The 57,097-nt window shown below is 61.1% G+C and carries 51 protein-coding genes and 8 pseudogenes (1 of these 59 cut by a window edge); 42 read left to right on the top strand and 17 right to left on the bottom strand.

Annotated elements, in window-relative coordinates:
• Positions 1 to 345, top strand: partial view of a hypothetical protein gene (locus ASC85_RS28635; RefSeq protein ID WP_057452315.1) — the 3' portion only. Its footprint begins 6 nt before the window's first position; only the last 345 of its 351 coding nucleotides appear in the window; its start codon lies beyond the left edge, outside the window; its stop codon occupies positions 343 to 345.
• 126 nt (positions 346 to 471) lie between these two features.
• On the opposite strand, the gene trxA is transcribed toward ASC85_RS28635, so the two are convergent.
• From trxA to ASC85_RS28620, 3 genes are all read right to left on the bottom strand, one after another.
• Entirely contained in the window at positions 472 to 1,344 is an 873-nt protein-coding gene (gene trxA, locus ASC85_RS28630; RefSeq protein WP_057452314.1) for a thioredoxin, read from the bottom strand.
• A 165-nt stretch (positions 1,345 to 1,509) separates the two neighbouring features.
• Complete coding sequence (locus ASC85_RS28625) at positions 1,510 to 2,169, bottom strand: class I SAM-dependent methyltransferase (protein WP_057452313.1); 660 nt, start codon at positions 2,167 to 2,169, stop codon at positions 1,510 to 1,512.
• The gene (locus tag ASC85_RS28620) at positions 2,166 to 2,630 is read right to left on the bottom strand and encodes a YbaY family lipoprotein (RefSeq protein ID WP_057452312.1); all 465 of its coding nucleotides are present in this window, start codon (positions 2,628 to 2,630) and stop codon (positions 2,166 to 2,168) included. Before ASC85_RS28620 ends, ASC85_RS28625 begins: the two co-directional genes overlap by 4 nt.
• A gap of 127 nt (positions 2,631 to 2,757) precedes the next feature.
• On the opposite strand from ASC85_RS28620, the gene nrdR reads away from it, so the two are divergent.
• The 12 genes from nrdR (at position 2,758) to ASC85_RS28560 (ending at position 11,431) form a co-directional block, all read left to right on the top strand.
• Entirely contained in the window at positions 2,758 to 3,222 is a 465-nt protein-coding gene (nrdR, locus tag ASC85_RS28615) for a transcriptional regulator NrdR (RefSeq protein ID WP_013694316.1), read from the top strand.
• The gene (gene ribD / locus ASC85_RS28610; RefSeq protein ID WP_057452311.1) at positions 3,219 to 4,352 is read left to right on the top strand and encodes a bifunctional diaminohydroxyphosphoribosylaminopyrimidine deaminase/5-amino-6-(5-phosphoribosylamino)uracil reductase RibD; all 1,134 of its coding nucleotides are present in this window, start codon (positions 3,219 to 3,221) and stop codon (positions 4,350 to 4,352) included. The genes nrdR and ribD overlap by 4 nt, the downstream gene beginning before the upstream one ends.
• A 46-nt stretch (positions 4,353 to 4,398) precedes the next feature.
• Positions 4,399 to 5,076, top strand: a complete 678-nt coding sequence (locus tag ASC85_RS28605) for a riboflavin synthase (RefSeq protein WP_057452310.1) — start codon at positions 4,399 to 4,401, stop codon at positions 5,074 to 5,076.
• Between the two features lie 16 nt (positions 5,077 to 5,092).
• Positions 5,093 to 6,184 carry a bifunctional 3,4-dihydroxy-2-butanone-4-phosphate synthase/GTP cyclohydrolase II gene (ribBA, locus tag ASC85_RS28600; protein ID WP_046064816.1) on the top strand — a complete coding sequence of 364 codons (1,092 nt, stop codon included), beginning with the start codon at positions 5,093 to 5,095 and terminating at the stop codon, positions 6,182 to 6,184.
• A gap of 91 nt (positions 6,185 to 6,275) precedes the next feature.
• Complete coding sequence (gene ribH / locus ASC85_RS28595; RefSeq protein ID WP_003206025.1) at positions 6,276 to 6,752, top strand: 6,7-dimethyl-8-ribityllumazine synthase; 477 nt, start codon at positions 6,276 to 6,278, stop codon at positions 6,750 to 6,752.
• A complete protein-coding gene (gene nusB / locus ASC85_RS28590) occupies positions 6,749 to 7,249 on the top strand; it encodes a transcription antitermination factor NusB (RefSeq protein ID WP_003185935.1) in 501 nt (166 codons plus the stop codon). The genes ribH and nusB overlap by 4 nt, the downstream gene beginning before the upstream one ends.
• 18 nt (positions 7,250 to 7,267) lie before the next feature.
• On the top strand, positions 7,268 to 8,233 hold the full coding sequence (thiL, locus tag ASC85_RS28585; protein ID WP_057452309.1) for a thiamine-phosphate kinase: 966 nt from the start codon (positions 7,268 to 7,270) through the stop codon (positions 8,231 to 8,233).
• A complete protein-coding gene (locus ASC85_RS28580) occupies positions 8,230 to 8,733 on the top strand; it encodes a phosphatidylglycerophosphatase A family protein (RefSeq protein WP_003206020.1) in 504 nt (167 codons plus the stop codon). Before thiL ends, ASC85_RS28580 begins: the two co-directional genes overlap by 4 nt.
• Positions 8,734 to 8,744: 11 nt before the next feature.
• A complete protein-coding gene (locus tag ASC85_RS28575) occupies positions 8,745 to 9,503 on the top strand; it encodes a substrate-binding periplasmic protein (RefSeq protein WP_057452308.1) in 759 nt (252 codons plus the stop codon).
• A 109-nt stretch (positions 9,504 to 9,612) separates the two neighbouring features.
• A complete protein-coding gene (gene ribA, locus ASC85_RS28570; RefSeq protein ID WP_003206015.1) occupies positions 9,613 to 10,230 on the top strand; it encodes a GTP cyclohydrolase II in 618 nt (205 codons plus the stop codon).
• The gene (locus tag ASC85_RS28565; RefSeq protein WP_057452307.1) at positions 10,227 to 10,646 is read left to right on the top strand and encodes a hypothetical protein; all 420 of its coding nucleotides are present in this window, start codon (positions 10,227 to 10,229) and stop codon (positions 10,644 to 10,646) included. The genes ribA and ASC85_RS28565 overlap by 4 nt, the downstream gene beginning before the upstream one ends.
• Complete coding sequence (locus tag ASC85_RS28560) at positions 10,646 to 11,431, top strand: cobalamin-binding protein (protein ID WP_057452306.1); 786 nt, start codon at positions 10,646 to 10,648, stop codon at positions 11,429 to 11,431. The genes ASC85_RS28565 and ASC85_RS28560 overlap by 1 nt, the downstream gene beginning before the upstream one ends.
• Positions 11,432 to 11,569: 138 nt before the next feature.
• Here ASC85_RS28560 and ASC85_RS28555 read toward each other — a convergent pair whose 3' ends face one another.
• The 5 genes from ASC85_RS28555 to ASC85_RS28535 form a co-directional block, all read right to left on the bottom strand.
• Positions 11,570 to 13,450 (bottom strand): TonB-dependent receptor domain-containing protein, encoded by a 1,881-nt coding sequence (locus tag ASC85_RS28555; protein WP_057452305.1) that lies wholly within the window; start codon positions 13,448 to 13,450, stop codon positions 11,570 to 11,572.
• A gap of 87 nt (positions 13,451 to 13,537) precedes the next feature.
• Positions 13,538 to 15,436, bottom strand: a complete 1,899-nt coding sequence (gene dxs, locus ASC85_RS28550; RefSeq protein ID WP_057452304.1) for a 1-deoxy-D-xylulose-5-phosphate synthase — start codon at positions 15,434 to 15,436, stop codon at positions 13,538 to 13,540.
• A gap of 115 nt (positions 15,437 to 15,551) precedes the next feature.
• Positions 15,552 to 16,439: a (2E,6E)-farnesyl diphosphate synthase gene (ispA, locus tag ASC85_RS28545; RefSeq protein ID WP_057452303.1), complete on the bottom strand. Its 888-nt coding sequence runs from the start codon at positions 16,437 to 16,439 to the stop codon at positions 15,552 to 15,554.
• Positions 16,436 to 16,678 (bottom strand): exodeoxyribonuclease VII small subunit, encoded by a 243-nt coding sequence (locus tag ASC85_RS28540; protein ID WP_003185917.1) that lies wholly within the window; start codon positions 16,676 to 16,678, stop codon positions 16,436 to 16,438. Before ASC85_RS28540 ends, ispA begins: the two co-directional genes overlap by 4 nt.
• A 146-nt stretch (positions 16,679 to 16,824) precedes the next feature.
• Complete coding sequence (locus tag ASC85_RS28535; RefSeq protein WP_057452302.1) at positions 16,825 to 17,961, bottom strand: Fic family protein; 1,137 nt, start codon at positions 17,959 to 17,961, stop codon at positions 16,825 to 16,827.
• A gap of 298 nt (positions 17,962 to 18,259) precedes the next feature.
• Between ASC85_RS28535 and ASC85_RS28530 the strand changes: the two genes are divergently transcribed.
• The 13 genes from ASC85_RS28530 to ASC85_RS28470 all read left to right on the top strand — a co-directional run bounded on the left by ASC85_RS28530 (position 18,260) and on the right by ASC85_RS28470 (position 34,481).
• Complete coding sequence (locus tag ASC85_RS28530) at positions 18,260 to 19,018, top strand: YfaP family protein (RefSeq protein ID WP_044059332.1); 759 nt, start codon at positions 18,260 to 18,262, stop codon at positions 19,016 to 19,018.
• Positions 19,019 to 19,053: 35 nt separating this feature from the next.
• Positions 19,054 to 20,763, top strand: coding sequence for a DUF2138 domain-containing protein (locus ASC85_RS28525; RefSeq protein WP_057452301.1), 1,710 nt, complete (start codon positions 19,054 to 19,056; stop codon positions 20,761 to 20,763).
• Positions 20,748 to 21,407 carry a DUF1175 domain-containing protein gene (locus tag ASC85_RS28520; protein ID WP_057452300.1) on the top strand — a complete coding sequence of 220 codons (660 nt, stop codon included), beginning with the start codon at positions 20,748 to 20,750 and terminating at the stop codon, positions 21,405 to 21,407. The genes ASC85_RS28525 and ASC85_RS28520 overlap by 16 nt, the downstream gene beginning before the upstream one ends.
• Positions 21,404 to 25,972 carry an alpha-2-macroglobulin family protein gene (locus ASC85_RS28515; protein WP_082534532.1) on the top strand — a complete coding sequence of 1,523 codons (4,569 nt, stop codon included), beginning with the start codon at positions 21,404 to 21,406 and terminating at the stop codon, positions 25,970 to 25,972. Before ASC85_RS28520 ends, ASC85_RS28515 begins: the two co-directional genes overlap by 4 nt.
• Before the next feature lies 1 nt (position 25,973).
• Positions 25,974 to 27,593 (top strand): DUF2300 domain-containing protein, encoded by a 1,620-nt coding sequence (locus ASC85_RS28510; protein WP_057452299.1) that lies wholly within the window; start codon positions 25,974 to 25,976, stop codon positions 27,591 to 27,593.
• Positions 27,594 to 27,596: 3 nt separating this feature from the next.
• Positions 27,597 to 28,430, top strand: coding sequence for a YfaP family protein (locus tag ASC85_RS28505; protein ID WP_057452298.1), 834 nt, complete (start codon positions 27,597 to 27,599; stop codon positions 28,428 to 28,430).
• Positions 28,431 to 28,794: 364 nt separating this feature from the next.
• Complete coding sequence (locus tag ASC85_RS28500; protein WP_156395729.1) at positions 28,795 to 29,376, top strand: YjfI family protein; 582 nt, start codon at positions 28,795 to 28,797, stop codon at positions 29,374 to 29,376.
• 22 nt (positions 29,377 to 29,398) lie between these two features.
• Entirely contained in the window at positions 29,399 to 30,097 is a 699-nt protein-coding gene (locus tag ASC85_RS28495; protein WP_057452296.1) for a PspA/IM30 family protein, read from the top strand.
• Positions 30,098 to 30,462: 365 nt separating this feature from the next.
• Entirely contained in the window at positions 30,463 to 31,497 is a 1,035-nt protein-coding gene (locus tag ASC85_RS28490; protein ID WP_057452295.1) for an ion channel, read from the top strand.
• The gene (locus ASC85_RS28485) at positions 31,484 to 32,146 is read left to right on the top strand and encodes a DUF2491 family protein (protein ID WP_057452294.1); all 663 of its coding nucleotides are present in this window, start codon (positions 31,484 to 31,486) and stop codon (positions 32,144 to 32,146) included. The genes ASC85_RS28490 and ASC85_RS28485 overlap by 14 nt, the downstream gene beginning before the upstream one ends.
• A gap of 15 nt (positions 32,147 to 32,161) precedes the next feature.
• Positions 32,162 to 32,590 (top strand): DUF350 domain-containing protein, encoded by a 429-nt coding sequence (locus ASC85_RS28480; protein ID WP_003205981.1) that lies wholly within the window; start codon positions 32,162 to 32,164, stop codon positions 32,588 to 32,590.
• A 19-nt stretch (positions 32,591 to 32,609) separates the two neighbouring features.
• Positions 32,610 to 33,311 (top strand): DUF1190 domain-containing protein, encoded by a 702-nt coding sequence (locus ASC85_RS28475; protein WP_057452293.1) that lies wholly within the window; start codon positions 32,610 to 32,612, stop codon positions 33,309 to 33,311.
• Between the two features lie 12 nt (positions 33,312 to 33,323).
• Entirely contained in the window at positions 33,324 to 34,481 is a 1,158-nt protein-coding gene (locus ASC85_RS28470) for a glutathionylspermidine synthase family protein (protein ID WP_057452292.1), read from the top strand.
• Between the two features lie 203 nt (positions 34,482 to 34,684).
• Here the strand turns inward: ASC85_RS28470 and ASC85_RS28465 are convergent, their stop codons facing one another.
• The 6 genes from ASC85_RS28465 to ASC85_RS28440 all read right to left on the bottom strand — a co-directional run bounded on the left by ASC85_RS28465 (position 34,685) and on the right by ASC85_RS28440 (position 40,585).
• Positions 34,685 to 35,617, bottom strand: a complete 933-nt coding sequence (locus ASC85_RS28465) for a phosphatidate cytidylyltransferase (RefSeq protein ID WP_003205974.1) — start codon at positions 35,615 to 35,617, stop codon at positions 34,685 to 34,687.
• 1 nt (position 35,618) lies between these two features.
• Positions 35,619 to 36,239, bottom strand: a complete 621-nt coding sequence (locus ASC85_RS28460; RefSeq protein WP_046064799.1) for a lysophospholipid acyltransferase family protein — start codon at positions 36,237 to 36,239, stop codon at positions 35,619 to 35,621.
• A 165-nt stretch (positions 36,240 to 36,404) separates the two neighbouring features.
• Positions 36,405 to 36,860: a hypothetical protein gene (locus ASC85_RS28455; RefSeq protein ID WP_057452291.1), complete on the bottom strand. Its 456-nt coding sequence runs from the start codon at positions 36,858 to 36,860 to the stop codon at positions 36,405 to 36,407.
• A complete protein-coding gene (locus tag ASC85_RS28450; protein ID WP_057452290.1) occupies positions 36,850 to 38,193 on the bottom strand; it encodes a phosphatase PAP2/dual specificity phosphatase family protein in 1,344 nt (447 codons plus the stop codon). Before ASC85_RS28450 ends, ASC85_RS28455 begins: the two co-directional genes overlap by 11 nt.
• Complete coding sequence (locus tag ASC85_RS28445; protein WP_057452289.1) at positions 38,193 to 39,950, bottom strand: bifunctional alpha/beta hydrolase/class I SAM-dependent methyltransferase; 1,758 nt, start codon at positions 39,948 to 39,950, stop codon at positions 38,193 to 38,195. The genes ASC85_RS28450 and ASC85_RS28445 overlap by 1 nt, the downstream gene beginning before the upstream one ends.
• 11 nt (positions 39,951 to 39,961) lie before the next feature.
• Complete coding sequence (locus tag ASC85_RS28440) at positions 39,962 to 40,585, bottom strand: CDP-alcohol phosphatidyltransferase family protein (protein ID WP_057452288.1); 624 nt, start codon at positions 40,583 to 40,585, stop codon at positions 39,962 to 39,964.
• 532 nt (positions 40,586 to 41,117) lie between these two features.
• Here ASC85_RS28440 and ASC85_RS28435 point away from each other — a divergent pair.
• Positions 41,118 to 41,576 (top strand): GNAT family N-acetyltransferase, encoded by a 459-nt coding sequence (locus tag ASC85_RS28435; RefSeq protein WP_057452287.1) that lies wholly within the window; start codon positions 41,118 to 41,120, stop codon positions 41,574 to 41,576.
• A gap of 213 nt (positions 41,577 to 41,789) precedes the next feature.
• On the opposite strand, the gene ASC85_RS28430 is transcribed toward ASC85_RS28435, so the two are convergent.
• From ASC85_RS28430 to ASC85_RS28420, 3 genes are read right to left on the bottom strand one after another with little or no spacing between them, the layout of a single operon-like run.
• Complete coding sequence (locus ASC85_RS28430; protein ID WP_057452286.1) at positions 41,790 to 42,188, bottom strand: hypothetical protein; 399 nt, start codon at positions 42,186 to 42,188, stop codon at positions 41,790 to 41,792.
• A gap of 46 nt (positions 42,189 to 42,234) precedes the next feature.
• Positions 42,235 to 42,633, bottom strand: coding sequence for a hypothetical protein (locus ASC85_RS28425; RefSeq protein ID WP_236712418.1), 399 nt, complete (start codon positions 42,631 to 42,633; stop codon positions 42,235 to 42,237).
• Positions 42,634 to 42,647: 14 nt separating this feature from the next.
• The gene (locus ASC85_RS28420) at positions 42,648 to 47,405 is read right to left on the bottom strand and encodes an RHS repeat-associated core domain-containing protein (RefSeq protein ID WP_082534531.1); all 4,758 of its coding nucleotides are present in this window, start codon (positions 47,403 to 47,405) and stop codon (positions 42,648 to 42,650) included.
• 295 nt (positions 47,406 to 47,700) lie between these two features.
• Between ASC85_RS28420 and ASC85_RS33410 the strand changes: the two are divergent.
• From ASC85_RS33410 to ASC85_RS31900, 15 genes and pseudogenes are all read left to right on the top strand, one after another.
• A pseudogene (locus tag ASC85_RS33410) lies at positions 47,701 to 49,124 on the top strand (DUF6531 domain-containing protein); the annotation flags it as partial.
• Position 49,125: 1 nt separating this feature from the next.
• Positions 49,126 to 50,371: pseudogene (locus ASC85_RS33405) on the top strand (DUF6531 domain-containing protein); the annotation flags it as partial.
• 1 nt (position 50,372) lies between these two features.
• Positions 50,373 to 50,703: pseudogene (locus ASC85_RS34020) on the top strand (hypothetical protein); the annotation flags it as partial.
• A gap of 1 nt (position 50,704) precedes the next feature.
• Positions 50,705 to 51,169: pseudogene (locus ASC85_RS33385) on the top strand (hypothetical protein); the annotation flags it as partial.
• Between the two features lies 1 nt (position 51,170).
• Positions 51,171 to 51,924 (top strand): annotated as a pseudogene (locus tag ASC85_RS33380) (type IV secretion protein Rhs); the annotation flags it as partial.
• A gap of 1 nt (position 51,925) precedes the next feature.
• Positions 51,926 to 52,197 (top strand): annotated as a pseudogene (locus ASC85_RS33375) (hypothetical protein); the annotation flags it as partial.
• Between the two features lies 1 nt (position 52,198).
• Positions 52,199 to 52,526 (top strand): annotated as a pseudogene (locus ASC85_RS33370) (hypothetical protein); the annotation flags it as partial.
• 1 nt (position 52,527) lies between these two features.
• Positions 52,528 to 53,062 (top strand): annotated as a pseudogene (locus ASC85_RS33365) (RHS repeat domain-containing protein); the annotation flags it as partial.
• Between the two features lies 1 nt (position 53,063).
• Positions 53,064 to 53,718: RHS repeat-associated core domain-containing protein (locus ASC85_RS33360; protein ID WP_330219826.1), on the top strand; the 655-nt coding region annotated here is incomplete at its 5' end.
• On the top strand, positions 53,715 to 54,110 hold the full coding sequence (locus ASC85_RS31910) for a hypothetical protein (protein WP_080570013.1): 396 nt from the start codon (positions 53,715 to 53,717) through the stop codon (positions 54,108 to 54,110). The genes ASC85_RS33360 and ASC85_RS31910, both read left to right, overlap by 4 nt.
• A gap of 221 nt (positions 54,111 to 54,331) precedes the next feature.
• Positions 54,332 to 54,730: a hypothetical protein gene (locus ASC85_RS31905; protein ID WP_080570012.1), complete on the top strand. Its 399-nt coding sequence runs from the start codon at positions 54,332 to 54,334 to the stop codon at positions 54,728 to 54,730.
• 203 nt (positions 54,731 to 54,933) lie between these two features.
• Positions 54,934 to 55,254: a contact-dependent growth inhibition system immunity protein gene (locus tag ASC85_RS32425; protein ID WP_156395728.1), complete on the top strand. Its 321-nt coding sequence runs from the start codon at positions 54,934 to 54,936 to the stop codon at positions 55,252 to 55,254.
• 536 nt (positions 55,255 to 55,790) lie between these two features.
• Positions 55,791 to 56,081: a hypothetical protein gene (locus ASC85_RS28410; protein WP_057452284.1), complete on the top strand. Its 291-nt coding sequence runs from the start codon at positions 55,791 to 55,793 to the stop codon at positions 56,079 to 56,081.
• Between the two features lie 146 nt (positions 56,082 to 56,227).
• Positions 56,228 to 56,608 carry a hypothetical protein gene (locus ASC85_RS32420; RefSeq protein ID WP_156395727.1) on the top strand — a complete coding sequence of 127 codons (381 nt, stop codon included), beginning with the start codon at positions 56,228 to 56,230 and terminating at the stop codon, positions 56,606 to 56,608.
• A gap of 88 nt (positions 56,609 to 56,696) precedes the next feature.
• On the top strand, positions 56,697 to 56,999 hold the full coding sequence (locus tag ASC85_RS31900; RefSeq protein WP_430458888.1) for a hypothetical protein: 303 nt from the start codon (positions 56,697 to 56,699) through the stop codon (positions 56,997 to 56,999).
• Positions 57,000 to 57,097 lie beyond the last annotated feature (98 nt).

Genomic DNA, 57,097 nt, shown 5'->3' with positions numbered 1-57,097 from the left:
CGGATACGCGGAACCGTCGGCGATTGGCCGGTGGACTTGTCGATCGAAATGGATGAGGGCGACTGGGCGCAGCTCGGCGCGCAGTTGCAAGTGGCCAAGTCCGAGGGTGTGGCGGTACCGGCGACCAAACCGGTGAGTCAGGACGACGCCCAGTGGCAGATCGCCAAGGAACTGCTGCGCAAGGCCGGGCAACTGAGCGGCCCGGACCTGCTGGAACAGCTCGAAGGCCTGACCGGCAGCGCCTCGGCGGGCAAGCGCCTGTTGGTGCGCTTGCGCCATAGCCCGGATGTAAAAGTCATCAGCGGCGGCGACACTCCACTCTACAGCTGGCACGAAACCGCGTAGGAGCTGTGTAGGAGCTGTCGAGCGGAGCGAGGCTGCGATCTTTACCCAGACGCTTGAATCTCAAGCGAAAGATCAAAAGATCAAAAGATCGCAGCCTCGCTTCGCTCGACAGCTCCTACAGGGGAATCAATACAACGCCGCGAACAGCTTGCGCCGATAAGTCGTCACCAGCGGATGATCGTTGCCCAGCAGTTCGAACACCTGCAGCAAGGTCTTGTGGGGCAGGCCTTCGTTGTAGCTGCGGTTACGCACGAACAGCTTGAGCAGTGCATCGAGGGCCGCTTCGTACTGCTGGCGCGCCAGTTGCTGGATCGCCAGTTGGTACACCGCTTCATCGTCCTGCGGGTCTTTCGCCAGGCGCGCCTTGAGGTCGGCGGCGTCCGGCAGGTGCTTGGCCAGGCCGAGGAACTGGATCTGCGCCTTGGCGCCGGCGAGGGCGGCCTTGTGCTCGTCGCTTTTCACCGCGTCGAGCACGGTCTGCGCTTCGTCCAACTCACCGCGCTCGGTCAGGCAGCGGGCATACAGGATCAAGGCCTTGGCGTTGGTGTTGTCTTCACCCAGCAATACCGTGAGCACGGCTTCAGCGTCGGCGAAACGACCGTCGTCGAACAGCGCCTGGGCCTGTTCGAACGGATCGGCCGCAGCCGGCGGCGGCATCTGCACATGGGGTTCGAGCATGGTTCGCACCGCCGACTCCGGCTGGGCACCGGCAAAGCCGTCGACGGGTTGGCCGTCCTTGAACAACACCACCGTTGGCAGGCTGCGAATGCCGAAGCGGGCGACAATGTCCTGCTCGATGTCGCAGTTGACCTTGGCCAGCAGCAGTTCGCCCTGATAGCTCTCGGCAATGGTTTGCAGCATCGGCATCAGGGCTTTGCACGGCGCACACCACTCGGCCCAGAAATCCACCAGTACCGGTTTGTGGAAAGAGTTCGCGATCACCGACTGGTCGAAATCGGCGGTGGTGGCGTCGAAGATGTAGGGCGTTTCCTGAGTCATGGGCAATCTCGTAGAGCGCTTGAATGGGGCAACTATACGGCTTGGTGGGGGTGGCTGAAAGCAGGGAGGTCTTTCGTCTTGTGGTGTCCGGTAGGACGCCTTCGCGAGCAAGGGATCTCAAGTGTTCAGGCGACTCCTGTGGGAGCGAGCTTGCTCGCGATGCTTTTAAGGCTCGCGCCGCGCGTGGTACAGGCTCACATGCCGAAACTCTTCAGGCTCGGCCAGGTCCGGCAAGGTCATGGCCTGGAGCATTTCGATGCGTCGGTACAGCGGATGCTGGAAATCCCGCACCCGGGAGTCGGCCACCAACGCCTCACGGCCACGGCTGAGGAACTGGTCGAGCAGCGGCAGGTTGGCCCGGTCATAGAGCACGTCGGCGACCAGGATCAGGTCGAAGCGATCGGCCTCGGCGAAGAAATCCGTTGAATAACCCAGCTCCACGCCATTTAGCTCGGCATTGGCCTGGCACGCGGCAATCGCCAGCGGGTCGAGGTCGCAGGCCACCACTTCCAGCGCCCCGGCCTTGACCGCCGCGATGCCCGCCACGCCGGAACCGGCGCCAAAATCCAATATGCGCTTGCCCTCGACCCACTGCGGCTGTTCGGCCAGGTAGCGGGCCATCGCCAGGCCGCTGGCCCAACAGAAGCTCCAATAGGGCGGCTCGTGGAGAATGCGGCGGGTTTCTTCCGGGCTGAAGGCGCGATCCATGTTGTCGCCGTCGATCAGCCACAACTTCAAGTCAGCGCCGGGTAGCGGGCAGGCTACCAGGCGCGCGTCGCCGAGCAATTCACTCAACGCCCGTTGCAGGTCTTGCGGTGCACTCATGGCGCTTTGACGAATTGCAGGGCGCCCAGTGCCTGGGTGGTCGGTTGGCCGATGCGTTGCTGCGGCAGGTGCAGGATCAACTGGCCTGACTGGCTGGCGCGGCCACGCAGTTCCACGCGGGCGCCGACCGGGAAGGCATCGGGGTTGAAACGCAGGCGGAAGGGCAGGGCCTGGTTGGTGCCGATCAGGCTGGAGCTGGCGAGTAACTGCTGTGGGCGGTCCTTGTCATCGATCACCAGCAACGCCAGTTCGACCTCGGCTCCGGCCGGTACGCCTTGCAAGGTGCCGCTCAATTCGCGCTGATACGCCGGCAGCGGCCCCAGTTCGGCCGCCTGGCGGGCTTTTTCCTGGGCCTGTTTCGGCGCTGGGGCCGGGGCGGGAGCGGCGGGCTTGGGGGCGTCGCTGCTGCACGCCATCAGCAGGCTGAAAAGACTGAGCAAAACGAGCGATCGTAGCGGCATGTGTGGCTCCAGCAAGGTGAATTCCATGGATCTGACGGTAAGCCCGTCTGTATACCGTAAACCCTATGGCTTGTCTTGCCAGTGGGATGCGCTACCATGGCCCTCCCTTTTTTTGTTGCCTGCCACCATGCACTGTCCCTTCTGCGGTGCCAACGACACCAAGGTCATCGACTCGCGACTGGTCGCCGAGGGCGAACAAGTCCGCCGCCGCCGCGAATGCCTGGCTTGCGGCGAACGTTTCACGACGTTCGAGACCGCTGAACTGGTGTTGCCGCGCCTGATCAAAACCGACGGCAGCCGCCAGCCGTTCGATGAAGAAAAACTGCGCGCCGGCATGCAGCGCGCCCTGGAAAAACGCCCGGTGAGCGTCGAGCGCCTGGAAGCGGCGCTGGTGCACATCAAGCACAAGCTGCGGGCGACCGGCGAGCGTGAGGTCAAATCCCTGGTGGTCGGTGAGTTGGTGATGGCCGAGTTGCAGAAGCTCGATGAAGTCGCCTACATCCGTTTCGCCTCGGTGTACCGGCGCTTCCAGGACCTGAACGAGTTCCGTGAAGAAATCGACCGCCTGGCCCGCGAACCGGTGAAAGAATGACCGCCTCGGCGCAGCAGGCCATCCTCGACGCCCACTACATGGCCCGTGCCCTGGAGTTGGCGCGGCGCGGTCACTACACCACCCACCCCAATCCCCGGGTCGGTTGCGTGATCGTGCGTGACGGGCAGATTGTCGGCGAAGGCTGGCACATCCGCGCTGGCGAGCCCCATGCTGAAGTCCATGCCCTGCGCGCCGCTGGCGAACAGGCCCGCGGCGCCACGGCCTACGTGACCCTTGAGCCGTGCAGCCATCACGGGCGTACGCCGCCGTGTGCCGATGCGCTGGTCAACGCCGGCGTGGCGCGGGTGGTGGCGGCGATGCAGGACCCCAACCCGGAAGTCGCCGGGCGCGGCCTGCAACGGCTGGCCCAGGCCGGTATCGCCACCGAAAGCGGCGTGCTGGAGGGTGAAGCACGCAAGCTCAATGAAGGTTTTCTCAAACGCATGGAGCAGGGCCTGCCGTTCGTGCGGGTCAAGCTCGCCATGAGCCTCGATGGCCGCACCGCCATGGAAAGCGGTGAAAGCCAGTGGATCACCGGCCCGGCCGCACGCTCGGCGGTCCAACGCCTGCGCGCCCAGGCCAGCGTGGTATTGACCGGCGCCGACACGGTGCTGGCGGACAACGCCCGGCTGACCGTGCGCGCCGATGAGCTGGGGCTCGATGCCGAGCAGACGGCGTTGGTCATGAGCCGTCCGCCGCTGCGGGTGCTGGTGGACGGTCGTCTGCGGGTGCCGCTGGATGCGCCGTTCTTCAAGGCTGGCCCGGCGTTGGTCGCTACCTGCATGGCGGTGGAAGAACAATACGCCAACGGTCCCGAATGCATGATCGTGGCGGGCGATGACGGCCAGGTTGATCTGCATCGCCTGCTGGTGGAACTGGCGGGTCGTGGCGTCAACGAGGTGCTGGTGGAAGCCGGTCCGCGCCTGGCGGGGGCTTTCGCCCAGCAAGGGTTGGTCGATGAGTTCCAGATTTTCATCGCCGGCAAGTTCCTCGGTTCTTCGGCGCGACCGCTGTTGGACTGGCCGCTGGCGCAGATGAAGGACGCCCCGCAGCTGAAAATCACCGAAATCCGCGCCGTGGGCGATGACTGGCGAGTCATCGCCGTTCCCGTTGCGCAGGCGCGCGTATAATTCCCGGCTTTCGCGCAAGCGGCGGCCTGTTCTCGAGGAGGACTCCATGTTTACCGGCATCATCGAATCCATCGGCAGCATCCGTGCACTCACCCCCAAGGGCGGCGATGTGCGGGTCTACGTCGAAACCGGCACGCTCGACCTGAGCGACGTCAAGTTGGGCGACAGCATCGCGGTAAACGGCGTGTGCCTGACGGCCGTCGAATTACCGGGCAACGGTTTCCTGGCGGACGTCAGCCGCGAAACCCTCGACTGCACGGCCATGAACGACCTCAAGAGCGGCAGCCCGGTCAACCTGGAAAAAGCCCTGACCCCCACCACTCGCCTGGGCGGGCACCTGGTCAGCGGCCACGTGGACGGCGTCGGCGAAGTGGTCTCGCGCACGGATAACGCCCGGGCCGTGGAATTTCGCATCCGCGCGCCGAAGGAATTGGCCAAGTACATCGCCCACAAAGGCTCGATCACCGTCGACGGCACCAGCCTGACGGTCAACGCGGTGGATGGCGCCGAATTCCTGCTGACGATCATTCCCCACACCCTGAGCGAAACCATCATGGCCTCGTACCGGCCAGGTCGCCGGGTCAACCTGGAAGTCGACTTGCTGGCCCGTTACTTGGAGCGCCTGCTTATGGGAGACAAGGCCGCAGAGTCTGACTCTTCACAACGGCGGGCGGGTAACATCACTGAAAGTTTTCTGGCCGCCAACGGCTACCTCAAATCCTGACCCAAGGGGGTGCCGCGTGGCGCTCAATAGCATCGAAGAACTGGTTGAAGACATCCGCCAAGGCAAGATGGTCATCCTCATGGATGACGAAGACCGCGAGAACGAAGGCGACCTGATCATGGCCGCCGAGTGCTGCAAGGCCGAGCACATCAACTTCATGGCCAAGCACGCCCGTGGCCTGATCTGCATGCCGATGACCCGCGAGCGCTGCGAGCTGCTGAAGCTGCCGCTGATGGCGCCGCGCAACGGCTCGGGCTTCGGCACCAAGTTCACCGTGTCCATCGAGGCCGCCGAGGGCGTGACCACCGGTATCTCCGCCGCTGACCGCGCACGCACGGTGCAGGCCGCTGCCGCCCGGGACGCCAAGGCCGAAGACATCGTCAGCCCCGGCCACATCTTCCCGCTGATGGCCCAGGCTGGCGGCACCCTGGCCCGCGCCGGCCACACCGAAGCGGCATGCGACCTGGCGCGCATGGCCGGCTTCGAACCCAGCGGCGTGATCTGCGAAGTGATGAACGACGACGGCACCATGTCCCGTCGTGCGGAGCTGGAAACCTTCGCCGCCGAACACAACATCAAGATCGGCACCATCGCCGACCTGATCCATTACCGGATGATCCACGAACGTACCGTTCAGCGGATTGCCGAGCAGCCGCTGGACAGCGAACTGGGTCAGTTCAACCTGGTGACCTACCGCGACTCGGTGGAAGGCGACGTGCACATGGCGCTGACCCTGGGCACCGTGTGCGCCGAAGAGCCGACCCTGGTGCGCGTGCACAACATGGACCCGCTGCGCGACCTGCTGATGGTCAAGCAACCCGGTCGCTGGAGCCTGCGGGCCGCCATGGCCGCGGTGGCCGAGGCCGGCAGTGGCGTGGTGCTGCTGCTCGGCCACCCGCTCGATGGCGACGTGCTGTTGGCGCACATCCGTGAAACCGGCGACCAGGCACCGGTGAAAAAACCGACCACCTACAGCATCGTCGGTGCCGGTTCGCAGATCCTTCGTGACCTGGGCGTGCGTAAAATGCGCCTGATGAGCGCACCGATGAAATTTAATGCGATATCCGGTTTCGATCTGGAAGTTGTAGAATACGTGCCCTCCGAATAATAGCCCGGGATTTTCCGGCCCTGTATTCGTGGCTAATATCACTGAGGAGCGCGTTATAGAACGCGCTCCGGCTCTTTAAGAGATCTGACGAATGACCCTGAAGACCATCGAAGGTACCTTCATCGCCCCCAAAGGCCGCTACGCTCTGGTAGTGGGCCGTTTCAACAGTTTCGTGGTCGAGAGCCTGGTTGGCGGTGCGGTCGATGCCTTGGTTCGCCATGGCGTGAGCGAAAGCGACATCACCATCATCCGTGCCCCTGGCGCCTTCGAAATTCCGCTGGTTGCGCAGAAAGTCGCTCAAAAGGGCGAATATGCGGCGATCATCGCCCTGGGCGCGGTCATTCGTGGCGGTACTCCGCACTTCGAATACGTGGCCGGCGAATGCACCAAGGGCCTGGCCCAGGTGTCCATGGAATTCGGCGTGCCAGTCGCTTTCGGCGTACTGACCGTTGATTCCATCGAGCAAGCCATCGAACGTTCCGGCACCAAGGCCGGTAACAAAGGTGCCGAAGCTGCCCTGTCCGCCCTGGAAATGGTCAGCCTGCTGGCGCAGTTGGAGGCCAAGTGATTAGCGACGAAAGCGATCGTTTCAACCCGCGCGATCCAAAGCCTGCGGATGCCGGCAAGCCATCGAAGAGCGTCAAGCGCCGCGAAGCCCGTCAGCTCGCGACCCAGGCGCTGTACCAATGGCACATGGCCAAGCAATCGCTGAACGAGATCGAAGCGCAGTTTCGGGTCGACAACGATTTCAGTGATGTTGATGGCGCTTACTTCCGCGAGATCCTGCACGGGGTTCCGCAGTTCAAGACCGAAATCGACACTGCGCTCACGCCTTGCCTGGACCTGACCATCGAAGAGCTGGACCCGGTTGAACTGGCGGTGCTGCGCCTGTCCACCTGGGAACTGCTCAAGCGCGTCGACGTACCGTACCGCGTGGTGATCAACGAAGGGATCGAACTGGCGAAAGTCTTCGGTTCAACCGATGGCCACAAGTTCGTCAACGGTGTGCTCGACAAACTCGCCCCGCGTCTGCGTGAAGCTGAAGTGAAGGCGTTCAAGCGCTGATTGGCGCTTGCAGCGACTATGGGCGAATTTGAGCTGATCCGTAACTACTTCGCCGCCGCGCCTTGCGCGCAAGGCGGCGAGGGCGTTGCGCTGGGGATCGGCGACGACTGCGCCTTGCTGGCCGTTCCTCCCGGGGAACAGCTGGCGGTGTCCACCGACACGCTCGTGGCCGGTGTGCATTTTCCAGACCCTTGCGACCCGTTCCTGCTCGGCCAGCGCTCGCTGGCCGTGGCGGTCAGCGACCTGGCTGCCATGGGTGCCAACCCTTTCGCCTTTACCCTTGCCCTGACCTTGCCGACGGTGACCACCGATTGGCTGCAAGCCTATGCCCGCGGCTTGAACCAGATGGCCCAGGCCTGTGGCGTGGCGCTGGTGGGAGGCGATACCACGCGTGGGCCCCTGAGCCTGACCATGACAGTGTTCGGCCACGTGCCGTCCGGCCAGGCCCTGACCCGTAGCGGCGCACGGCCCGGCGATCTGCTGTGTGTGGGCGGCGAGCTGGGCAATGCCGCTGGCGCATTGCCGCTGGTGCTCGGCCAGCGCCGCGCCGAACCTGTGATTGCCGAGCCGTTGCTGGCCCATTACTGGTCGCCACGTCCGCAGATCGACTTGGGCCTGGCATTGCGTGGCAAGGCCAGTGCGGCGATGGATATTTCCGATGGCCTGCTGGCCGATTGCGGGCATATCGCCCTGGCGTCCGGGGTGGCCTTGCAGGTTGAACGGGACCGACTGCCGTTGTCCAACGCTTTGGTAGCGTTTCTTGGCCGGGCGGACGCCGAGCAGGTGGCCCTGAGCGGCGGTGACGATTACGTGCTGTTGTTCGCCGTGCCACCGAGCCGATTGTCGGCGTTGCAGGCCGCAGGCTGGCCGATACACGTGATCGGCAGCGTACTGGCCGGGCAAGGCGTCACGCTGGTCGACAGCGTCGGGCACGACATCACCCCGCCAGTGCGGGGCTATCAACATTTTCGGGAGACACCGTGACAGATCATCCCAACCAGGTCCCGGCAGAGTTCGTTCCGCCTTCGGTCTGGCGCAATCCCTGGCATTTCCTGGCATTTGGCTTCGGTTCGGGGACTTTGCCCAAAGCCCCGGGCACTTGGGGCTCGCTGGTTGCGCTACCCTTCATACCGCTGTGGCAGATGTTGCCTGACTGGGGCTACTGGTTGATGCTGGGCATCACCATGCTGTTTGGCTTCTGGCTGTGTGGCAAAGTGGCGGACGACCTTCGGGTGCACGATCATGAAGGTATCGTCTGGGACGAAATGGTCGGCATGTGGATCACCCTGTGGCTGGTACCGGAAGGCTGGTATTGGTTGCTGGCGGGTTTCCTGGTGTTCCGTTTCTTCGATATCCTCAAGCCGTGGCCGATCCGCTGGATCGACCGGCACGTACACGGAGGTGTCGGCATCATGCTCGATGATGTTTTGGCCGGGGTTTTCGCCTGGCTGGCAATGCAAGGATTGGTGTGGTGTTTCACCTGAGGGAGTCAGGCATGGGCGTAAGCCGCGCACTACTGCTGTTGCTGTGTTTGGGAGCCTGTATAGGGGCGAGGGTGGCCGAGTCGATGCCGCTGCCTGACAAGGTCCGCGCGGCCAGCGAGGAGTGGGCCGATTACACCCAGGCCGATGGCCAGGGAATGGGCTGGGACATCTTGCGTGCAGTGTTCGAGCCTGAAGGCGTCAAGCTGGAGATCCGCAGCGTGCCCTACACCCGCTCGATCGGGTTGGTGCAGCGCGGCGAGGTCGATGTGCAGGTCGGTGCCTATCGGGATGAGTCCGAAGGCGTGCTTTACCCGAAGTGGCACTATGACGTCGATCACATCTATGCCCTGGGGCTGGCGTCCAAGCCGACGCCCACCCTGGCGACGATTGGCAGCTATCGGCTGGTATGGATGCGCGGCTACGAATACAACAACTACCTGCCGAACATCCGGCGTTTCAATGAGATTCACCGGTCGGTGGGTATCTTGCCGATGCTGATTCATGAGCGAGCGGACTTTTACATCGATGCATCGATGGAAATCGAAGAAGTGCTCGCCAAGGCCGACGACCCCAAGCAATTCAAACTCTCGCCGCTGATCAATTTGCCGCTGTACCTGGGCTTCGCCAACAACGAAAACGGCCGTGTGCTGCGTGCGCTGTTCGACCGACGCATGGAAGTGCTGGCGAAGAACGGCGAGTTGAAGCCGATTTTCGAACGCTGGAAGCAACCCTATCCTTTCGACGAGCACGGCAAGCCACCGAAGCCTTGATCAAACTTTTCGATGCTGATAGGCGATAATTCAGCCTAAGCGTCTGTCGGATCGTGCTGTTACAATGCCCGCCTCTGCGAATCTCCAGTACTAGATCAGGAGCACACCGGTGCCTGTCGTTTTTGTTGCCGCTTCCAAGCTGCCAACGCCGTTTGCGCAATTCACCATGCATGGTTTTCTCGATGAGGCCACCGGCCGCGAGCACGTCGTGCTCAGCCTGGGTGATTTTACCGACGGTTCTCCGGTGTTGGGCCGCCTGCATTCCGAATGCCTGACCGGCGACGCGCTGTTCAGCCAGCGCTGCGATTGCGGTTCGCAACTCGAGGCCGCGCTGCAGGCCATCGCCCGCGAAGGCCGTGGTGTGTTGCTGTACCTGCGCCAGGAAGGTCGTGGCATCGGCCTGTTGAACAAGATCCGTGCCTACGAACTGCAAGATGGCGGCGCTGATACCGTGGAGGCCAACGAGCGCCTGGGCTTTGCCGCCGACCTGCGTGACTACAGCATTTGCCTGCCGATGCTCGAACACCTGGGTATCAAGTCCCTGCGGCTGATGACCAACAACCCACGCAAGGTCAAGGCGTTGACCGACATGGGCATCGTGGTGGCCGAGCGTGTGCCGCTGCACACCGGTCACAACCCCCACAACAAACTCTACCTGGCGACCAAGGCCAGCAAGCTCGACCACATGATGGGTAACGAGCACCAAGGCGAGGTTGACCGGGCATGACGCGCGATCAGGTTCGGCGGCGGCTGTCCGTCAGTTGGTGGAAATACCTGGCCCTGGCCTTGCTGCCACTGTTCATGATCAACGCGGTGTTCGGCCAGGGCGAAGCGATTCTGCCGGTGCTGGAGATGCCGTTGTTCATTGCCGGCATGGCGTCGATGTTTGTCAGCCTGCGATTCTTCAGGCCGTACAGGGACGCTCTGATCGCCACCCAGAAAGCCCTCGACACGCGCGAAGAGCCCCAGGCTTGGATTGACCTGGCGGCCCGTCGTCGCGCCGCCTTCCTGGTGGCCGGGCTACCAGCCTGGGTCGGTGCCCTTGCAGTGTTCGTTGGCCTGGAAGCGGTGCCGTTGATGCTGCTGGCCTTGTCGACTGCCGTGTTGTTCTACCTGTACCGCATCCCGCGCCAACTCGGCTGATGAACCGCTGGCTGGCGGTCTTGCTGCTGGCCGTCAGCGCTTCGACGATGGCGGCTTCGCGGGTCGTCAGCCTCGCGCCGTCGCTGTCGGAAATCGTCGTTGAACTGGGTTCCGCCGACCTCTTGGTGGGCGTGCTGGATGGCGGTGATCGTCCGCCAATCCTTAAAGACCTGCCTTCCGTCGGGCGTTACGGCCAGCTGGACATGGAGCGCTTGCTGAGCCTCCAGCCCGACCTGCTCCTGCTCTGGCCTGGCAGTGTCGGCCCGGCGCAGCGCGAGCAGCTCAAGGGCTTGGGTATTCCCATTTATGTCGCCGAGCCCCGCAGCCTCGACCAACTCGTCGCGCAAATTGAAGACATTGCCATACAGCTCGGTCGTCCGGAGCGGGGCGTGCAGCGGACGGCGCAGTTGCGTGTGCGTCTTGCGGCGTTACGCCAGCGCTATCGACGGGCCCCACCGTTGCCGGTGTTCTACCAGGTCTGGGACCGGCCGCTGTACACCATCGGGGGCGGGCAGATCATCAGTGATGCGCTGGCGGTGTGCGGAGCCCGCAACGTCTTTGCCGACCTGAGCGTGCCGGCCCCGCAGGTGAGTGTGGAAGCGGTGCTGCAGCGCAACCCGCAGGTCATCCTGGCCACGGAACAGGCGCAGCTCGACGCCTGGAAAACCTGGCCGGTGGCAAAGGGGCGGTTGTTGCTGGTCAATGACAAGGGGCTGGAGCGGCCCAGCGGGCAGATGATCGAGGCGACGGCGCGGTTGTGTGAGTTGATTGCGCCAGACAGATAGACCGCGGCGTCTGCAATCGCGAGCAAGCTCGCTCCCACATGGGATTTTGTTGTGAACACAAAACCTGTGGCCACTGAAGATCAACTGTGGGAGCGAGCCTGCTCGCGATGAGGCCGGCCAGGCACCACAGGTTCTGGATCAGAGGGAGGGGGTCCAAGTAACCCCAAACAACCAGGTCCGACCCTCCTCCCGATACCCATACTGGCCCCCATCATGGCTATACAGCGCCCGGCTGTACCCCTTGTCCAGCAGGTTATCCACCTTCATCTCCAGCTTCACTTCCCGAGTCAACGCCCAACTGCCGCGCAACCCGAGCAGGGCATAGCCGCCCAGGGCATGGCGGTTGTTTTCATCGTCGTAGCTGCCACTCACCGCTTGCCAGGTGGCGCCCAGGCCCAGGCGGTCGAATTGCCGGTCCAGGTCCAGGCTCAAGGTCCGCCGGGCGCGGCGGGCCAGGGTATGGCCGCTGTCACGGTCGCGTGGGTCGATGATGGCCAGGCCCAGGTTGCCCTGCCAGCCGAACACATCCTGCAGGTAGGCCATCTCAAAACCGTTGATCCGCGCCGAGGCGACGTTCTGTGGGCGTGAGTTGCTGCCAAAGATGATCGCGTCTTCCAGGTCCGTGCGGTACAGCGAGGTCTCCAGGCGGGCGCTGTCGCTCAGTTGGCTGCGCCATTGCAACTCGTAGCTTTTCGCCGTTTCGGGTTTCAGGCCAGGGTTGCTGAAGTCCGGGTAGTACAGGTCGTTGAAGGTCGGCGCGCGGAAACTTTCGCTGTAGGTCAGCAACAGGTCGTTGTCCGGGTTGAGCGGCAGGGTGAGCGTGCCGCTCCAACTGTTCTGGCCGCCGAATTGCTGATTCTGGTCGCGACGCAGGCCCAGTTCGGTGGAGAACGTTTCGGCCTGGAAGCGATGCTGGATGAACGCGGCACGGTTCCAGCGGCTGTCTTCGTCGAACGGCGTGCTGCTGTTGACCCGGTCCTGATACCAGTCACCGCCGACGATCAGGCTGTTGCGCTCGTCCAGCGTCACGTCGTTCTGCCAAGTCACTGAATCGCGGTAGGTGTTAAAGACTTCGCGGACGTCGCTGAGCTTGTCGAAGGTCTTTTCACGGTTCTCGCTGTGGCCCAGTTCCAGGCGTGACTTCCAGGCCTCGTTGATTCGCCCGTCCACATAGGTGCTGAAGCTGCTCACCGCAAACTCGCTGTAGGGTTGCTGGGGCAGGGATTCGAAGGTGGCTGGGTCGAAGCGGCCGAACGGGTTGTCGTATTCGCTTTTGCCACGGTTATCCAGCAGGTTCAGGCCAACTTCCAGGTCATCGCTGGCCGCATGGCTCAGGCTCAGGCTGAAAGACTGGTTGCGGTTGGCATCGTCGTCGCGATCGCTGGCGTAGGACTCGCGGGTCCGATTGCTTCCGGCGCTCTCGTCAAGGCTGGCGCCGAGGTTGAAGCGGGTCTGGTCGTCGCCGCCGGACAGGCCCAGGCTGCGTTCCCAGGTCTTATGGTTGCCGACACCCACATGCAGGCGCGGCTGCAGGCCTTGCTCGTTGCCGCGACGGGTGAAAATCTGAATGACGCCGCCCACCGCATCGGCACCGTAGATCACCGAACGCGAACCGCGCAGCACTTCCACGCGCTCGATCTGGTTGATGTTCAGGCGCTGCAGGTTGCTGTCGCCGGAGGTGGCGTTGCCGATGCGCTGACCGTCCACCAGCACCAGGCTCTGGGCCGATTTGGTGCCGCGAATGTAAATCCCCGGCAGGCTGCCGCGCCCACCCAGCGGTGCCACCTGCACGCCTGGCACACGGCTGAGCAAGTCAGTGACGCTGGCCGGCTGCAAGCGATCGATGTCGTCGCGGGTGAACACGGTATTGGCGGCGCTGCTGTCGTTGCGGGCCTCGACCTGGCGGTTGGCGCTGATCACGATGTCGGGCAGCTTCAGGGCCTGGTCGCGCTCGAAGGTGTCGGCCAGCAGGTCGGGGGTGGGTAGCAGGGAGAGGGCTAGGGTGAGGCGGAGTTTCATTGACGTTCCGTGATTTCTTGGTCCACACAAAAACCAATGTGGGAGCGAGCCTGCTCGCTCCCACAGGGGATCTGTGTGGTCTGAAAATTACAGGCCCAGCAACTGCAACCGCTGGCGCACCGCCGCTTCGATCCCCACCTCGTCCAATCCACATTCGGCCAGCATCTGCGCCGGCTTGGCGTGTTCGACATAGATGTCCGGCAAGCCCAGGTGCAGCACGGACTTGAGGATGTTTTCCCGGGCCAGGAATTCGCTGACCGCCGCGCCGGCGCCGCCCATGATGGCGTTTTCCTCGAGGGTGACCAGCAGGTCATGGCTGCCGGCCATCTCGCGCACCAAGGCTTCGTCGAGGGGTTTGACGAAGCGCATGTCCACCACGGTGGCGTCCAGGGTCTCGGCGACTTTCAGGGCTTCGGCCAGTTGCACGCCGAACACCAGCAGGGCGGTTTGCTTGCCCTGGCGGCGGATCACGCCCTTGCCGATCTCGATCGGCTCGAGGTCAGTCGAGATCGTCGCGTTCGGGCCGGTGCCACGCGGGTAGCGTACTGCCGCCGGGCCATTGAACAGGTGGCCGGTGGTGAGCATCTTGCGCAGCTCGTTTTCGTCGCTCGGGGTCATCACCAGCATGCCGGGGATGCAGCGCAGGAACGACAGGTCGAAGCTGCCGGCGTGGGTCGGGCCGTCTTCGCCCACCAGGCCGGCGCGGTCGATGGCGAATAGCACGTCGAGGTTCTGTACGGCGACGTCATGAATCAGTTGGTCGTAGGCCCGTTGCAGGAACGTCGAATAGATCGCCACCACCGGCTTGGCGCCTTCACAGGCCATGCCGGCGGCGAGCGTCACGGCGTGCTGCTCGGCAATCGCCACGTCGAAATAGCGTTGTGGGTAGCGTTCGCTGAAGGCCACCAGGTCCGAGCCTTCCTTCATCGCCGGGGTAATGCCCACCAGGCGCGGGTCGGCGGCGGCCATGTCGCACAGCCACTGGCCGAACACGCCGGAGTACTTCGGTCCGCCGGCCTTTTTCGGCGCGGCCGCCGGAGCGTCCAGGGGTTCGAGCTTGGTGATGGCGTGGTAGCCGATCGGGTCGACTTCCGCCGGAGCGAAGCCTTTGCCTTTCTTGGTGACCACGTGCAGGAACTGCGGGCCCTTGAGGTCGCGCATGTTGCGCAGGGTGGCGATCAGCGTTGGCAGGTCATGGCCGTCGATGGGGCCGATGTAGTTCCAGCCCAGTTCCTCGAACAGCGTGCCGGGGACCAGCATGCCCTTGGCGTATTCTTCGGTGCGGCGGGCGATTTCCCAGGCGCCGGGCAGGCGTGACAGCACTTTCTTGCTGCCTTCGCGCATGCTGGCGTAGGTGCGGCTGGAGAGGATCTTCGCCAGGTAGTTGGACAACCCGCCAACGTTGCGCGAGATCGACATGTCGTTGTCGTTGAGGATCACCAGCATGTTGGCGTCGACTTCCGGCGCGTGGTTCAGCGCCTCGAAGGCCATGCCCGCGGTCAGCGCGCCGTCGCCGATCACGGCAATGGCCTTGCGCTCGCTGTTTTGCAGGCGGGCGGCAATCGCCATGCCCAGGGCGGCGCTGATGGAGGTGCTGGAGTGGCCGACGCCAAAGGTGTCGTATTCGCTCTCGGAGCGGCGCGGGAAGGCGGCGATACCGTCCTTCTGGCGCAGCGTGCCCATGCGTTCGCGACGACCGGTGAGTATCTTGTGCGGGTAGGCCTGGTGCCCGACGTCCCACACCAGCCGGTCGTCCGGGGTGTCGAACACGTAATGCAGCGCGATCGTCAGCTCGATGACGCCCAGGCCCGCGCCGAAGTGCCCACCGGTCTGGCCGACCGTGTAGAGCAGCTCCAGGCGCAACTCATCGGCCAGGGTTTCCAGCTCGGCTTCACCCAGGCGACGCAGGCCGTCCGGCGTGTTGGCGCGGTCCAGCAGGGGCGTGGTCGGGCGCTTGCGGGGAATCTCTTGAAACGTCGTGGGCATCAGGCGAATCGTTATAGGTATAGAAAGAGGCGGCAGTTTACCTTATGCATCGCAAGCTGCCCACGCGTAGGCCGGAACTTGGCCGATACGCACTTATGAATGGGTTGACTCTGTATCAGCTGCGTCGTTCGACGATATAGCGCGCCAAGTCGCGCAACGGCTCGGCCGCCGCGTCAAAGGGTCGCAGCGCGGCCAGGGCCTGGTCGCGCAGCTCCAGGGCATAGGCCTTGGCAGCGTCGAGGCCGAGCAGGGCCGGGTAGGTCGGCTTGTCGCGGGCGATGTCGGCGCCCTGGCGTTTGCCCAGGGTCTGGGTATCGCTTTCGACGTCGAGGATGTCGTCCTGCACCTGGAACGCCAGGCCGATGGCTCGGGCGTAGGTCTGCAAGGCTTGCAACTGGGTGGGTGTGGCCCGACCGCTGGCCAGGGCGCCGAGTTTGACGCTGGCTTCTATCAAGGCGCCAGTCTTGTGCCGATGCATGTATTCCAGGGCGCTCTGGTCCAGCTTCAGGCCCACTGAGCCCAAGTCGATGGCCTGGCCGCCGACCATTCCGGCAGGGCCTGCCGCCAGCGCCAGGGCACTGACCATGTCCAGGCGAACCTGCGCCGGGCAATCGCTCAGGGCTGGATCCAACAGGGCGCTGAAGGCCAGGCTCTGCAAACCGTCGCCGGCCAGGATCGCGCAGGCTTCGTCGAATTGCTTGTGAGTAGTGGGCTGGCCGCGTCGCAGGTCATCGTCGTCCATGGCCGGCAAATCGTCGTGTACCAGCGAATACGCGTGGATCAACTCCACCGCACAGGCGGCGCCGTTGGCCTGCTCGGCCTGGCCGCCCAAGGCTTCGCACGCGGCGTAGGCCAGCAGCGGCCGGACACGCTTGCCGCCGTTCATCACGCTGTAGCGCATGGCTTCGTACAGGCGCGCCAGCTCCGGGCTCGGGGTGCTGAACAAGCTATCCAATGCAGCATTGACCCGGGCCTGGCTGCTGGCCTGATAGGCGCCGATCATTCAGGCTGTTCCGCGTCGAAAGGTTCTTCGGTCAGCTCACCGTCACGCTCGAGCAGCAATTGCACCTTCTGCTCGGCCTGGGCCAGCGCCGCCTGGCAGTCGCGAGTCAAGCCGATACCCTGCTCGAAGGCGGTCAGCGAGTCTTCCAGCGACAATTCGCCGTTCTCCAGCCGTTCGACCAGCGTTTGCAGGTCGGCCAGAGATTGTTCGAAATCCAGTGCAGCTTTTTTGCGGGCCATGGCGGCTATTCCGGTTGACTGTTAAACCGGCGCGACACTAGCAGACATGGGGTATTGGGGCAAATCAGGACCGCCGGGCGTCACCCCGATCAGCAAGGATGTCGGAACCTGTGGCGAGGGGATAAATCCCCTCGCCACAAATGATCTCAATCAGCGGGATAGTTTATTCGGTAACGGGTGCTGCGCCCGCCGCCGGGCATCCGCTCCAGGCAACCTTTCTCCAGCAGTTCCGCCAGGTGTCGCGTTGCTGTCGCCTTGGAGACCTTGGCCACGGCTTGATATTGAGTGGCGCTGATCCCCTGCCCGAAGCCTTCTTCGCCGCCATCGAGCAACCGGTTCAGCACTTTGGACTGTTCAGGCGTGAGTGCCGAAGCTCGATGGGCCTGCCAGAACCGGGTCTTGCCCAGCACGCTTTCGATCTGTGTCATCGCTTTATGCAGGCTGTGCAACAGTGTCTGCAGGAACCAAGTCAGCCAGCCGGTGATATCCAGCGTGGCTTTCTGGCTGTTTTCCAGGATTCGGTAATAACCGGCGCGGTCGTCCAGGATGCTCACGGACATGGCGTAGAAACGGATCGCCTGAGCCTCACCCTGGGCCAATGCCAAATCGGTCAGGGTGCGGGTCAGGCGACCATTGCCATCGTCGAATGGATGCAGGGTAACAAACCAGAAATGAGCAATGCCGGCACGCAGTAGCGGATCGAGGCTGACCTGATGGCGACTGGCTTCGAACCAGTCGACGAACGTTTGCAATTGCTGTTCAAGGCCCTGGCGAGGCGGCGCCTCGAAGTGAACGATAGGTCGGTCCAGCCTGCCTGAGACCACTTGCATCGGTTCGTCACCGCGCAGCGTACCGACGCGGATCTGTCGGTGGGCAAAGTCGCTGGTTTGATCAGGAAACAACCACTCATGCCATTCCAGCAGGCGTTCGACCGTCAGGGGCTGGTTGAAATGTCGGGTCGCGTCCAGCAACAGGTTCGCCAAGCCTTCGCTGCGTTGGCTGACCGGGGTGTCGTCGACGTGCTCGAGGCCCAGGCGGCGAGCGAGGGACGAGCGCACCGAGCCGACATTCAATTGTTCTCCTTCGATAGCCGAAGAGGTCACGATGTTTTGCAGCAAGGCATCCAGTTCGTTCTGGGCACTGAGGGAAGCCGTGACCGTGCCCGTCATGCCGAGCAATTGACCTTGTGTCTGCACGCATTCGCGTAGCAGGGGGGCCAATGCTTCAGCTTGCCAGCGGAAGTCGGGCCAGTCGGGCTGTTGCCAGATCCAATGAGGTGCCATGAGCCTGTCCAGAGATGAATGAGCCGAATAATAGCGCTATTCGGCTCATTTTGTGAGCCGAATAAATCCTCTATTCGGCTCACGTCCCCCTCAGTACGTGATTTCCCACACAGAATCGCGCGTTCCCCGATTGTGAAAAAACCGTCAAATCGATACTCTTCGCGCCATCTACGGCCCCCTTGCGACGGGGCCTTCAGACGAAACCTGAATAATGACAAGCGCGCTGAGGATTAGCGCCGGGTTGCGTCGTGCATGGCAGGAGGCATACGTGCGTTTTCTTTCTTTATTGATCGTGCTGATGGGCGCGCCACTGGCGTGGGCGCAGCCTTCTGCCGAGATGTCGGAGCCGGTGGGCGGTTGGCGCTACAGCGGCTTGCTCGATCGCACCGAAAACCCGCAAGTCGCCTATCCCACACCGCCCATCGACCGGGGCGTGCAGCGCAACCGTACGATGATCGAGGGCCGGCTCAAGGCCATGGGCACGGCTCGCCAGCCCCACAGCCTGGCGGTCAATGGCAATCCACTGAACCTCTATACCGACGACGAGGGGCGTTTCGCCCGGCCGTATGCGTTCGGCGCCGGCTCCAACAGCGTCGAGGTGCGCAGCTCCGAAGGCCAGTCCCTCAAGCGCGTGCAATTCTACGAAGCCAACAACCTGCGCACCCCGGCGCAGATCCGCGTGGTGCTGGGCTGGGACGACCCCAAGGCCGAACTCGACCTGCATATCGTCACACCCGACGGCCAACATGCGTTCTTCGGCCAGCCGGCGCTGAGCAACGGCGGCGGTCTCGACCCTGATGGCGTCGATGGCCCCGGCCCTGAAATGTTCACCATGACCGCACCGATGCACGGCACCTACCTGGTCTACGTGAACTATTGGGGCAACTACGGCAGCGGCGGCTACAACTTCGATGAGACCAGCAACCAGAACGAGGTGATCACCTCGCAGATCAACCTGGTGCTCAACGAAAACACCGTCGATGAAAAACGCGAGACCTTTGTCGTGCCCCTGCGCGCCATTGGCGATCTGTTGCTGGTCAAGACTTTCAACTACTAAGTATCCGCTCCACGGATGAACAGGCCCTTGTGAATATGAGCGACAACACTGCTTCCCCGACCACGCCGACACCTGTCGCCAAACCTGTGCGCCGCTGGCCGGCGATACTGATCGGGCTGTGCCTGGTCGCCGGTGTGGCCGCCGGGCTGGGCTGGTTCATCAACAAGCCCAAGGCGCCGCCCATGGAGTTGGCGTTGGAAAAGCTCGGCGTGAGCCGTCCCGACGGCTTGCTCGAGGCCCATTCCCTGAGCCAGTTGCCCAAGGACCTGTTGGCGGTGCCGTTCCTCAAGGCCACGCTCACCGAGGACTTCGTCTTCTATTACGAGGCCCATGCCGACCGTCTCGGGCTGATCGGCAGCCTGCGCCGGATCATCTACGAGCATGACCTCAAGCTGCAGGACAGCCTGATCGAAGCACTTTTCGACCAGCCGGCCGATGTCGCGTTGTGGCGTGGTGCGGACGGTCGCCTCAAGGACTTCCTGTTGGTGATGGATCGCGGTGGCCTGGCCAAGGTCCTGGAACCGTTGGCGAAAGTCGCCCTGGACGACACTCAGTTGAGCAAGCTCAGCGACCTGAAAGTCAGCGGCGATGAAGTCGCGCTCTACCAGCTCAACTACAACGCCAGCAAATCCCTGGTCTTCGCCTCCCATGGCGACAAGCTGGTGGTGCTGTCCAACCCGACCAAGCTCTACGACAAAGGCAATGGTCCTACCGACGAACGTGGCATGGTCTCGACCCAAGCCCTGGAAGCACTGCTGGCCGGTGAAAAACTGTTCCCCGAAGCCTTCGGCCTGCCGCTCAAGGCGCCGGAGGTCAAGCAACGCATCTCGATCAACGCCAGCGTGCTCGCCATGGGCTACCAGCGTTTCATCCCGAACTTCGCCGGCTTGCGTTTCGACATGGACGACAAGGGCTGGCACAGCTTCCTGGCGATGGACGAGCTGGAAAATCAGCCGGACTTCGACTTCAAGCCGATCTGGCAAGCCATGCCCATGGGCGCCAGTGCCTGCGTGGCCTTGCCCCTGGCCGCCGAGCAACAGAAACCGTTGCTGGTAAAACTCGGTGCCGACGAAAAAGCCGCCCAGGCCATGGTCGACCATGTGGCCGGCGCGGCGGGCCTGTGCTGGTACGCCGATTCGCGCCTGTACACGCCGCTGCTGGTGGCGAGCCTGAATGAAGACGACGGCAAGCTCGACGCCGACCTGGGCAACCTGTTCGGTTCGATGGTCGGTGCTTATGAAAACAACGTTGCCGAGCATGCATTCCCGGTGGTCGAGAAGCAGCAAGGCCCGACGCACCAGTGGCTGCGTCAGGTCAGCTCCAATTTCGGCCCCTACCTGGCCAAGGAAGCGGAACAGCCTGACGCGATTACCGGCAAGGCCTTCCTGCGGGTCAGCCTGGCACGCCACGGTTCGACCTTGCTGTTCTCCCTCGATGACAAACTCGTGGACAAGGCCCTCGGCACCCTCGACAAACGCTTCCCGCCCATGGCCGACGTAGTGCCCAAGGACCTGCTGATGCCGGTCTACTTCGGCCCGGACTCCATGGCGCAGTTGATGCAGCGCGAAACCCTCGACAGCCTGCCCCAGGACATGGAGCCGGTGTTCTACAACGCCGCGCAAACCTACCTGATCCCGAAACTGCGCACCCTCGGCGGCTACGGCAAATACGCCCTGACGTTGCCTGAAGGCAGCGAGCCGGATGGCCACTGGCAGTGGCTGCCGCTGGAATGGAAAGCGCTGTGACAGCACTGATCCGCAACTCCGCGTTGACGCTGCTGCTGGCGTTGCTGCTCGGCGGGCCTGCGCTTGCCGTCGAGGCGCCGGCGTTGGACGTGCAGCAATCCCAGGTCTTTCGCGCCTGGTTTGTGCGCATCGCCCAGGAACAGCTGACCAAAGGCCCGAGCCCGCGCTGGTATCAGCAGGACTGTGCCGGGCTGGTGCGCTTTGCCGCCAACGAAGCGCTCAAGGTCCACGATGAAAAATGGCTGCGCAGCAATGGCCTGTCCAACCGCTACCTGCCGCCGGAACTGCCACTGAGCGATGGGCAACGGCGCCTCGCCCAGCAATGGCAGCAGGGCGGCGGCAAGGTCGGGCCCTACGTCAACGCCATCAAGCTGATCCAGTTCAACAGTCACCTGGTGGGCCGCGATGTCGCCCAGGCCCGCCCCGGCGACCTGATGTTCTTCGATCAGGGCGACGACCAGCACCTGATGATCTGGATGGGCCGCTACATCGCCTATCACACCGGCACTACCACCCCAACCGACAACGGCATGCGCTCCGCAAGCCTGCAACAACTCATGAACTGGAAGGACACCCGATGGATACCCGACGCAGCCAACCCCAACTTCATCGGCGTCTATCGACTCAACTTTCTCTCCCAATGACCGGTGCCCGCATGCTGCGCTTGTGTTCAAAATTGCCCCTGCTGTTTGCCCTGTTGCTGGCACCTGTCGTGAATGCCGAAGACACGGTGGAGCCCAGCGGTTACACGCCGGTGTCCGGTGAAAGCTTCTTCCTGCTGGCCGACAGCAGCTTTGCCAGCGACGAGCAGGCCATGGTCCGCCTCGAAGCGCCGGGCCGTGACTACCGTCGGTTCCGCATGGAGCCCTACGGCGGCGCCGATATCCGCGTCTATCGCATCGACAAACCGCTGGATTTCCTCAAGCGCCAGAAGAACCTGCACCGCGTGGTCAGCGATGGCCAGTTCAAGGGTGAAGGCCTGTCGAACACCCTCGCGTACCTGTGGGACAACTGGTACCGCAAGTCTCGTCGAGTGATGCAACGGGCGTTTTCCTACGAATCGCGCCAGCAAGTCACCGAAGAAGTGCCGGAACTGAAGATCGGCGACGCCCTGGTCGCGCCGACCCCGTACGACGCACCGCCACAATTCGCCTTGATCCCGGGCTTGCCGGTGGTCAGCCAGTTCCGTTATCCGCTGTGGCAGGCCAAGCCGATCCAGCCGCCTGCGGGCGTCAACCTGGCCGGCTCGTCCAGCCAGTTCGTCAACGTCGCGCCGGGCAACGTCTATGTACCGCTGGGCCAGTTGAAGCCAGGCCTGTACCTGGTGGAAGCGCTGATCGGCAAATACCGCGCGACCACCATGGTCTTCGTCTCCAACACCGTGGCCGTAAGCAAGATTGCCGGCGATGAATTGCTGGTCTGGGCCGCACGCAAGCATGAAGGGCGTTCGGTGCCCAAGGTCAACGTGCTGTGGACCGACGGCCTGGGCGTGATGAGCAGCGGTGCCACCGATGAAGACGGCCTGCTGCGCCTCAAGCACGTCAGCCCGGAGCGTTCGTTCGTCATTGGTGAAGACGAGGAGGGCGGGGTATTCGTCTCGGAAAACTTCTACTACGACAGCGAAATCTACGACACCAAGCTCTATGCCTTCACCGACCGGCCGCTGTACCGGCCGGGGGATTGGGTATCGCTGAAAATCGTCGGGCGTGAGTTCAAGAACGCCCGTGATTCAGTGCAACCGACTGCCGCCGACGTCAATGTCAGCGTGCTGGACGCCACCGGTACCGAGCTGCAAACCCTGGCCTTGAAGCTCGACTCCAAGGCTGGCACCCAAGGCCGTTTCCAATTGCCGGAAAACGCCGTGGCCGGTGGCTATGAACTGCGCTTGCGCTACAAGGACCAGCTCTACAGCAGCGCCTTTCGTGTCGCCGAATACATCAAGCCGCACTTCGAGATTGCCCTGAACCTGGCCAAGCAGGATTACCGCACCGGCGAGCCGGTCAAGGGCAACCTTGTGCTGCTGTACCCGGACGGCAAACCTGTGGTGAATGCCACGGTGAGCCTGAGCCTGCGCGCCCAGCAACTGTCGATGGTCGATAACGAGCTGCAATACCTGGGGCAATTCCCGGTCGAGCTGACCAGCAGCGAAGTGACCACCGATGCCAAGGGCAACGCGATCCTCGACTTGCCGGCCGCCGACAAGCCGAGCCGCTACACGCTCACCGTATTCGCCAGCGATGGCGCGGCGTATCGGGTCAAGACCACCAAGGAGATCCTCATCGACCGTGGCGCGGCGAATTTCCGCCTGAGCGCTCCCCAGCGGTTCAGCGCCGCCGGCCAGAAGGTCTCGTTCAGCTACGCCAATGAAGGCGGCAACGAACAAGCCAAAGCCGTGACGCCAGGCAGCTATGCCTGGGTGCGCCTGGAAGACCAGAGCACCGGCGAAGGCAAGCTGGCGGCCAAGGACAAGGGCTTCAGCCTGACCTTCGAGCGCCCTGGCACCTACAACCTGACGCTCAAGGACGACCACGGCCGGGTCATTGGTGCCGCCGCTCATGCAGTGACCGGTGAAGGCATCAAGGCCGTGCCGGGCACTGTCGAGATCGTCTTCGACAAGCCTGAATACAAGACCGGTGACGAAGCGCTGGCGCTGATCACCTTCCCGGAACCGGTCAGCGATGCGCTGCTGTCGCTTGAGCGGGACAAAGTCGAGGCCACGGCGCTGCTGTCCAAGGGCGGCGACTGGCTGAAGATGGAAAAACTCAGCGACACCCAATACCGCGCGCGCATTGCCGTGAAGGATAGCTTTGCGCCCAACCTGACCTTCTCGGTGCTGTACACCAAGGGCGGTCAGTACAGCTTCCAGAACGCTGGCATCAAGGTGGTCACGCCGCAGATCGACGTCGCCGTCGTCACCGACAAAGCCACCTATCGCCCAGGCGACACGGTGACCGTGGACCTGAGTACCCAGTTCGCCGGCAAGGCGACCCCTGCTCACCTGACGGTCAGCGTGGTGGACGAAATGGTCTACGCCCTGCAACCGGAAGTGGCCCCGACCATCGATCAGTTCTTCTATCACCCGCGTCGCAACAACGTGCGCACCAGTGCCAGCCTGTCGTTCATCAGCTACGACGTGGCACTGCCAGGCAGCCCTGGCGCGCCGGGCAAGGCCAACCGCAGCGAACGCGGGGTCAAGGTACTGGAGCGGCCACGTCGTGAAGACGTCGACACCGCTGCCTGGCAACCGGAGCTGGTCACCGACGCCAACGGCAAGGCCCGGTTCACCTTCAAGATGCCTGACTCGCTGACCCGCTGGCGCATCACCGCCAAGGCCATTGCCGACGACGGCCAAGTGGGCCAGAAGAAACAGTTCATCGCCTCGGAAAAACCGCTGTACCTGAAGTGGAGCGGCCCGACCCGTTTCCGTATGGGCGACAAGCCGCAACTGGGCCTGTTCGCCTTCAGCCAGTCTGAAAAACCCCTGAAGGCCGAGCTGCTGATCCGCTACGCCGGCGCCGAACAGCGCATGGTGGTGGACCTGAAAAACGGCATCAACTACGTGGCGCTGCCGGCTCTGGAACTGAGCAGTGGCGACTTGAACGTGCAGTTGCAATTGAATGGCGAAACCCAGGACGCCCTGGCCATGCGCTTGAACGCCAGCGGCAATGGCTGGCAAGTCACCCAGAGCCAACGCCTGGATGTGGCGAGCGGCGACACCCCGCTGGCCCTGCCGGCCGACGCCAGCGATATTCGCCTGCGCCTGGACGACAGCCCGCAAGCGTTGTTCCGTTCGGCCCTGGATGACCTGCTGAGCTACCCGTACGGTGGCGTCGAGCAGACCGCCAGCCGCCTGTTGCCGTTGAGCATTGCCTATCCGACCCTGGCGTCGAACCCGCAGATCCGCGACCGCTTGCGGTTGATCATGCAGAACAGCCGCTTGCGCCTGGTGCAGATGGCCGGCCCCTCGGCGAGCTTTACCTGGTGGGGCCAGGACGGTGAGCCGGATGCCTTCCTCACCGCCTATGCCTATTACGCCGACTGGCACGCCAGCAAGGCCCTGGACCTGAGCCTGCCGCCGGAGCACTGGCAGCGGGTGCTGGATGTCTACGCCAAGCAGGCCGGCGATACGCCGCTGCTGCAGCGTGCGCTGATCCTGTCGTTCGCCAAGCAGATGCAACTGCCGGTGAACACCCTGCTCAGCGGCTTGATGGACGACCTGGCCAAGGCCAGTGAAGACAGTACCGAGAGCGTGTTGGACAGCGGCGAAGACAGCCTGGTCATGAACGCCCCGGATTCGGCCCTTGGCTTGGCCAGTGCCCGTGTCCTGACCGCGTCCCTGGCGAAACAAGCGAAGGTGCCGTTGCCGGCGGCCTTCAGTCGTCAAGCCGATGCCGCGCAACAGCAACTTGAACTCAGCTCGCAGCCGTTCGTCGAGGCCCTGGTGCTGTCGTTGCAGAGCTTCGATCAGGCCCGCGCCACGGCATTGCTGGAGCGTGTGTTGCCGCAGCAGTCCACCTTGGAACGGGCCCTGGCCCTGACCTGGTTGCAGGGCAGCATCGAACAGGCGGCACCGGCCGTGGCCCTGGCGCCGGGCGAAGGTTGGGCAGCCAAGCAGGGTGTGACCGGTGAAACCTACTGGCAGTGGCAGGGTGCGCAGCTTCCAACGATGCTGACCCTGACCGGTGCCCAGGAGCGTCCACTGCAAGCGGCACTGAGTTTCCAGAGCCAGCAACCGCCGGTAGCGCCAATGGCCGTGTCCATCACCCGTCGCCTGTCGCGTCTGGTGCCAGGCGACGAGGCCTTCACCTTCAAGCTCGAAGCCGTGGGCAACAAACCGCTGTCCAGCGACAGCCTCTACCTGGATGAAGTGATCATCAACAGCAAGGCGCCGACGCCACTGCGCTACGGCATGCTCGAAGTGCCGCTGCCGCCGGGCGCCGATGTGGAGCGCACCACCTGGGGTATCCAGTTGATGGGCAAGGCCGACAGCGAACCGACGTCCCTGGAAAAAGCCCGCTTCGAGCCCGGCCAGATGGCGTATGCAGTGCCGGTGGATGCCCTCAGTGGCGAGCTGCGCCTGCGGCACTTGGTGCGCTTCTCCCAGAAAGGTCAGTTCACCTTGCCACCAGTGCGTTTCACCCAGGTCTACGCGCCGCAACATCAGGCGCGGGAACAGAAACCGGCGCTCGGTCAGGTCACGGTCAACTGATATGCGTTGGCCGCTGGTTGGGTGGCTGTTGTGCTTGATCCCTGCGCTGGCAACAGCGCAGGACGGGCCGTTGCGCCTGGCCTTCGACGGTCAGTTGCTGCAAGTGAGCCAGACCCAGGTGCTGGCTCGCCAACCATTGCCCGACACTTTGCAGGCGCCACTGGGCAGCCTGTGGAAGCTATTTGTCTATGCCTGGCTGGTGGACACCGACGCTCGCGAGCCGGTCTATGAGTGCCGCGGCGAGTCGAAGGAAGAGGTCTATTGCTGCAATGCCGGGCAGAGTATCGGTCGCGACCAGGCACTGGTGAAATCCTGTGGCTTGTATTTCGAGCCACAGCGGCTCGGGCTGTCGGCCTCGAACTGGCGTGATTACTGGCAGGCCCGTCAGGCGCCGGCATGGTTGTTGGATCTGCCGACCTTGCAACCCCAGACGCAAGTGCCCGTCGCGCAATTGCTCAAGGCCCTGGCCACGCTGCCGGCCCAGGAGCAGGCCCGACGGGTGCTGCTGGACGTGGTGCTCAGCGCGGCGGACGGGCGGCTGGTCGGCGAATTGGGCAGTCGCCTGCGGGTCAAGACCTGGAGCTGGCTGGGTGACCAGGGGCCTTCATCGCGACAGGGCGGTTTCGCCGGTTGGCTGGTCGATGGCACCCCGGTGTGGGCCGGTGGGCGAGGCACCAGCCAGCAGGTCTTGAAGGTCTACGGCGAAGGGTTGGCGGCGGCATTGCCATCGCGCTGGCCAGCGGAAACCGGGCGTTGCGTGGAAGTCGGCCTGTTTGCCCGCTATCCGTTGCAACGGGTGATGGCCGGTGACCGTCCGGCCTCGCCGGGTCAACTGCGTGGCGACTACCGCGTCGAATTCACCAACGGCAATCAATTGGACATCCACAGCGATGGCGAGCTGTTCTTGATGCCCGGCAAGCTGGTGGCGCGCCTGGACCGGGAGGAATACGTCGCCCGGGTCTTGCAGCGCGAAGCCAAGGCCGAGCCTGCCGAAGCCGCCAAGGCCCTGGCCGTGGCGATCCGCACCTACCTGCTGCAGAACGCCCAACGCAACGGTGATTGCCTGAGCATCGACGACAGCAGCCATCGCCAGCGTGTCGCGCCACGCCCGGCGGCGCCGGAAACCCGCGCCATTGCCGCCTGGACCAGCGACCTGGTCCTGGCCGGCACCGATGTCACCTACCATTCCGACCAGCCGGGCCCGGACAAACTGTCCTGGGCACAAGCGGTGGAGCAAGCCAACGCCGGCCAACGCTACGACGCCATCCTGCTGCATGCCTACCCGCGTGCCAGCCTCAGCCGCTGGGACAACCCGGTGGCGTCCTGCGAGGCGCTGCCCGCCGCCCAGGACTGGCTGCTGAAGCAGCGCCGGGGCTGGCGCGAGCGGTTGGGAAATGAAGTGGGCTACAACGAAATCAGCGCTTTCGCCGTCTGCCGCGTCGCCTTCGGCCGGCCTTATGTCGACCGCGAGCGCCAGCGCATCTATGTGCGCGGCGTGCTGTCGCTGCAGGATCGTCTCGACCTGACGCATGAATATCTGCACCTGGCCTTCGAAGCTCATCCCAACGGCCAGGACGAAACCTATATCGAAGGGCTCGCCCGTCACCTCTTGCTGGAATAGACCATGACACTCCGTTATCCACAGGTCTTGCTGTTGCTCTGCGCCCTGACCGCGTTGCCCTCGGCCATGGCCGCCGACTCCATCAAGCTCGACACCCCCATTGGCGGCTGGCGCAGCGGGGCGCCGGGCGGTGAAGGTGAAAGCTTCAGCCAGACCGTCAACTACCCGGCTTCGTCGGTCAACACGCCCCCGGGCCAGGCCAACACCGCCCGTATCACCGGCCAGATCAAAGGCGCCCCCAAGGACAGCAACGCGCCGGGCCAACTGATCGTCAACGGTGTGAGCCTGCCGCTGAAGCTGGATGAGGAGGGTCGCTTCGACCGGCCGTTCTCGTTCCCCAATGGCAGCAACAGCGTTGAAGTGCGCAGCGCCGATGGCCAGCAGCGCCACCGCACGCAATTTCTCAACACCAGCGGCGGCGCGACTCCGGCCAAGCTGCGGGTGTTGCTGACCTGGGACAGCGACGGCACCGACCTGGACCTGCACCTGGTCACGCCCGACGGCGCCCACATCTGGTACGGCGACCGTGCCGTCGCCAACGGCGCCGCCCTCGACGTCGACGTCACCACCGGTTATGGCCCGGAAATCTTCGCCATGCCCGCGCCGATCAAAGGCCAGTACCTGGTGTATGTGAACTACTACGGCGGCGGTTATCGCTACCAGGACGACGGCGAGGAAGGCGAGGGCGGTGGAGAACACGCGCAACAAGCCCTGACCACCGCACAAGTTACCGTGATCACGGAGGAAGGTACGCCGAACGAGAAGATGGAAACCTTCGTCGTGCCAATGCGGGCGGTGGGTGAACTGACGTTGGTCAAAAGCTTCAGCTATCCGTAAGCAACCCTTGTGGAGAGGAGCTTGCTCCCGCTGGGCTTGTGTAGGAGCTGCCGCAGGCTGCGATCTTTTGATCTTTCGCTTGAGACTCAAGTGTCTGGGGAAAGATCGCAGCCTCGTTGCACTCGACAGCTCCTACTGCGTGTTTTCTGTGGGAGCATTTGTGACAAAGAAATATCTCACGCGTGAGCTATTGTGAGGTTTGGAAAGTACCTGTAGTGTTTCTCACGCGTGAGTTTTTCACAGTGGGGTCAGTACCATGTCAACCAGCTCTCCATCAGACCCGTCAGACGGGTCTGTAACCGATTCAGCGAGCCGCACGGGAGAGCGCGCCAAACCCTCCGCGAAAAAACCGTCGAGCTTCTATATGAGGCAGATGCGCGCGGGCCTGAGTGCCGCCGGGTATGTGAAACACGAGACTTGGGTGCTTCCCGAAAACCGAAGCCTGCTCAAGCAGATGGAGAAACAGCTACGCCAACCGATTCTGGCTGGCTCATTCATGTCGGAGGATTACATGAGCGCAGGTAATAACTGGAACATCGATCGCCTCTACAGCGCCCTTCAGGCCCTGGACGAAGTGGTCGCGAACGACATCACCCTTTCTCTCGTTCAAGGTTCCGAGTCCAGCATCAAGCTGGAAATGAATGATTTTGGTGGCCTGCCGATCTACATCGCGGTGGTGGGCGACCAGATCATCGTCGATACCGTCCTGGTGGACGTCGAGTCGATCAACGACGTGGCGGCCTTCAACGATGCCGTGCTGCGTAGCCGGGAAATGTTCCCGCTGTCGTCCATCGGCATCGAGACCATGCCCAACGGACAGGTTGTCTACAACATGTTCGGTGCGTTGAGCTCCGACTCCAGCCTGACCAACGTCGTGACCGAGGTCAAAACCCTCGTCGACAACGTCCAGCGCGCCAGCGAAGCCTTCGAACGCTTCTTCATTTAATTCACCGAACAGGAACTATCCAATGACTCAGTCCATCTGGAGCAAATTGTTCACCGCACTGCGTGGCGGTGCCAGCGAAGTCGGTGAATCGATCGTCGACCAACAGGCCCTGCGCATCCTCGACCAGGAAATTCGCGATGCCGACAGCGCGCTGGCCAACGCCAAGCGTGAGCTGGTCACCATCATGGCCAAGCACAAGCTGGCGACTGATCGCGTCGGCGAATACAACGCCAAGATCAAGGACCTGGAAGCCAAGGCCCTGGCTGCGATCCAGGCCAACCGCGAAGACCTGGCGCTGGAAGTGGCCGAAGCCATTTCGACCCTGACCAACGAACTGGACGCCGAGCAGAAGCACGCGACCGAATTCGGCGGTTACGCAGACAACATGCGCAAAGACATCACCAAGGCCGAAAGCCGAATCAAAAGCCTGCGTCAGCAAGTGGACATGGCCAAGGCCCGCGAAAGCGTGCAGAAGGCCCAGGTCAGTGCTTCGATCGCCAGCGGCGGCGCCAATGGCAAGCTGGAAACCGCCGTCGGTACGCTCAACCGCCTGCAGGCCAAGCAACAGCAACGCGCCGCCGAGCTGCAAGCCCAGGACGAACTGGCCGACGCTTCGACCGGCTCCGACCTGGAGCGCAAGCTGCGCGACGCCGGCATCACGCCGAACGAAGGCAGCGCCAATGCGATCCTGGAACGCTTGAAGAAAAAATCGGCTGAGTAATCGGTCAAGCCCGTAGCGAGGGACTTGCTCGTGCTGGACTTTGTAGGAGCTGGCGAAGCCTGCGATCTTTTGATCTTTTGATCTTTTTCTTTTGATCTTTTGATCTTTCGCTTGAGATTCAAGTGTCTGGGGAAAGATCGCAGCCTCGTTGCACTCGACAGCTCCTACACAGCTCCTACACAGCTAGCTCCTACATAGGTCCCTCGCCACAATAGTGTTCGGCACGCCATGGATTTAATTGTGAGGCAGGTACTTTTATCCAAGCCCCGCAACAGGTTTAATGCTGTCCGGCCACTACGCTCGAGCCCTCAGGCGCCAGAGCGATGATCCCGCCAGGAACGAAGCCCCACGGAGTCAGGGACGAAATGTCGATTTTCCTTTTGTTGCGCACGTACGCTGCGTCCTTCTTCCATCGGTTCGGCTGGGCGGGCCTGGCCATTGCGTTGGGCGTGCACCTGTCCACGGCCTGGATCGGCCTGGTGCTACTGGGCGAGCAACACCTCATCGCCGCCGCCACGTTTATCTACTTCTATCTCACCACCACGCTCACCGTCGGCTATGGCGATCTGTTGCCACAGACATCCGCCGGGCGAATTTTCGTGGCGACCTGGATCATGCTCGGGGGCATTGCCCTGTTGACGACGGTCATCGGCAAAACCACCAGCAGCGTCATCGATGTATGGAGAAAAGGCATGAAGGGCAAAGGCGATTTCACCGGTAAAGTCGGCCACACGGTTCTCATCGGTTGGGAGGGGGCCTCCAGCGAGCGGGTCATCGAATTGCTGCTGCAGGACGAAACGTCCAATGACAACCTGATCGTCATCTGCGATTGCGATCTCGAAGAAAACCCCATGCCCGGCAAGACTTCGTTCATCAAGGGCGACAGCCTGTCCTCCGTCGCGCTGTTGCAGCGTGCCGGCGTGCCGGGTGCCGAACGCGTGCTGGTGCGAACCCATTCCGACGACCTGACCCTGGCCACTGTGCTGGCGGTCAATCAATTGGGGCCCGCCGGGCATGTGGTCGCGCACTTCAATGACAGCGAAATCGCCGCCCTCGCCAGCGCCTATGCACCGAGCCTGGAATGCACCTCCAGCATGGCCATCGAAATGCTGGTGCGTGCCTCCCAGGACCCGGGCTCGTCCGTGGTCATCAATGAACTGCTCTGTGTCGGCCAAGGCGCTACCCAGTACCTGATGAAGCTACCCGAGGCGTTTGAAGCGACGTTCGGCGACCTTTATGCCCGGATGAAAGAGCAGCACAACGCTACGCTGATCGGCTACCGCGCCAAGGGCGCCCGCCAGCCGTCGATCAACCCGCCCGGCGCCACCCGCGTCGTGGGCGGAGAACTCTTCTACATCGCCTCCGCGCGTCTCAAGGAAATTTCCCATGGGGTGGTTTGATCGGTTGATGGGGCTTGAGGCCCCGAACGCGAACACGACAGCCGGCGATCACTGGTCTGCCACCGGGCCCCTGGGTCTGGCCTCCGGCAAGCAGATCATGTTCGATGCCACGCTCAAGTTGTTGTTCGACGGCAACAGCACCGTGGTCGTCCCAGGCAATCAACAGATATGGGGCCTGGGCATCATCGACCTCTGGCAGTCGAACTGGCTGTTGCGCTACTACATGAACGACCAAGACTACTGGCTGCAAGTGCACACCAGAGGCGACGTCTACGGTCAGGTCGAGTCGGTGATCCTGTTCAATTACCTCAGCTTCGTCGGGATCGACACAGACGAGGAGTTGCGCCGCCTCGCCGGCCCTGAAAGCCTGATTGGCCTGCCGACGTACACCTACGACGGCGTCGAGTACACCCGCGAATGGGGCACCGAGGCTGGCCAGACAGAGCTGGTGGCGTTTAGCGAGAGCGTAAGCGGTCCAGGCGCGTCCTATGTTAGGGAACATCATTCGATGTTGTATTCCCGCGACATCGGCCTGACGGATCGCCGGGAATTCCTGCTGTTCTCCGTCGAAGAGGACGCCGAAGGCTACGTCGCCCTGAGCACTTCGCTGGGTATTTCGCTGTACACCACTGATCTGAACACTTTTTGAATAAGGAAGAAGTCCATGCTTGAAGCGCTCTCCATTTCCCTGAACAAGGCCGCCGTGTTCGGCTTCGTCCTGTACATCCTCGGCGCCGCCGTGCTGTTCGCGCTGTTTCAGTTCATCTACATCCATGTCACGCCACACAAAGAGTTCGAACTGATCCGTTCGGGCAACGTGGCTGCGGCGATCGCCCTGAGCGGTGCCCTCATTGGTTTCGCCATCCCGGCCAGCAACGTGATTGCCTACTCGATCAGTCTGCTGGATTTCGTCGTCTGGGCGGTGATCGCCGCTGTCGTCCAGTTGTTGGCGTTCCTGGTGACCAGCCTGGTGCTCAAGGGCGCTTCGGCGCGCATCAAGAACGGTGAAATCGCCGCGGGTATCTACATCGCTGCCGTGGCCATCAGCGTCGGTATGTTGAACGCCGCGTGCATGACGCCTTCCACGAACTGATTGCGCCACGGAGAACTCGATGAAACGAAGCAAGTACGTCCAGCTTTCGCTGGCCGCGTCGGTCGCCCTGGCGATATCCGGTTGCGGGCCAACGGAAAAAACCTACAAGTTGCAGAAGAAGTACAACTTCCAGTCTGTCCAGCAATGTGTCGATGAAAAGCTGCCGGTGGACATTTGTTCCAACGCCTACATGACCGCCTTGTCTGAGCATCGTCGCATTGCCCCGGTATACGACAGCCAGGCCGATTGCGATGCCGACTTTGTTCCCGATTGGTGCCAGCAGGACTCGGCCGGCAAGTTCATCCCCAAGCTGGGCGGTTTCGAGTTGAGCGCCGATGGCGAGGTCACGCAATCCGAGGTCGACGCCGCCCGGGCTCAATTGCCGGCTTCGGAAGCGAACGTGGGTGGTTCAGGCTTCGGCAACCTGCTGACCGGCATGCTGATCGGCAACATGTTGAGCGGCCACCGCAGCAGTTATTACTCCGAGCCGGTCTACCGTTACCGCGATGATCGCGGCAACTTCGGCTCCTCGACGCTCAACCAGCGGGTGTCCAGTGGCTCGACCTTTACCAAGTCCAACCAGGCGCGGTATGGCAGCTACACCGACTCCGTCAAGAGCAGCAAGGCGATATCCGTCGCTTCGTCCACCTCTCGCGGTGGCTTCGGCAGCCAGTCCAGTGCCCGCAGCGGTTGGGGTGGTTCGAGCAGCTCCGGCGGTTGAGGAACCAGCGCCATGAAGAAGATCCATTGCGCAGAGCGTCCTGACTGGAAGCAGACCGCCGAGCAGCTCGGCTTTCTGTTCCACACCATCGACGGCGAACCCTATTGGGACGAAAGCGCGTACTACCAGTTCACCCTCAAGCAGATCGAGGACGACCTGGAGGACCCAACCAGCGAGATCCATGAGATGTGCATGGACCTCGTGGCCCGCGTGGTCCAGAGCGAAGAACTGCTGGAGCGCCTGAGCATTCCCGCGCCGTTCTTCGACCTGGTGCGCACTTCATGGCTTGAAGGCCACCCGCACCTGTATGGGCGCATGGATTTCTCCTACAACGGCACGGGCCCGGCCAAGCTGTTGGAGCTCAACTACGACACACCGACCAGCCTCTACGAGGCGGCGGCGTTCCAGTGGGGTTGGCTGGAGCAATGCATCGAGCGCGGTTTGCTGCCCAAGCATGCCGACCAGTTCAACAGCATCGACACCAAGCTGCACCAGGCCTTTGCCCAGTTGCAGCTCAAAGAGCCGTTTTATTTCGCGTCGATGAAAGGCTCGGTGGAAGACAAGGGCACCACGGACTACTTGCGTCTGATCGCGGGAAAAGTCGGCATTGAATCGCGGCACATCGATATCGAAGACATCGGCCTCAACAGTGACGGGCGTTTTGTTGATCTGGAAGAGCGCTGGATTCCGCACCTGTTCAAGCTGCATGCCTGGGAGTTCATCTTCCACGAGCCGTTTGGTGAAGCGATTGCCCAGTGTGATACGCAGTTTTTCGAGCCGGCCTGGAAGTCGATCATCTCGAACAAAGGCATCCTGCCGCTGCTCTGGGAGTTCAATAAAGGCCACCCGAACCTGCTCGCGGCCCACCTGGATACCGACACGAGCAAAGCGGTGCCCAAGGGCTGGGTGCGCAAGCCGTTCTTTTCCCGGGAAGGTGCCAACATCGAGCTGCAGACCGCTGATGGCCTGATCGTAAAAGAAGACGGCCCCTACACCGACGCGCCGTTCATCCTCCAGGAGTTCGCGCCGCTGCCACGCTTTGACGACAGCTACACCCTGATCGGCTCCTGGGTCATCGGCGACCAGGCTGCCGGCATTGGCGTGCGGGAAGACAACAGCCTGATCACCAAGGATTCAAGCCGGTTTCTGCCGCATCTGATCCTCGATTAATACCGTGGCGAGGGAGCTTGCTCCCGCTGGGCTGGACTGTAGGAGCTGCCGAAGGCTCGGGCCGCGTTCGGACGATCTTTTGATCTTTCGCTCGAGACTCAAGTGTCTGAGGAAAGATTGCAGCCTCGTTGCACTCGACAGCTCCTACGGCCCTGCGGCAGCAGGCTCGCTCCCACAGGTTTAGGTGTTCGTCACAGGCTTTTTCAGGTCCACCAGTACCGCACCAGGTGGAAGAAGATCGGCGCCGCGAAGCACACCGAATCCAACCGGTCGAGCATGCCGCCGTGGCCTTCGATCATGTGGCCCCAGTCCTTGACGCCGCGGTCGCGCTTGATCGCCGACATGACGATGCCGCCAGCAAACCCCAGCAAGTTGATCAGCAAGGCGATGAGGAACGACTGCCAGGGATTGAACGGCGTGATCCACCACAGCGCGCCACCGATCAGCGAGGCCAGGAAAATGCCGCCGACAAACCCTTCCACGGTTTTTGAGGGCGACAGGTTCGGCGCGATCTTGTGTTTGCCGAACAGCTTGCCGCAGACGTACTGCAACACATCCGAGAGCTGCACCACGATCACCAGGTACGCGATCAGCAACAGGTTGCGCCCTTCGAAACCGGCGATGTCCAGCGTCAGCAGGGCCGGGACGAAGGAGATGCAGAACACCGCGATCATCAAGCCCCACTGGACCTTGGAAGCACGCTCCAGGAAGTGCGTGCTGTCGCCGCCCAGGGACGCCAGGATTGGCAGCAGCAGGAACACATACACCGGGATGAAGATCGAAAACAGCCCGTACCAGTCGTAGTAGATCAACAGGTATTGCAGCGGCAGCGCCAGGTAGAACGCGGCCACCAGGGCCGGATAATCACTGCGCCGGGTCGGGGTCAGGGTCAGGAATTCCCGCAGGGCGTAGAACGACACCGCGTAGAACAACAGGATCACCGCGGCGTTGCCGAGCCAGAACGCGATGCCGATCACCAGCACCATGATCCACCAGGCATTGATCCGGGCATTGAGGTTGTCGATGACGGAGTTCGGCGCGCCTTTGGTCCGCAGCCTGAGAATGAAACCGATCAACGAAGCCAGCACCAGAATGGCGCCGATCCCGCCAAACAACATCAGGGTATATCGATCCATGTCAGACGTGCTCCGGGGCCAGTGCCAGCAGCGCGGCGCGGCTGCGTTCAAGAAATTGCTCTTTGCTTTCACCTTCTTCGATGCACAGCGGCGCGCCGAAACTGGTGGTGCATAACAGCGGCAGAGGCAGCACCCGGCCTTTGGGCATGACGCGGTTGAGGTTGGCGATCCACACCGGGATCACCTCGACCTCGGGGTGATTCTTCATCAAGTGATAGATCCCGCTCTTGAAGGGCAACAGGCCTTCCTCCGGATTGCGCGTGCCTTCCGGGAATATGATCAGCGAGTCGCCGTTTTCCAGCGCATCGAGCATCGGCTGCAATGGGCTGTAGGAAGGGTCCTTGCGCTCGCGGTCCACCAGCACGCCGTTGAACACCCGGTTGATGATGTAGCGCCGCATCGGGCTGGTTTGCCAATAATCGGCCCCCGCTACCGGGCGGGTGAGCTTGCGCAGCGCCGGCGGCAGCGAGGCCCAGAGCAACACGAAGTCACCGTGGCTGCTGTGGTTGGCGAAGTAGATCCGCTGCACCGGCGTCGGCGCGCAACCGAGCCACAGGCTGCGAGCGCCCGTGACCATGCGGGCGGCGGAGGTGATGAGGTTGGCGACCACGGGTTCGAACATGAGGATTCCTTGTCCTGAGAAACATAAGCATAACTGTGGCGAGGGAACTTGCTCCCGCTGGGCTCTTGTAGGAGCTGTCGAGCGAAGCGAGGCTGCGATCTTTCCACAGCCCATTGAGTCGAGAGCAAAAGATCAAGATCAAAAGATCGCAGGCTCCGCCAGCTCCTACATACCTGAAGCTAACCAGGGACTGGCCAGGATGAAGCCCAGCACCAAGACAACTTGTATGGCCAGCAACCGCGATTGCCGGCGCAGCAGCAACAACGCGCCGTGCCGGCGTTCGGTCCACAGACGGCCGGCCCGTGCGGCCGGTTGCAGGCCCAGCGAGGTGAGGGCCTGGTCCAAGGTATAGGTGCGTTCGGCCAGGGATTGGGTGCTGTCAGCCATGCGCTGGAACAGATCGGCATCGAATGCCACGCGCAGCGCCCAGTATTTTTCCAGCACGCCGAGGACGATCAGTGCGGCACTCAACAGCAGCAACCACGGATCGATAACGCCCACCAGCCATTGGCCCAGTCCTACCAGCGCTGCCAGCAGCGTCAGCCCGGTGGAAAACTGGTCCAGCGAATGCCCCCGGCGCAACAGGCTCGCCACGGTGTGGAGCTCCATATCAGTGATCATGGACATTCCCCTGTGCTGTGGATAACTGCTCCAGCGCGCGACGGTGCGCCGCGTGCAAGACGATACGCGGTCGAGCGCGCTGGATTTGCACGATCGCCGCGTCAACGTTCGCTGCCCGCCCACTGTGCAGCAACCAGGCAACCACCGCGGTGGCGCTGCGTGAATAACCCAGGGCGCAGCAGACCAGCACCGGCCCGTGCTGGCGCAGGCTTTCGATGGCCTCTGCCGCTTTCAGGCATTGCTCGGCGGTCGGTGCGGTCAGGTCAAGCACTGGCAATGAGCGATAGGCGACCCCCGTGCTGTCCATGGACAGTTCCGCGCTGAGGTCGAGCACCCCGGTAAACGCGCTGTCCTTCAGCTCCATCGGCGTGGGGATCCGCCCGAGCCAGACGCCATCCGCCGCCTGATCCGGCTGCGGATGCTGGCGCGTCCACCAACGCGAATTGATCCACGCCGCTGCGAGATAAGGCGCCAGCAACCAACGCGCCGCCGGACTCAAGCGGCCATCGGCACGCTTCTGGAAACCGTCGGCACCGAACAGCAGGTAATTCAGCGCCACCATGAGCACCGCGACCGCCGGCCAGATCAGCCATAGCCACGCGCCGCCGAAGGCAAACGCCGGGATAAACAGCGCCGCCGCGCCCAAGCCATAACGCAAGGCCAAGCGTCGGCGGGCAGGATCCGTCGCCAGACGCGCACTCAGCAGCGGACTCGGACGGTCCAGCGGCCACAGCCAGACACACAGCCAACCGGCCAGCGCGCCCGTGGGCAGGTCAATGAAGTGATGTTGATAAGTGGTCAGCACCGACACGCCGATCAACGCGAACCAACCGTGCATCACCCAGCGCCAGAAGCCCTGCAGATGCCGCTGATAGCAGACCCACAGCACCACCAGCAACGCGATGTGCAGCGACGGCGCCTGGTTGAACGGCTTGTCGAAACCCGCCAGCACTTCGAACAACCAACCGAACACCCCGTCCATTTCCGGGCGGGGGAAGGTAAAGCGCAACGGCCAGAGTAAAAAGCAACTGACCGCAATCGCCTGCGCCGTGAGCAGGCGCAAGGCGTGGCGCTTGAGTTCTTCGCGGCTGGTGGGCAACAGCAAGGACAGGCCGTACAGCAGATCGATCGACCAGTACGGCACGATGGTCCAGGCCATGAACGGCATGTGGCTTTCCCAGGCGAACACCAGCGTGCCGACGTCGTCACGCTGGGACGTGACCCAGGTGGCGAAGCCGTAAGTGGTGAAGAACAGCGGCGCCAGCAACAGCAGCCACAGCACCGCCGGTTTCAGCAGTGCGGGCTCGCGGGCCGGGGCGATGACGGCGCTCATTACTGCACTCGCTGGGCCAGCGAAACGCTGAAAATGCCCCATTCATCGACCCGCAGGGTGATCTTGCGGAAGCCCGCCGCCTCAACCAATTGATCCATCTCCGCTTGGGTGCGTCGACGCATCACCCAGGCCTGACCTGCGCGGTGGCTGGTGAGGGCGCGGGCGATCAGTTCCAGTTGCGGGTGCCACGGCTGGCCGGTGTAGACCAGGAAACCGCCAGGCTCCACGGCCTCGGCCAGGCCGGCGAGGGAACCACCGACCAGTTGGTTGTCGGCAAACAGCTCGTACAGGCCCGACACCACGGCGAGGGTTGGTTTCGGCTCCAGCGCCGCCAGATCCTGGCGGTCGAAGGCATCGCCTTTGACGAATCGGGCGATATCGCCCAAGCCTTTTTCCACGATCAGCGCACTGCCGTCACGCACGTTGATGTCGCTGTAGTCGCGCAGCAGGATCGACTCGGGCAACGGGCTGACGCCTTGCAGCGCTTCGAGAATGTAGCGGCCATGGCCGGCGGCGATGTCGACGATGCGCACCTCGCGGTCTTGGGCGCGCAATTCGGCCATCGCCAGGCGCAGCAATTCCTCGACGTTCAGCTTGCGTTGGCGAATGCCGCGCCAGCCGATGGAGTTCAGGTAGTTCTGGTCAATCATCTTGCCCAGCGCCGAGGTGCCGGTGGGGCGGTTGCGGTAGACGTAGTCCAGGGTGCTGCCGGAGTCGAACCCGGTGTCGAAGCCCAACTTCACCCCAGCCGACAACTTGCTGCCAAAGCGCATGCTGGCGCGGGTCATGCGCCAGTAGAGGTCGCGCAGCGAGTTGTGCGGCAGCGGCGTGGCCAGGGTTTCGGCTTCGGCGCAGGTCGCGCCCAGGCGATCGGCGTCGAGCAGGGAAGGGCGGTCCAGCGGTCGGGCAAAGTTCTGCTGGATGAAGCGGCGGGCACTGGCAACGGCCGGCGCGCGGTTCTTCTCGCCGAGGGTGTCGTGGAAGAAACCCGGCAGGATGTGCTTCTCTTTGTGCAGGCTGCCCAGGCGCTCGAAGAACTGCTCCTGGGGTTTGCGGTGCACGACGAAGTCCGAGCCGGAGATCAACAGTTGCGTCGGCACCTGGATCGCCTGGGCATCGGCCACCACGCGGTCGGCGGCTTCGTACAGGCCCAGCAGCACGTTCACCGAAATGGCTTTGGTGATCAACGGATCGCTGTCGTAGGACGCCACGCGCTCCGGGTCATGGCTGAGGAATTTCGCCTTGACGTAGCTGTTGACGAAGAAATTGCCACGGAACTTGCGCATTAGCGCCAGGCCCGGACGGGCGAATGGCACGTAAAGCTTGACCTTGAACGCCGGCGACGCCAGCACCAGCGAGCGAATGCGCGGCGCGTAGTCGTGGACCCAGGTGGACGCGATCACCGCGCCGACGCTTTGTGCGACCACGGCGATATTTGCTTCGTCGATCTGATGCGCCACGCCGATGTGATCGCAGAAGGTCTGCACATCCCGCGCACTGGTGGCAAAGCTCGGGCTGTCGCCCCGTTCGCCAGGCGACTGGCCATGGCCGCGTGCGTCCCAGGCAAAGAAGTCGAACCCGGGCAGGTCCAGTTCATCCACCAGGTGCGCAATGCGCCCGGAGTGTTCATGACCGCGATGAAACAACAACACAGCCTGGCGGGGCTCACCCGCCGCCGCGTCGACAGCCGGCCAGTGCCGGTAGAACAACTCCACGCCATCGTGGGTGGTGAACGTCAGTTCCTGGGCTTCGCGCATTGCAAGTTCCTTTATGCTGAGGGAGCGTTTTCCTTCACTTGGTCCAGGCCATGACGGACCCGATTGACCAAGGTGTAAACCAGCAGGGCGGCAACCACCGCCATCACACCATCTACCCAGAGCGCCCCGAGCCAACCCAGGGCAATGCCGGTCGCCAGCACGCCCAACACAAAGGCGCGATCACTCTTGCCCATCGGCCCGTCATACCGCCGCGAAGCCCCCACCATCGCCCCGAGCACGCCGGCGTATTCGCTGAACAACGCCAACAGCGTGACCAACAACACGAGCAACAGACTGGTATCGGCAAACAGGGCAAAAGGCAGGATCAGGGCAGCGTCGGCGATGATATCGCATAGCTCATTGAGGTAGGCGCCCAGATGCGATTGCTGGCCGAACTCCCGCGCCAACATGCCGTCCACGGCATTCAACGCCATGCGCAGGAACATCCAGATCGGCACCAGGACGAAGATCCACGGATGGTTGGCAAACCAGGCGATGACCGCGCCGACCAATACCGAAACGATGCCGGCGAGCACCGTGACCTGGTTGGCGGTGACACCGTTGCTGTAGAGGCGTTGAACCATGGGGCGCAGCAGGTTTTGAAAGGCGGGCTTGAGTTGGTAGATGGAGGGCATCGGGGTGAGATCTCGGCCGGTTGCGGGGCTGGGCTTATACAGGTGCGAGATTACGATAGGTTGAAGGCTTGCATGCGGGTATTTCTTGAGAATGAGGGCGGGTAGGCATCTATTCGCGCATTTATCTGTGCAAGACACCCGGTAAACTGAAAAAAACACTAATCCTGTGGCGAGGGAACTTGCTCCCGCTAGGCCCTGTAGGAGCTGTCGAGCGAAGCGAGGCTGCGATATTTTCACAGCCCATTGAGTCGACAAGATCAAAAGATCGCAGGCTTCGCCAGCTCCTACACCGTCGAGTGGGAGCAAGCTCCCTCGCCACAATGATTCATGCCGCCTTAAGTTAAGGGGAGGCTGTGAGAGCAACTGTTCACACATTCCCAACCTCACCGCAGTTCCCCTGTGTGCGAGCTTGCTCGCGATGGCGGTCCATCAAACAAATAGACCTTCAGCCTGCTGACCATCTGCATCCACAATGGCTGTAAATCTGACTCAAACCCTCCCGCCAGGGCAAATGAACAAAGGAGTGTTTCAAATGCTGCAAATGGATTGGCTCACTAACCACATGGATAAAAGCGACCAGATGGCCGAGTGGCTCCATCGGGAATTCAGTTATGAATTTGCCCAGCAATCCCTCGCCAGTTGGCAGCAGGAATTCGCTGCGGGGCAGCACGATGGCCGCTGGAAGTGCCTGATCGCCATGGAACACGACCAGTTGCTCGGCGGCGCTTCACTGGCCAGCCACGACCTGCCTGACCGGCCAGAGCTGGGCCCATGGCTGGCGTGTGTGTTCATCACCCCAGAGGCTCGACGCAGAGGGCTTGCGGCGCAGTTGATCGAAGGCATCTGCAGCCATGCGCGAGAGGCTGGAATCACCACCTTGTTCCTGCACACCCACAGCCAACGTGATTATTACGCCAAGCTGGGTTGGGACGTGCTGGAGTGCTTTGAGGCTTGGGGGGAAGAGCAGTGGCTTATGGTGCGGTGTTTGTAATCTCGGTATGAGCGTTAGCGTCCAACGTGCAGTGGGCCGCCGGGGTGGAGTTGGGGAAAAAGTCTTCTTGGTAAGACTTACGCGGCTAGAGTCCTAGACTTGAGATTTTCAGTCTGCATAATGATCTACCGAGACTTTGCTTGTAAGAATTAAAAGATCAGATGTCTGCCTATTGCAGCGTGAATACTGACCCATAAATGTCAATTGTAGGTTTTACGAGTTTTCGCGTAGAGATAACAGCCATCGCTTGTGATAATCAAGTTGAATGTTTACGTCTGTGACTAAACTCTTGTCCTCGTAATCAAATATTTGGACTATGTTCTCCCTGCCTGCGGCTTTGCCCCAAGAGACTTCGTAAGCTGCTAGTCCGCTAGCCATTTGCGAGCACATACGCGAAGGGTAGACGTTGATTTTCGAACCCTTGCACAGGAATTTAACGTTGGGAAAATCTTGTCTTACCTTGCCGAAGCATGTGTAGTAATCAAAGTCTGTGTATGTTTTTTCTGGCTCACCAGGAATTTTTACTGTCAGAGCTATATCTCCTCTGTCGTATTCAAGAGTTGCGTAATTGATTTTTCCGTGAAGTTCAATAGTTATTTTTTTAATGGTCATTTTATGGGGGTGCCTGCCGGAAGGGCGCATCAGTAAACTTTTCTAGCTACTCTGCGTCCATAATTTTTCTATACTTATCGAAAATGACCTCAGCGTATTTTTCGCCCGAGATAAGGTTTTCGTAAAATGATTCATCAGTCGCCCATTCTGAAAAAACCAATTGAGTCTGATTCTCGCTATTGCTAGCTTCTTTGGAATTAAGCTGCCAGTGGGTTGAGAGACGTTTGTCAATGGTCTCGAAAAAATCTGCAGCAACGGGGATTGGGTATTCATCGTAATCGTCGGGGCATAGATATAACCAGGGGCAATTATCCCAAAATTCAATGCCGTAGACGACATACTCTTTCCCTATTTCCAAATCCAGTTCGCCATCCGGGAGAGATATGTAGCGTTTTAGTCGTGTGAGTGTTTCTGGTGAGAGCTTGTCGCTGTTTAAGTTGTTCACTATGCATCTAACTTTCATTTCTTGATATCTCCGGGTGGTACTGATGGGTCATTACCCCAAGGCTTTATGTCGTCAGTGCTATGCTTTTTGAATTTAAAATCCATTAGTTTGTCTGTACTCGGGTCCAGAACGTAATGCACTACGGAATCGTTTCTGTTATTGGATTTTGTCTTTAGTTCCCATTTCTCCATTCCTTTGAATTTTGGATCGTCAAGCTTCTTTATGATTTTTTTTCCGCGATGTTCTTTTGCGGCCTGTAATGTCATCTGATCCTGAATACTTTTAGGTTCTCGACTCCATTTGTCTGGTTTTGGTGGTGCCGGAGGTGGTGGCTCTCCCTCATCCACCCCGACCTTCGCCGCCGGATCCTGCTCCCCAACCGCCGGCTTTTTACATCCATCATTCCCCGGACAATCCACCAACCCCAACGGATCCACCCACCCCGTCGGGTTCAGGGTATACCGATACCCATTGAGCCCACCCGCCAGCTTGCTCGGATCCGCCGTCAGATACCGCCCCGTCTCCGGATTGTAGTAGCGATGCCGGTTGTAATGCAGGCCGCTTTCCAAGTCGTGGTACTGGCCTTGGAAACGCAACGGTTGGTGCAATCGGGGGCCGTTGCCGTGGCGTAGTTCGGTGAGTTTGCCGTAGCCGTTGTAGCGCGAGGCCCAGACGATGTCGCCTTGGTGGCTGGTCAGTTCCTGCGGTGTGCCGAGGTGGTCGAGGTGGTAGTAAAACGGCGTGGCTTTTTCCGGACCTTCGCCTTCGAGCAGTGCGAGGGGGCGGAAGGTGCCGGGCTCGTAGACGTAGCTTTGGTAGTGGCGGTTGCTGCTTTCGGCGATGACTTGGTCGCCCTGCCAGATGAATTCGGTGGTCTGGCTGTCCACGGTCTTGCTGATGCGTCGGCCGAAGGCGTCGTAGCGGTAGGACGTTTCGTTGCCGTCCGGGGTAGTGAGGCTGATGAGCCGGTGTTGGCTGTCGTAGTGGTACTCGGTAACCAGGCTCTGGGCTTTGCCGCGGCATTCGCGAACAAGGTTGCCGTAGGCGTCGTAGTCGTAGTGGCGGTCGCCCTCCATCAGCAGGCGGTTGCCCTTGAGGGTGGTCGGGCCGGGGCGGTCCATCATCAGCAGATTGCCCGCTGGGTCGTGGGCGAAATGTTCCGGGGCTTGGCTGTGGGTGTAGTTGATGCGCAGCAGGCGATCTTGCACGTCGTACTGGTAGCTGCGTCGGTTTCGTGTGTCGGACAGCGCGGCGAGGTTGCCATTGGCGCTGTAGGAATAGTCGCGCCAGAAAAGTTGTTGCTGCTGGGTTTGCCACACGGTCTGGGCTTTGAGGCGACCCTGTTCGTCGTAGGTGTAATCGCTGAGCAGCAGGCCTTGCTGGCGTTGCCGTTCGCGCCCGCCTTTGTAACGGTGTTCGGTCAGGCACGTGCCGTTGAGGTCGATGGCAATCAGCGCGCCGCCCGGTGCGTGGCGGTAGTCGAGGGTGCTGTGATCGGGCAGGCGACAATGGATCAGCCGGCCGACGCTGTCATATCGATAGCGCAGGGTGGCCCAGCCCTGGTGTTCGACGACGAGCCGGTCTTGCGCGTCGTATTCGTAGGCCAGCGGCCAGTGGCCGTCGTCGACGCTGACCAAGCGTCCGAGAGCGTCGTAGCGGTAATCGATCGTCGCGCCGTCCGGCAAGGTTTTGCGCAGCAGGCGGCCGGCGGTGTCACGTTGGTACGCGGTGATTCGTTGGCTGCCATCGGCGCCAAACTCGGTTTTTTCCAGCAGGTGGCCGTTGAGGTCGTAGGCATAACCGGTGCGCTGGCCGTCGAAGCCGGTTTCCTGTCGGATCAGTCCGCCGGGCGTGTAGTTCAGCTGATATTTTTCGCCGGATTCGTTTTCGATTTCGGTCAGCAACAGCCGCGCCGAGTCGTAGCGATACTTCAGTTCACTCCCGTCGGGGTTGAGGCGTCGGCTGACCAGATGCAAATCGTCGGCGTATTCGTAGCGGGTGATGCGTTCCAGTTCGTCCCGTTCGGCGGTCACCTTGCCGTAGGCGTTGTAGCTCCAGGCGCGGGTCGCGCCGGTGGGCAAGGTGGTCTGGAGCAAGCGACCCACGGCATCCCATTGGTAATGAGTGACAGCGCCGTGTTCATCCTGGCGGGTCAGCAGACGGCCTAGGGTGTCGTAGGAAAAATGCCGTTGGCTGCCGTCGGGCAGGGTTTCTTCGGTCAGTTGGCCGAGGCGACTCCAGGTGAAGCGATGTTCGCCACCGTCCGGGTCATACGTCGCCAGCAGTTGCCCATGCGCGTCGTAGGCATATTCCGTACGCCGGCCGTCCGGGTCGATGAGGACGATCACGTTCCCCCGCGTATTGCGCCGATAGGTCCACACGGCTTTGCCACGATGCCGAGCGTGCAGGAAACCGTTGCGGTATTCGTAAGACGTGGGCTCGCCTTCGGGCGGAATCAGCGCCACCAGCCGTCCGACATCGTCGTAGCGGTATTCGGTCACGGCGCCCAGCGGGTCCTGCTCGGCGATCAAGCGACCTTGTTCGTCATAGGCCTTGAGGTGCTCGCCTCCATCGGAGTCGACCTGGCGCACCAGCCGCGCCCGATCGTCGTGGACGTACACTTCCTGGCTACCATCTAGGTTTTGGACAATGACGCTGCCGTCCTCGCCCCAGGTGTAGCGGCTGTCCAACTGCGCAAACGAGGCCCAATGCCGCACACAGCGGACCGTCGGGCCGACGCCTTGCCATTCCCAATAAAAGCTCGCGCCGCCGGCCAGTTGTCGCTGCAGGATGATGTGTCGGTCGTCGTAGTCGTAGCGTTCGCTTTCGCCAGCGGCGTTGGTCGCTTCGATGAGTCGCCAACGCGCGTCGTAGCGGTAGGTTGCCAGCGTCTGTTCGGTGCGCCAGGCTTCATCTGGCAGCCGTTCGGGGTGAAAGCTCTGATAGTCGATGGCGACCAGGTGACGATGCTCGTAACGCAGGCGCAGGCTGCGCTGGGCGCCGTTGTCCAGGCGGCTGATATCGCCGTAGATGTTGCGCTGGATGGTCAGGCGGTTGTCGTACCGATCGCTCAGGGCGATCAGATGACCGTCGCGAAAGTGTAGGAAAGGGGGGCCTTCGCCGGGCTGGGCGACAATCAGTTCGTCCGGCTCGCTGCTCAGGTAGATCGCCGCGCGGGCCAGGCTGTTGTGGATCGCCGGACGTTGCAGGTTCGGTCGGGGGAACGAGGTGCGACGGTTTTCCTGGTCGACCCAGATGACTTCCTCGCCTTCGATCAAAAGGCGATGGGCCAGGGCATGGCTCCAGCCGAGGCCGAGGCCGACGTCCAGTTCGGCGGCGCTGGTGCGGTAGAGGCGGGTGAAGACAAACGGCAGGCGTCCGTCGAGCGTGCCGTCTTCCAGGGTCAGCAGTTCTTCGCCGGTGACCATCGACACCGGGCAGCCGTTGGTGCGGGTCTGGGCGGCGCTGTCGGCGGGGTCGCCGTTAGGGTTTTTTGATTGGGTGGAGGCGTCGTCGTGGGGTTCGTATTTGCTCAGTCGCGTAGCGGCTTGGGATTTTTCCCGCACGATTGGGGTCGGATTGCTGACCAACTGCGGCGTGGAGTCCCCAGTGGTGATCTGCAACGGTCTGACAGGCGCTGGCCCCACCGACGACCCTCGGCCGGCGATTACTACCGGCTTCAGTACATCGGCATGTTTGTCGAAGCTGCCCCCGCCGAGTTGACCCAGGCGCTGGCTCGATGCCTGCAACCATGCGCGGGCGCGTTCCGAGCGGACATGACGCAGCACTTTACCGCTCATGCGCAGTCCCACGCCTAGGCCACCGGTCACGCGCGTCAAGAGCAAATTGATCAGAATCGAGGCGCGCATTTCCCCCAGGACTTCGGCCATGTACTGCGGCGGGAGCATCCGCAGCCAACCGACGAACGCCGCGGTATAGACGAAGAGCAAGGGCTCATCGCTGAGGATCATCAGGCCTTTGGCGATAGCCTCCGACGAGGCTTTCAGCAGTTGCTCAAGCTCGACCTCGGTGAGGTATTCCAGCAGCTTTTCACTGTTGGCCTGCAGATCCGCCAACAGATCGAAGACCTGTTTTACGTCGTCCCATAACTCAAACAGGGCGTTTTCAAAACCACGTAGCTGGGCCTCCTGCAATGCGTTGAAGCGCTTTAAAAAACCGCTCTCGGAAGACTCCTTCCACAACGGTTGAAACTCGTTCCATTCCGCTTTCAGCCAACCTTCGAGCTCGACGATCTCGTGCTGGTAGGACGCGTATAGCGCCTCGACATGATCGCTCGTGATATTTGGAAAGAAACTGATGCGGTAACGCTGGCCGCGGTCGCATTCGGATATTTCCAAAATGCCGCTGGGACCAATGACATGAGGGATCGGATCGCCAAAGATTTCCTTCCCTTGCTCGTCTTTAGTGATCGGCTCCAACACCACTGGTGTGTCGCCGATCGGCACGAAACGCGAGGACTGGAACATGTGCACCAGCGTCAGCGGGCCTTGTGCTGGACACCTTGCCACCACGGCGCTGACCTGCTTGCCATCGTCCTTCGCCGGTGCGAGCGACACCTCCTGGCCAACTTTAAACACCTGCTTAATGTCCAGCGTCCGACTGGTCCAGAATCTTTCCGCCCAACCGTCGTAGTCGCCCAGGCAGCGGCGAAAATCCTGCAACACTTCCTCGACATCGGGCGAGTTCATGGCGGCGAAGACCAGCGAACCAATGGCACCGGTTAAAGACGGGATCTTGTCAGGGAACTTCATGCAGGCAGCTCGCGGCGCAGGAGTGGGCGCGAGACTGTGCCGGGGATGGCAGGGGAAATAAGTCAGGTAAAGAAGCGGGGCGTGTAGGGCATTTCTCTAATTAGGCCAACGTTGTCAGGATTCTGCCAAAGCCCCTTGGCTTATATTGCGGTGCTTATAGTCATCGGCGGGGTTAGCACTCCAATCGTTTAAATTTAGCGAATCGCCCTACATCCTTCGTTCCCTTCCCCTGACTTAATTTCCCCGTCATCCCCGGCAGAGTCTCGCGTTCCTCCCCGCACCGCGAGATTCCTGCATGTTTGCCCCCGACAAAGTCCTGGCTCTGAACAACACCATTGGCTTGCTGGTGGTGGCGACCATGGACCCCGAACAGCCGGATGTCGATGCGATTTTCCAGGACTTTCGAACCTGCCTGAACGACTACGATAGTTGGGCTGAAGGCTTCTGGACCGGTTGGGCGTTGGATCTTGAGCAAGTGTTCAAGGTCGGCAACGAGGTGTCCCTGGCGGCGCCGAAAAACCTTGATAAACCCATCAGCGCCACGGTGGTGGCCTGCCCGGCGGAGGGGCCGCTGACGCTGGTGCACATGTTCCAGGCGGCGCGCTTCGTGCCGATTGGCGACACGCCGGTGATGCTGGAACCGGTCATTGGGGGCGAGCCAGGGCAGGAAACTTTCGGTGAGCCGATCCATCACGTAATCGGCCCCAGCGGCATTCTGGAAGTCCCTGAGTGTTGGCGAGGCCAGCGTTATCGCATCACCTTTTTCCCCCATGTCACGGCTGATCACGTCAAGGCGTTGTACGCGTCTTACCAAGGCGTGATCGACGAACTTGAGGGCTGGCTGAAAGCGGAGTGGGAGCAGTTTCAACCGCTGTGGAAGGAGTTTTCCGACGCCGGGTTTCTCGAACGCTACGGCGTGTTGCAGCAGGCTGATTTGCGCGGCTTCAAAAATGCCCTGCATCAGCTGTGGGACGACGTTAAACAGGTTTTCGGGTTGCTGGCCGATCTGCAGGCCAACAGCGAAAAGCTGTTGGAGTACCTGACCCAGGCTGAGCTTGAGCAACTGCTGAAGGCGTCCTCCGAGGCGATTGCCAAAGGGCTGATGGTGTTGAGTGACGAGCCGTTGCTCTTCGTCCACGTGGCCGCGTTCACCAGTTGGGTACGAATGTTGCCGCCTCAGTACGCGGCCGAAGTTGTCGGAGAGCTGCGCGCCTCGGTGCTGATCAATTTCCTGCTGATGCGTTTGACCGGGGGGCTGGGCCTGGGGCTGCGCATGAGCGGAAACGTGCTGGGCCGGGTCCGCTCCGAGCGGGCCCGGGAGTGGTTGCTGGCGTCGAGCCTGAGATTGGGCCAACTCACCCCCGACCGGCTCAATCAGCATGCCGATGTGCTCAAACCGTTGGTGGTCAGCCAGCGCGGACCTTTAAAACCGACGCCTGTCGGACCTTTGCACATCACCCCGGAACACTCTGCCCCCCTGTCCGTCAGCAATCCAGCCGCCGTGGCGCGGGAAAAATCCCAGCCCTCTACACGCCTGAGCGAGCACGAACCCCACGACGACGCCCCCACCCAGTCGAAAAACCCCAACGGCGACAGCGCCGACACTGCGGCCCAGACCCAAACCAGCGGCTGTCCGGTGTCGATGGTCACTGGCGAAGAGCTGCTGACCCTCGACGATGGCACCCTCGATGGCCGCTTGCCGTTCGTCTTCACCCGTTTNACCAGCGGCTGTCCGGTGTCGATGGTCACTGGCGAAGAGCTGCTGACCCTCGACGATGGCACCCTCGATGGCCGCTTGCCGTTCGTCTTCACCCGTTTGTACCGCACCAGCGCCGCCGACCTGGACGCCGGCCTCGGGCGCGGTTGGAGCCATGCCCTGGCCCATCGCTTGGAACTCGAGGGCGAGCAGGTCACCTGGGTCGACCAGGAAAATCGCCGCACGACCTTTCCGCTGCCCAGCGCCCAGCGTCCGGCGATCCACAACAGCCTGGCCCGCGCGGCGATCTACCTGGGCACCGAGGCGGACGAACTGATCGTCGCCCAACCCGGCGAAAACGCCCCATTCCTGCACTTTCGCGACGGCCACCTGAGCGGCCTCAGCGACCGTTACGACAACCGCCTGACCCTCCAGCGCAACATCCATGGCGACATCAGCCGCCTGGACAACGGTGCCGGGCGCGCCCTGCGCCTGCGTTACGAGCAGCGCCACCTGATCGCCGTCGATCTCCAGCGCAACATCCATGGCGACATCAGCCGCCTGGACAACGGTGCCGGGCGCGCCCTGCGCCTGCGTTACGAGCAGCGCCACCTGATCGCCGTCGAYTACCAGAGCTTCCATCCCGCYATCACCCTCGACGAAGCCTGGCGGACCGAACAGACGCTGRTGTCCTACCGCTACGACGGACGTTTCCGACTGATYGAAGCGACCAATGCCGCCGGTGAAAGCGARCGCTACGACTACGACGACCAGCACGTCATCCTCCAGCGGCAACTGGCCGGCGGGGCGAGTTTCTACTGGGAGTGGCAAGGCGTCGGGCCGGCGTCTCGCTGCGTACGGCAYTGGGCCTCGTTTGCGCAGATGGACAGCCGCTACACCTGGGGCGAAGACGGCAGCGTCACGGTCCAGCACCTGGATGGTAGCCAGGAGGTATATGTCCACGACGAGCGGGCGCGGCTGGTGCGCAAGGTCGAGCCCGACGGCGGCGAGCACCTCAAGGCCTACGACGAACAGGGCCGGCAGCCAGGAGGTATATGTCCACGACGAGCGGGCGCGGCTGGTGCGCAAGGTCGAGCCCGACGGCGGCGAGCACCTCAAGGCCTACGACGAACAGGGCCGGCTGATTGCTGAACAGGACCCGCTGGGCGCCGTGACCGAATACCGCTACGACGAGGTCGGACGGCTGGTGGCGCTGCTTCCCCCGGACGAGACGCCGACGTCCTACGAATACCGCAACGGTTTCCTGCACNTGACCGAATACCGCTACGACGAGGTCGGACGGCTGGTGGCGCTGCTTCCCCCGGACGAGACGCCGACGTCCTACGAATACCGCAACGGTTTCCTGCACGCTCGGCATCGTGGCAAAGCCGTGTGGACCTATCGGCGCAATACGCGGGGGGACGTGATCGTCCTCATCGATCCGGATGGCCGGCGCACGGAATATGCCTACGACGCCCATGGGCAACTGCTGGCGACGTATGACCCGGACGGTGGCGAACATCGCTTCACCTGGAGTCGCCTGGGCCAACTGACCGAAGAGATCCTGCCCGACGGCGGTCGCCGGTGTTTTTCCTACGACGCNCCCGGACGGTGGCGAACATCGCTTCACCTGGAGTCGCCTGGGCCAACTGACCGAAGAGATCCTGCCCGACGGCGGTCGCCGGTGTTTTTCCTACGACGCCCTGGGGCGTTTACTCAGCCGCCAGGACGAACACGGCGCGCTCACGCACTACCAATGGGACGCCGTCGGCCGCCTGCTGCAGGTGACCTTGCCCAACGGTGCCACCCGGACCTGGCTCTACAACGCCTACGGCAAGGTTACCGCCGAGTGCGATGAACAAGGGCGGGTCACCCGCTACGAATACGCCGACGACCTRCACCTGGTCAGCCGCCGGCTGAACCCCGACGGCAGCGAGCTGAAGTACCGCTACGACTCGGCGCGGCTGTTGCTGACCGAAATCGAAAACGAATCCGGCGAAAAATATCAGCTGGACTACACGCCCAACGGCTTGATCCGACAGCAAGTCGGCTTCGACGGCCAACGCACNGCTGACCGAAATCGAAAACGAATCCGGCGAAAAATATCAGCTGGACTACACGCCCAACGGCTTGATCCGACAGCAAGTCGGCTTCGACGGCCAACGCACCGCCTACGCCTACGACCTCAACGGCCACCTGCTGGAAAAAACCGAACACGGCGAGGACGGTTCACAACGGCTCACCCAGTACCAGCGCGACGCGGCCGGGCGGCTGCGGGTCAAGACCTTGCCCGACGGCCAGGCCATCGAATACCGCTACGACGAACTGGGCCGGCTGGTCCACGTCAACGACGGCAGCGATCATCCGTTGGCCTTCGAGTACGACGCCCAGGATCGGCTGGTCTGCGAGCACCAGGGCTGGGGCACCCTGCGTTATCGCTACGACGCCTGCGGGCGCCTCAACCATCTGCGCCTGCCGGACGACAGCCAGCTCGACTACCACCATGCCCCGGGTGGCGCACTGACCGCCATCGACCTCAACGGCTCGCGCCTGACCGAACACCGCTTTGTCGGCGGTCGCGAACGGCAACGTCAGCAAGGCCGGCTGCTCAGTGACTACACGTACGACGAACAGGGCCGCCTCAAGGCCCAGACCGTGTGGCAGAGCCAACAGCAGCAACTGTTCTGGCGCGATTATGCCTACAGCGCCAAGGGCAACTTGCAGACCCTTTCCGACAACCGAAACCGCCGCAGCTACCAGTACGACCCGCTGGATCGCCTGACCCGCATCGATTTTTCCCACAGCGAACCGCCGGAACACTTCNACCCTTTCCGACAACCGAAACCGCCGCAGCTACCAGTACGACCCGCTGGATCGCCTGACCCGCATCGATTTTTCCCACAGCGAACCGCCGGAACACTTCTGCCACGACCCGGCCGGCAACCTGCTGATGCAGGACCGCCCCGGCCCGACCACCCTCAAGGGCAACCGCCTGCTGAAGGAGGGCGACCGCCACTACGACTACGACGCCTTCGGCAACCTGCTCCGCGAACGCCGCGGCCAGGCCCTGGTCAGCGCCTACCGCTACGACAGCCANGAAGGAGGGCGACCGCCACTACGACTACGACGCCTTCGGCAACCTGCTCCGCGAACGCCGCGGCCAGGCCCTGGTCAGCGCCTACCGCTACGACAGCCAGCACCGCCTGATCGGCGTCACCACGGCGGACGGGCGCGAAACGTCCTACCGCTACGACGCCTTCGGCCGACGCATCAGCAAGACCGTGGACGRCCTGACCACGGAGTTTTTCTGGCAGGGCGACCAGGTCRTCGCCGAAAACAGCCCACGCCACCACCGCAGCTACGTCTACGAACCCGGCACCTTCCGCCCACTGGCGATGCTTGATGGCGAAGGCCCGGAAAAAGCCNATCGCCGAAAACAGCCCACGCCACCACCGCAGCTACGTCTACGAACCCGGCACCTTCCGCCCACTGGCGATGCTTGATGGCGAAGGCCCGGAAAAAGCCACGCCGTTCTACTACCACCTCGACCACCTGGGCACGCCCCAGGAACTGACCAGCTACAGCGGCCAGATCGTCTGGTCAGCGCGCTACAACGGCTACGGCAAACTCACCGAACTCCAGCACGGCGGCGGCGAACAGCTTGAGCAACCTTTGCGCTTCCAGGGCCAATACTTCGACCCGGAAAGCGGACTGCACTACAACCGTCACCGCTACTACAATCCCGAGACTGGCCGCTACCTGACGCCTGACCCGAGCAAACTGGCGGGAGGGCTCAATGGGTACCGGTACACCCTGAACCCGACGGGGTGGGTGGATCCGTTGGGGTTGGTGGATTGTCCGGGGAAGGGTGGGTGTAGGCCGGCGGTTGGGGAGCAGGATCCGGCGGCGAAGGTCGGGGTGGATGAGGGAGAGCCACCACCTCCGGCACCACCAAAACCAGNGGAAAGCGGACTGCACTACAACCGTCACCGCTACTACAATCCCGAGACTGGCCGCTACCTGACGCCTGACCCGAGCAAACTGGCGGGAGGGCTCAATGGSTACCGGTACACCCTGAACCCGACGGGGTGGGTGGATCCGTTGGGGTTGGTGGATTGTCCGGGGAAGGGTGGGTGTAGGCCGGCGGTTGGGGAGCAGGATCCGGCGGCTAAGGTAGCTGCTGATCAAACGGAACCTAAACTACCTACTCCTAAAAAAGAGGAGGATTTCTTATATCGTGGTGATGAGCGAAATCCCGAAGACGTTTTTGAACATGGCTTTAAAAGCAAAGGTAAAAGCAAAAATTTGTTCTTGCATTCTATGGATAGTGACTCGCCTCCTAGTTATTACATTAGTACCTCCTACTCAAGAGATGTGGGGAAGAGGTTTGCTACCGGTGAGTACACTAAAATAGGGTATTTATACACGTTGCAAAAAATTCCAGGGCACGATTTGCAAAAAGAGCTAGGGGGCGCATATTTGTTTGGGGCTGAAAAAGAAATTGCAATTCCAGGTCGTATAAAAAATGAAGATGTGCTTGGTGCGACCTTGATACTTGATAACGGAAAAGAGTTTGGCTACTCCATACCTAATCCTAATAGGAGAATAAAAAAATGATTTCTAAGGTGGAGGTATATGTCTCTAGGGGGGGAGAAAAGGAAAAGACTTGCCTTGTGTGCGATTCTAAGAGTATCGCAATAACTTTTTCTGTGGCAGATGGTGTTGATAGAATATATTCTGGTGGCAATTTTTATAAATGTTTTGCGAGTCTTAGGCGAGACAATCCGGATGTGATTTTCTTTTGTAAAGGTGCTAAGAAAAATGTTCATCCGTCTGGGATGTCGGCACAGATGTCGCTTGGGCTAAAAGCGTATGAGCTGAGCATGGGTGTCACCCCATCGCTCGATGATATTGTTTATATATTTGACTATGATGAAAATAACTTGGCAAGCGATCCGGGTGAGCAAGAAGTTTTCTTTAGAGAATGGGTTAAGTCTCGTTTGTTATAGCTATGAGTGTGAGATTGCAATTCCTGATCGGATGAGGGCGGAAGATATTATCGGGATCACCCTACTCGTTTGATCGTTCCCACGCTCCTGCGTGGGAATGCATCCCGTGACGCTCTGCGTCACATCCAGAAGCGGAATGCGGAGCGTCCTTGGCGACATTCCCGCGCAGGAGTGTATGGATTCTGTAGGGCACTCAATATCCAATTTTGACAGGTGGTGATATGACCTCTAGAGAAGTGGCAGTTGAAATTGATGGTGTCATTAATAAAGCGATCTTTAAATGTAGTCGAAAAAATATAGAGATGACCGTAACGATGCCAGATGGAATAGAAAGAAGTTACACGGCGGCGGATTTGTATTTGTGTCTAGGGATGGTTAGGAAAGATTTTCCGGATGTGAGTTTTTTATGCAAGGGAGCCAAAATCAATGTGCATCCCTCGCGAATGTCTTCGCAAATGGCTGGCGGTGTAGTTGCTTATGAAGTCCGTTGGGGAGAGACAGCGGATGAAAGTGACATAGTCAATATTTTTGATTATGAAGATAAGGATTTAACCAACGATATTACAGAACAGGTTGAATACCATCGGCGGTGGTTGCAATCGTTTAACGCTGGTCCTTGATCGTTCCCACGCTCCCGCGTGGGAATGCATCCCGTGACGCTCTGCGTCACCCTCCAGAAGCGGAACGCGGAGCGTCCCTGGCGACATTCCCACGCAGGAGCGTGGGAACGATCGATAACCACTGTCGGTTGTGGTGTTGGTTATTAGAAAATCTGACAGGTCACCAACCGGATACAATTTACTTACAGGATTTATTGAAAAAAATGAAAGATAAATACCCAGAGCTTTTCCAGTTCTTTGGATGCTACTTTCATCAAGATTGGATGTGCGAGTCATCAGATCCTGATGAAATAATAAGAAATTTTGTTTCGGGCTCTGCGCCTGAAATCGTTGACATGGTTAAAAATGAAATCTCGACACTATTAACAATTAAATTTTGTGATGAAAAAATGAGAGGATTCATTATGGATAAAATGCCTTGCAATTATTGCTATTGGATGGATTGGGCGTCTGGTGAAATGTGGCTAAAGCATATTCTGGACGTAATGAGTCGCACTGATACCTCTCCGCTTGATGGTAACTAGAAGAAGTAGCCGTATGCAGATTGGCAGACTGAGGTGAAGTCGTTTGGGCCGCGCGCTACAACGGCTACGGCAAACTCACCGAGCTCCGGCACGGCGACGGCAAGCGACTGGAACAACCGCTGCGTTTCCAAGGGCGAGACCACGTGCCGACGTCACCACAATTTCCAGTGTGGGAGCGAGCTTGCTCGCGATAGCGGAGTGTCAGTCACCCTCAATGGCAGCTGACCCACCGCCATCGCGAGCAAGCTCGCTCCCACAGGTTTATCAGTGACTTACAGGTCGTGGCTTTGCCCTCAGCCATTAAAAAAACCACCCCTTTGATCGTTCCCACGCTCCTGCGTGGGAATGCATCCCGTGACGCTCTGCGACACATCCAGAGCTGAACGCGGGGTGTTCCTGGCGATGTTCCCACGCAGGAGCGTGGGAATGATCGAATCTAAACTGGAATGGGTCAAAAACCCAAGGCATGGCACGATGGAGCTGACCATCAAGCGGAATCTAAAATTAGAAAATCCAACCTTTAAGCGGAGAAAGTAATGTTAGAGAGAAATAAGGAAATCGTTATTTCCGGGGAGTCTGCACTTGAAGCTCTAGCTGAAATTGAGTTTATTTTGATATCGCTACACAAGATGGGTAGCTACTACGGTGATAAGCCAATTGAAAAGTACCAGCGCGCCACCACGGAGTTCATAGATAATGAAAAAGTAACCCAGAAGCTCGCTAAAATTAGAAGGATCATCAGTGAAGGGTTTGATACAACTCTAGGCGAAGATGATATGGACGATATCGAGCGGCGTATGGAGGGTATTAATTTCTGGAAGCCCTAATAGATTTTTCGTTACGGTGCCTATGAAATGAACAGCAAGCCAACCAAGCACCATTATTATGAGGGGGTATGGACGTATGAGTTGAAGGGGAATGTGATGGGTGTTGACAATACAGTTGTGCGCGTTCCTTTGGCGAATGGCAAAAAATGAAAATAAAAATAGATGAAGTTAGGAGCGTCAGTGGCAATATCTCAGTAGCTTTTTCGACAGATTTTGGAAGCGCGGTCGCGACTTGGTCGGCCGATATTCCGAAAGTCGGTGAACAACATGATGTGGAATTTGAGATAGATGAAGAGTTTGCGTGGGGAAATAATGTCGATGTTTCAGGTGGTCGTTTTTCATTGAGCATAAAGGATAGGGTCATTTTTCTAAGCGCGTCTCTAGTCTCCATGGCTGAGGATGGGGTTGCGATAATTGATATCAATGGAACGAAAACAATGATTGAGTTGGAGGGCTGTCTTATGCGACCTCCGTTTTTTATAAGTCTAAGTTTCGAAAAATTAACCCTTTGCCCAGCTAATTTGTGAGCTGGAAGAATGATGCAACCAGTGACGCTCTGCGTACATCGAAGATGCATTCAGGGATGCTTATAGAATGAAGGGGGAGTGTGTGGGTTTGCATGAAGTAACTAAGCTTGGCGGGACTGTAGTTTTTGATGATCTTTCAAGACTGGATCAATCAAGGGATGTTCTGCTTGGTATAGACGATTTAAAGGAAGATATATTCCAGGCTTCTTTTCCGCTTGAGCAAATAATAGATATTGGTTGGTATCCTGAGTTCTGTGAGAGTGGATGCTTCAGGGTTCTTCTTGTGTCGGGCTGCAACTGGGACTCTCCTGTATGCTCTACAGAAGCTAAGAGTTGGGCTGAACTAGAATGTGCTTTGATAGATACGTTAAAAAAAGTCAAGGTTGCGTGAGGTAAGTATTGGTTGAGTTAAGTGTCGAAAATAAATCAACGAGGGCGGCCCACACAGCAAAAAATCAACGCCGCCCCCAGTGTTATTGATCGTTCCCA

The organism is Pseudomonas sp. Root401 (genome assembly GCF_001425105.1).
In the GTDB taxonomy this organism is placed as follows: Bacteria; Pseudomonadota; Gammaproteobacteria; order Pseudomonadales; family Pseudomonadaceae; genus Aquipseudomonas; species Aquipseudomonas brassicacearum.
The sequence above is the reverse complement of the archived record's forward strand: the minus strand, read 5'-3'. Positions and strand labels throughout refer to the sequence as shown.

Coding starts and splice junctions, on each gene's coding strand:
- trxA (WP_057452314.1), bottom strand. CDS start 1,344: ATGACTCAGGAAACGCCCTACATCTTCGACGCCACCACCGCCGATTTC.
- ASC85_RS28625 (WP_057452313.1), bottom strand. CDS start 2,169: ATGAGTGCACCGCAAGACCTGCAACGGGCGTTGAGTGAATTGCTCGGC.
- ASC85_RS28620 (WP_057452312.1), bottom strand. CDS start 2,630: ATGCCGCTACGATCGCTCGTTTTGCTCAGTCTTTTCAGCCTGCTGATG.
- nrdR (WP_013694316.1), top strand. CDS start 2,758: ATGCACTGTCCCTTCTGCGGTGCCAACGACACCAAGGTCATCGACTCG.
- ribD (WP_057452311.1), top strand. CDS start 3,219: ATGACCGCCTCGGCGCAGCAGGCCATCCTCGACGCCCACTACATGGCC.
- ASC85_RS28605 (WP_057452310.1), top strand. CDS start 4,399: ATGTTTACCGGCATCATCGAATCCATCGGCAGCATCCGTGCACTCACC.
- ribH (WP_003206025.1), top strand. CDS start 6,276: ATGACCCTGAAGACCATCGAAGGTACCTTCATCGCCCCCAAAGGCCGC.
- thiL (WP_057452309.1), top strand. CDS start 7,268: ATGGGCGAATTTGAGCTGATCCGTAACTACTTCGCCGCCGCGCCTTGC.
- ASC85_RS28575 (WP_057452308.1), top strand. CDS start 8,745: ATGGGCGTAAGCCGCGCACTACTGCTGTTGCTGTGTTTGGGAGCCTGT.
- ASC85_RS28565 (WP_057452307.1), top strand. CDS start 10,227: ATGACGCGCGATCAGGTTCGGCGGCGGCTGTCCGTCAGTTGGTGGAAA.
- ASC85_RS28560 (WP_057452306.1), top strand. CDS start 10,646: ATGAACCGCTGGCTGGCGGTCTTGCTGCTGGCCGTCAGCGCTTCGACG.
- ASC85_RS28555 (WP_057452305.1), bottom strand. CDS start 13,450: ATGAAACTCCGCCTCACCCTAGCCCTCTCCCTGCTACCCACCCCCGAC.
- dxs (WP_057452304.1), bottom strand. CDS start 15,436: ATGCCCACGACGTTTCAAGAGATTCCCCGCAAGCGCCCGACCACGCCC.
- ispA (WP_057452303.1), bottom strand. CDS start 16,439: ATGATCGGCGCCTATCAGGCCAGCAGCCAGGCCCGGGTCAATGCTGCA.
- ASC85_RS28540 (WP_003185917.1), bottom strand. CDS start 16,678: ATGGCCCGCAAAAAAGCTGCACTGGATTTCGAACAATCTCTGGCCGAC.
- ASC85_RS28535 (WP_057452302.1), bottom strand. CDS start 17,961: ATGGCACCTCATTGGATCTGGCAACAGCCCGACTGGCCCGACTTCCGC.
- ASC85_RS28530 (WP_044059332.1), top strand. CDS start 18,260: ATGGGCGCGCCACTGGCGTGGGCGCAGCCTTCTGCCGAGATGTCGGAG.
- ASC85_RS28525 (WP_057452301.1), top strand. CDS start 19,054: ATGAGCGACAACACTGCTTCCCCGACCACGCCGACACCTGTCGCCAAA.
- ASC85_RS28520 (WP_057452300.1), top strand. CDS start 20,748: ATGGAAAGCGCTGTGACAGCACTGATCCGCAACTCCGCGTTGACGCTG.
- ASC85_RS28515 (WP_082534532.1), top strand. CDS start 21,404: ATGACCGGTGCCCGCATGCTGCGCTTGTGTTCAAAATTGCCCCTGCTG.
- ASC85_RS28510 (WP_057452299.1), top strand. CDS start 25,974: ATGCGTTGGCCGCTGGTTGGGTGGCTGTTGTGCTTGATCCCTGCGCTG.
- ASC85_RS28505 (WP_057452298.1), top strand. CDS start 27,597: ATGACACTCCGTTATCCACAGGTCTTGCTGTTGCTCTGCGCCCTGACC.
- ASC85_RS28500 (WP_156395729.1), top strand. CDS start 28,795: ATGAGGCAGATGCGCGCGGGCCTGAGTGCCGCCGGGTATGTGAAACAC.
- ASC85_RS28495 (WP_057452296.1), top strand. CDS start 29,399: ATGACTCAGTCCATCTGGAGCAAATTGTTCACCGCACTGCGTGGCGGT.
- ASC85_RS28490 (WP_057452295.1), top strand. CDS start 30,463: ATGTCGATTTTCCTTTTGTTGCGCACGTACGCTGCGTCCTTCTTCCAT.
- ASC85_RS28485 (WP_057452294.1), top strand. CDS start 31,484: ATGGGGTGGTTTGATCGGTTGATGGGGCTTGAGGCCCCGAACGCGAAC.
- ASC85_RS28480 (WP_003205981.1), top strand. CDS start 32,162: ATGCTTGAAGCGCTCTCCATTTCCCTGAACAAGGCCGCCGTGTTCGGC.
- ASC85_RS28475 (WP_057452293.1), top strand. CDS start 32,610: ATGAAACGAAGCAAGTACGTCCAGCTTTCGCTGGCCGCGTCGGTCGCC.
- ASC85_RS28470 (WP_057452292.1), top strand. CDS start 33,324: ATGAAGAAGATCCATTGCGCAGAGCGTCCTGACTGGAAGCAGACCGCC.
- ASC85_RS28465 (WP_003205974.1), bottom strand. CDS start 35,617: ATGGATCGATATACCCTGATGTTGTTTGGCGGGATCGGCGCCATTCTG.
- ASC85_RS28460 (WP_046064799.1), bottom strand. CDS start 36,239: ATGTTCGAACCCGTGGTCGCCAACCTCATCACCTCCGCCGCCCGCATG.
- ASC85_RS28455 (WP_057452291.1), bottom strand. CDS start 36,860: ATGATCACTGATATGGAGCTCCACACCGTGGCGAGCCTGTTGCGCCGG.
- ASC85_RS28450 (WP_057452290.1), bottom strand. CDS start 38,193: ATGAGCGCCGTCATCGCCCCGGCCCGCGAGCCCGCACTGCTGAAACCG.
- ASC85_RS28445 (WP_057452289.1), bottom strand. CDS start 39,950: ATGCGCGAAGCCCAGGAACTGACGTTCACCACCCACGATGGCGTGGAG.
- ASC85_RS28440 (WP_057452288.1), bottom strand. CDS start 40,585: ATGCCCTCCATCTACCAACTCAAGCCCGCCTTTCAAAACCTGCTGCGC.
- ASC85_RS28435 (WP_057452287.1), top strand. CDS start 41,118: ATGCTGCAAATGGATTGGCTCACTAACCACATGGATAAAAGCGACCAG.
- ASC85_RS28430 (WP_057452286.1), bottom strand. CDS start 42,188: ATGACCATTAAAAAAATAACTATTGAACTTCACGGAAAAATCAATTAC.
- ASC85_RS28420 (WP_082534531.1), bottom strand. CDS start 47,405: ATGAAGTTCCCTGACAAGATCCCGTCTTTAACCGGTGCCATTGGTTCG.
- ASC85_RS31910 (WP_080570013.1), top strand. CDS start 53,715: ATGATTTCTAAGGTGGAGGTATATGTCTCTAGGGGGGGAGAAAAGGAA.
- ASC85_RS31905 (WP_080570012.1), top strand. CDS start 54,332: ATGACCTCTAGAGAAGTGGCAGTTGAAATTGATGGTGTCATTAATAAA.
- ASC85_RS32425 (WP_156395728.1), top strand. CDS start 54,934: ATGAAAGATAAATACCCAGAGCTTTTCCAGTTCTTTGGATGCTACTTT.
- ASC85_RS28410 (WP_057452284.1), top strand. CDS start 55,791: ATGTTAGAGAGAAATAAGGAAATCGTTATTTCCGGGGAGTCTGCACTT.
- ASC85_RS32420 (WP_156395727.1), top strand. CDS start 56,228: ATGAAAATAAAAATAGATGAAGTTAGGAGCGTCAGTGGCAATATCTCA.